The 53,884-nt window shown below is 59.2% G+C and carries 62 protein-coding genes and 1 tRNA gene (1 of these 63 only partly in view); 27 read left to right on the plus strand and 36 right to left on the minus strand.

The genetic code is table 11. The features are described from left to right. Window positions 1–130: 130 nt before the first annotated feature. A tRNA-Arg gene (locus NW833_RS03365) sits at window positions 131–203 on the minus strand. A 141-nt stretch (window positions 204–344) separates the two neighbouring features. Between NW833_RS03365 and NW833_RS03370 the strand changes: the two genes are divergently transcribed. Next, window positions 345–827, plus strand: coding sequence for a hypothetical protein (locus tag NW833_RS03370; protein ID WP_414411545.1), 483 nt, complete (start codon window positions 345–347; stop codon window positions 825–827). Between the two features lies 1 nt (window position 828). On the opposite strand, the gene rpsT is transcribed toward NW833_RS03370, so the two are convergent. Beyond that, window positions 829–1,134, minus strand: a complete 306-nt coding sequence (gene rpsT, locus NW833_RS03375) for a 30S ribosomal protein S20 (RefSeq protein ID WP_414411546.1) — start codon at window positions 1,132–1,134, stop codon at window positions 829–831. A gap of 89 nt (window positions 1,135–1,223) precedes the next feature. On the opposite strand from rpsT, the gene NW833_RS03380 reads away from it, so the two are divergent. After that, window positions 1,224–2,588: a CRTAC1 family protein gene (locus NW833_RS03380; protein ID WP_414395298.1), complete on the plus strand. Its 1,365-nt coding sequence runs from the start codon at window positions 1,224–1,226 to the stop codon at window positions 2,586–2,588. A 3-nt stretch (window positions 2,589–2,591) separates the two neighbouring features. Here the strand turns inward: NW833_RS03380 and NW833_RS03385 are convergent, their stop codons facing one another. From NW833_RS03385 to NW833_RS03410, 6 genes are all read right to left on the minus strand, one after another. After that, window positions 2,592–2,885: a hypothetical protein gene (locus NW833_RS03385; RefSeq protein ID WP_414411547.1), complete on the minus strand. Its 294-nt coding sequence runs from the start codon at window positions 2,883–2,885 to the stop codon at window positions 2,592–2,594. A gap of 84 nt (window positions 2,886–2,969) precedes the next feature. After that, window positions 2,970–3,098, minus strand: coding sequence for a zinc ribbon domain-containing protein (locus NW833_RS03390; RefSeq protein WP_414411548.1), 129 nt, complete (start codon window positions 3,096–3,098; stop codon window positions 2,970–2,972). Then, entirely contained in the window at window positions 3,067–3,627 is a 561-nt protein-coding gene (locus NW833_RS03395) for an RNA-guided endonuclease InsQ/TnpB family protein (RefSeq protein ID WP_414411549.1), read from the minus strand. The genes NW833_RS03390 and NW833_RS03395 overlap by 32 nt, the downstream gene beginning before the upstream one ends. A 113-nt stretch (window positions 3,628–3,740) precedes the next feature. Continuing rightward, on the minus strand, window positions 3,741–4,016 hold the full coding sequence (locus NW833_RS03400; RefSeq protein ID WP_414395304.1) for a hypothetical protein: 276 nt from the start codon (window positions 4,014–4,016) through the stop codon (window positions 3,741–3,743). A 269-nt stretch (window positions 4,017–4,285) separates the two neighbouring features. After that, the gene (locus NW833_RS03405; RefSeq protein WP_414411550.1) at window positions 4,286–4,885 is read right to left on the minus strand and encodes a DUF29 domain-containing protein; all 600 of its coding nucleotides are present in this window, start codon (window positions 4,883–4,885) and stop codon (window positions 4,286–4,288) included. An 8-nt stretch (window positions 4,886–4,893) separates the two neighbouring features. After that, window positions 4,894–5,325 (minus strand): DUF29 domain-containing protein, encoded by a 432-nt coding sequence (locus NW833_RS03410; RefSeq protein WP_414395310.1) that lies wholly within the window; start codon window positions 5,323–5,325, stop codon window positions 4,894–4,896. Between the two features lie 110 nt (window positions 5,326–5,435). Here NW833_RS03410 and NW833_RS03415 point away from each other — a divergent pair, with 110 nt between their 5' ends. Next, the gene (locus NW833_RS03415; RefSeq protein ID WP_414395313.1) at window positions 5,436–5,732 is read left to right on the plus strand and encodes a DUF2470 domain-containing protein; all 297 of its coding nucleotides are present in this window, start codon (window positions 5,436–5,438) and stop codon (window positions 5,730–5,732) included. Between the two features lie 69 nt (window positions 5,733–5,801). Here NW833_RS03415 and grxC read toward each other — a convergent pair whose 3' ends face one another. From grxC to cobA (NW833_RS03435), 4 genes are read right to left on the minus strand one after another with little or no spacing between them, the layout of a single operon-like run. After that, the gene (gene grxC / locus NW833_RS03420) at window positions 5,802–6,062 is read right to left on the minus strand and encodes a glutaredoxin 3 (protein ID WP_099884243.1); all 261 of its coding nucleotides are present in this window, start codon (window positions 6,060–6,062) and stop codon (window positions 5,802–5,804) included. Window positions 6,063–6,098: 36 nt separating this feature from the next. Continuing rightward, window positions 6,099–8,885, minus strand: a complete 2,787-nt coding sequence (gene polA, locus NW833_RS03425; RefSeq protein WP_414411551.1) for a DNA polymerase I — start codon at window positions 8,883–8,885, stop codon at window positions 6,099–6,101. Between the two features lie 44 nt (window positions 8,886–8,929). After that, the gene (menB, locus tag NW833_RS03430; RefSeq protein WP_414395320.1) at window positions 8,930–9,754 is read right to left on the minus strand and encodes a 1,4-dihydroxy-2-naphthoyl-CoA synthase; all 825 of its coding nucleotides are present in this window, start codon (window positions 9,752–9,754) and stop codon (window positions 8,930–8,932) included. 36 nt (window positions 9,755–9,790) lie between these two features. Then, on the minus strand, window positions 9,791–11,299 hold the full coding sequence (gene cobA, locus NW833_RS03435; protein ID WP_414411552.1) for a uroporphyrinogen-III C-methyltransferase: 1,509 nt from the start codon (window positions 11,297–11,299) through the stop codon (window positions 9,791–9,793). A 130-nt stretch (window positions 11,300–11,429) separates the two neighbouring features. On the opposite strand from cobA (NW833_RS03435), the gene NW833_RS03440 reads away from it, so the two are divergent. Together NW833_RS03440 and NW833_RS03445 are read left to right on the plus strand one after the other, a co-directional pair. After that, window positions 11,430–12,428 (plus strand): ABC transporter substrate-binding protein, encoded by a 999-nt coding sequence (locus NW833_RS03440; protein WP_414411553.1) that lies wholly within the window; start codon window positions 11,430–11,432, stop codon window positions 12,426–12,428. A gap of 507 nt (window positions 12,429–12,935) precedes the next feature. Beyond that, window positions 12,936–13,115, plus strand: a complete 180-nt coding sequence (locus tag NW833_RS03445; protein WP_414411554.1) for a hypothetical protein — start codon at window positions 12,936–12,938, stop codon at window positions 13,113–13,115. A gap of 121 nt (window positions 13,116–13,236) precedes the next feature. Here NW833_RS03445 and NW833_RS03450 read toward each other — a convergent pair whose 3' ends face one another. The 3 genes from NW833_RS03450 to NW833_RS03460 form a co-directional block, all read right to left on the minus strand. Then, window positions 13,237–14,817, minus strand: coding sequence for an NAD(P)H-quinone oxidoreductase subunit 4 (locus NW833_RS03450; RefSeq protein ID WP_414411555.1), 1,581 nt, complete (start codon window positions 14,815–14,817; stop codon window positions 13,237–13,239). A gap of 192 nt (window positions 14,818–15,009) precedes the next feature. After that, complete coding sequence (gene pdhA, locus NW833_RS03455; RefSeq protein WP_414395329.1) at window positions 15,010–16,011, minus strand: pyruvate dehydrogenase (acetyl-transferring) E1 component subunit alpha; 1,002 nt, start codon at window positions 16,009–16,011, stop codon at window positions 15,010–15,012. 43 nt (window positions 16,012–16,054) lie between these two features. Next, complete coding sequence (locus NW833_RS03460) at window positions 16,055–16,273, minus strand: hypothetical protein (RefSeq protein ID WP_414411556.1); 219 nt, start codon at window positions 16,271–16,273, stop codon at window positions 16,055–16,057. A 14-nt stretch (window positions 16,274–16,287) separates the two neighbouring features. Here NW833_RS03460 and NW833_RS03465 point away from each other — a divergent pair, with 14 nt between their 5' ends. Next, window positions 16,288–17,109, plus strand: coding sequence for a phosphatidate cytidylyltransferase (locus NW833_RS03465; RefSeq protein ID WP_414405087.1), 822 nt, complete (start codon window positions 16,288–16,290; stop codon window positions 17,107–17,109). Here the strand turns inward: NW833_RS03465 and NW833_RS03470 are convergent. Beyond that, window positions 17,099–17,545: a putative iron-sulfur cluster-binding metallochaperone gene (locus NW833_RS03470; protein WP_414411557.1), complete on the minus strand. Its 447-nt coding sequence runs from the start codon at window positions 17,543–17,545 to the stop codon at window positions 17,099–17,101. The genes NW833_RS03465 and NW833_RS03470 overlap by 11 nt on opposite strands. A gap of 59 nt (window positions 17,546–17,604) precedes the next feature. Further along, a complete protein-coding gene (locus NW833_RS03475) occupies window positions 17,605–18,015 on the minus strand; it encodes a heavy metal-responsive transcriptional regulator (protein WP_414395338.1) in 411 nt (136 codons plus the stop codon). A gap of 170 nt (window positions 18,016–18,185) precedes the next feature. Between NW833_RS03475 and NW833_RS03480 the strand changes: the two genes are divergently transcribed. Further along, a complete protein-coding gene (locus NW833_RS03480) occupies window positions 18,186–20,924 on the plus strand; it encodes a valine--tRNA ligase (protein WP_414411558.1) in 2,739 nt (912 codons plus the stop codon). Window position 20,925: 1 nt separating this feature from the next. Here the strand turns inward: NW833_RS03480 and cobN are convergent, their stop codons facing one another. From cobN to NW833_RS03500, 4 genes are all read right to left on the minus strand, one after another. Beyond that, on the minus strand, window positions 20,926–23,130 hold the full coding sequence (cobN, locus tag NW833_RS03485) for a cobaltochelatase subunit CobN (protein WP_414411559.1): 2,205 nt from the start codon (window positions 23,128–23,130) through the stop codon (window positions 20,926–20,928). Between the two features lie 50 nt (window positions 23,131–23,180). Further along, the gene (locus tag NW833_RS03490) at window positions 23,181–23,477 is read right to left on the minus strand and encodes an SBBP repeat-containing protein (RefSeq protein ID WP_414411622.1); all 297 of its coding nucleotides are present in this window, start codon (window positions 23,475–23,477) and stop codon (window positions 23,181–23,183) included. 158 nt (window positions 23,478–23,635) lie between these two features. Beyond that, the gene (locus tag NW833_RS03495) at window positions 23,636–24,769 is read right to left on the minus strand and encodes an SBBP repeat-containing protein (RefSeq protein WP_414411560.1); all 1,134 of its coding nucleotides are present in this window, start codon (window positions 24,767–24,769) and stop codon (window positions 23,636–23,638) included. 388 nt (window positions 24,770–25,157) lie between these two features. Further along, window positions 25,158–26,264, minus strand: a complete 1,107-nt coding sequence (locus NW833_RS03500) for a dockerin type I domain-containing protein (RefSeq protein WP_414411561.1) — start codon at window positions 26,262–26,264, stop codon at window positions 25,158–25,160. Window positions 26,265–26,443: 179 nt separating this feature from the next. Between NW833_RS03500 and NW833_RS03505 the strand changes: the two genes are divergently transcribed. Continuing rightward, window positions 26,444–26,800 (plus strand): hypothetical protein, encoded by a 357-nt coding sequence (locus NW833_RS03505; protein WP_414405094.1) that lies wholly within the window; start codon window positions 26,444–26,446, stop codon window positions 26,798–26,800. Window positions 26,801–26,823: 23 nt separating this feature from the next. Then, entirely contained in the window at window positions 26,824–27,060 is a 237-nt protein-coding gene (gene rpmB, locus NW833_RS03510; RefSeq protein WP_414395357.1) for a 50S ribosomal protein L28, read from the plus strand. Between the two features lie 67 nt (window positions 27,061–27,127). Here the strand turns inward: rpmB and NW833_RS03515 are convergent, their stop codons facing one another. Then, the gene (locus NW833_RS03515; RefSeq protein WP_414411562.1) at window positions 27,128–27,856 is read right to left on the minus strand and encodes a pentapeptide repeat-containing protein; all 729 of its coding nucleotides are present in this window, start codon (window positions 27,854–27,856) and stop codon (window positions 27,128–27,130) included. 173 nt (window positions 27,857–28,029) lie between these two features. Here NW833_RS03515 and gshB point away from each other — a divergent pair, with 173 nt between their 5' ends. Then, the gene (gene gshB / locus NW833_RS03520) at window positions 28,030–28,977 is read left to right on the plus strand and encodes a glutathione synthase (RefSeq protein ID WP_414405096.1); all 948 of its coding nucleotides are present in this window, start codon (window positions 28,030–28,032) and stop codon (window positions 28,975–28,977) included. 208 nt (window positions 28,978–29,185) lie between these two features. Here gshB and NW833_RS03525 read toward each other — a convergent pair whose 3' ends face one another. The 6 genes from NW833_RS03525 to NW833_RS03550 form a co-directional block, all read right to left on the minus strand. Next, entirely contained in the window at window positions 29,186–29,815 is a 630-nt protein-coding gene (locus NW833_RS03525; protein WP_414411563.1) for a biotin transporter BioY, read from the minus strand. A gap of 204 nt (window positions 29,816–30,019) precedes the next feature. Next, on the minus strand, window positions 30,020–31,450 hold the full coding sequence (locus NW833_RS03530; protein WP_414395366.1) for an RtcB family protein: 1,431 nt from the start codon (window positions 31,448–31,450) through the stop codon (window positions 30,020–30,022). Between the two features lie 13 nt (window positions 31,451–31,463). Next, on the minus strand, window positions 31,464–31,886 hold the full coding sequence (locus NW833_RS03535; RefSeq protein ID WP_414331239.1) for an archease: 423 nt from the start codon (window positions 31,884–31,886) through the stop codon (window positions 31,464–31,466). A 66-nt stretch (window positions 31,887–31,952) separates the two neighbouring features. Further along, window positions 31,953–32,723: a hypothetical protein gene (locus NW833_RS03540; protein ID WP_414411564.1), complete on the minus strand. Its 771-nt coding sequence runs from the start codon at window positions 32,721–32,723 to the stop codon at window positions 31,953–31,955. 107 nt (window positions 32,724–32,830) lie between these two features. After that, window positions 32,831–33,313, minus strand: a complete 483-nt coding sequence (locus tag NW833_RS03545; RefSeq protein WP_414411565.1) for an ABA4-like family protein — start codon at window positions 33,311–33,313, stop codon at window positions 32,831–32,833. A 17-nt stretch (window positions 33,314–33,330) separates the two neighbouring features. Next, window positions 33,331–33,672 carry a hypothetical protein gene (locus tag NW833_RS03550; RefSeq protein WP_414411566.1) on the minus strand — a complete coding sequence of 114 codons (342 nt, stop codon included), beginning with the start codon at window positions 33,670–33,672 and terminating at the stop codon, window positions 33,331–33,333. Window positions 33,673–33,884: 212 nt separating this feature from the next. Between NW833_RS03550 and NW833_RS03555 the strand changes: the two genes are divergently transcribed. Next, on the plus strand, window positions 33,885–34,148 hold the full coding sequence (locus NW833_RS03555; protein ID WP_414395378.1) for a sulfiredoxin: 264 nt from the start codon (window positions 33,885–33,887) through the stop codon (window positions 34,146–34,148). Here the strand turns inward: NW833_RS03555 and NW833_RS03560 are convergent. The 4 genes from NW833_RS03560 to NW833_RS03575 form a co-directional block, all read right to left on the minus strand. Beyond that, window positions 34,128–34,826 carry a response regulator transcription factor gene (locus NW833_RS03560; protein ID WP_414395381.1) on the minus strand — a complete coding sequence of 233 codons (699 nt, stop codon included), beginning with the start codon at window positions 34,824–34,826 and terminating at the stop codon, window positions 34,128–34,130. The two genes, NW833_RS03555 and NW833_RS03560, sit on opposite strands and share 21 nt — an antisense overlap. An 85-nt stretch (window positions 34,827–34,911) precedes the next feature. After that, window positions 34,912–35,700: an ABC transporter permease gene (locus tag NW833_RS03565; RefSeq protein WP_414395383.1), complete on the minus strand. Its 789-nt coding sequence runs from the start codon at window positions 35,698–35,700 to the stop codon at window positions 34,912–34,914. Then, window positions 35,697–36,461, minus strand: coding sequence for a uroporphyrinogen-III C-methyltransferase (gene cobA / locus NW833_RS03570; protein WP_414411567.1), 765 nt, complete (start codon window positions 36,459–36,461; stop codon window positions 35,697–35,699). The genes NW833_RS03565 and cobA (NW833_RS03570) overlap by 4 nt, the downstream gene beginning before the upstream one ends. A gap of 66 nt (window positions 36,462–36,527) precedes the next feature. Continuing rightward, window positions 36,528–37,316 (minus strand): sirohydrochlorin chelatase, encoded by a 789-nt coding sequence (locus NW833_RS03575; protein ID WP_414411568.1) that lies wholly within the window; start codon window positions 37,314–37,316, stop codon window positions 36,528–36,530. Between the two features lie 136 nt (window positions 37,317–37,452). On the opposite strand from NW833_RS03575, the gene NW833_RS03580 reads away from it, so the two are divergent. Continuing rightward, the gene (locus NW833_RS03580; RefSeq protein WP_414411569.1) at window positions 37,453–38,406 is read left to right on the plus strand and encodes an asparaginase; all 954 of its coding nucleotides are present in this window, start codon (window positions 37,453–37,455) and stop codon (window positions 38,404–38,406) included. Window positions 38,407–38,410: 4 nt separating this feature from the next. Here the strand turns inward: NW833_RS03580 and NW833_RS03585 are convergent, their stop codons facing one another. Both NW833_RS03585 and NW833_RS03590 read right to left on the minus strand, forming a co-directional pair. Continuing rightward, on the minus strand, window positions 38,411–39,091 hold the full coding sequence (locus NW833_RS03585) for a DUF3318 domain-containing protein (RefSeq protein WP_414395397.1): 681 nt from the start codon (window positions 39,089–39,091) through the stop codon (window positions 38,411–38,413). A 133-nt stretch (window positions 39,092–39,224) separates the two neighbouring features. Beyond that, a complete protein-coding gene (locus tag NW833_RS03590) occupies window positions 39,225–39,716 on the minus strand; it encodes a YajQ family cyclic di-GMP-binding protein (protein WP_414395400.1) in 492 nt (163 codons plus the stop codon). Window positions 39,717–39,843: 127 nt separating this feature from the next. On the opposite strand from NW833_RS03590, the gene NW833_RS03595 reads away from it, so the two are divergent. The 7 genes from NW833_RS03595 to NW833_RS03625 all read left to right on the plus strand — a co-directional run bounded on the left by NW833_RS03595 (window position 39,844) and on the right by NW833_RS03625 (window position 45,914). After that, complete coding sequence (locus NW833_RS03595) at window positions 39,844–40,662, plus strand: SDR family oxidoreductase (protein WP_414395402.1); 819 nt, start codon at window positions 39,844–39,846, stop codon at window positions 40,660–40,662. Between the two features lie 84 nt (window positions 40,663–40,746). Continuing rightward, window positions 40,747–41,109 (plus strand): FHA domain-containing protein, encoded by a 363-nt coding sequence (locus NW833_RS03600; RefSeq protein WP_414395404.1) that lies wholly within the window; start codon window positions 40,747–40,749, stop codon window positions 41,107–41,109. A 373-nt stretch (window positions 41,110–41,482) separates the two neighbouring features. After that, window positions 41,483–42,043, plus strand: coding sequence for a DUF192 domain-containing protein (locus NW833_RS03605; protein ID WP_414411570.1), 561 nt, complete (start codon window positions 41,483–41,485; stop codon window positions 42,041–42,043). A gap of 124 nt (window positions 42,044–42,167) precedes the next feature. After that, the gene (locus tag NW833_RS03610) at window positions 42,168–43,433 is read left to right on the plus strand and encodes a bifunctional sterol desaturase/short chain dehydrogenase (protein WP_414411571.1); all 1,266 of its coding nucleotides are present in this window, start codon (window positions 42,168–42,170) and stop codon (window positions 43,431–43,433) included. 176 nt (window positions 43,434–43,609) lie between these two features. Beyond that, window positions 43,610–44,323: a DUF4397 domain-containing protein gene (locus NW833_RS03615; RefSeq protein WP_414411572.1), complete on the plus strand. Its 714-nt coding sequence runs from the start codon at window positions 43,610–43,612 to the stop codon at window positions 44,321–44,323. A gap of 31 nt (window positions 44,324–44,354) precedes the next feature. Continuing rightward, window positions 44,355–45,086: an FAD-dependent thymidylate synthase gene (thyX, locus tag NW833_RS03620; RefSeq protein WP_414411573.1), complete on the plus strand. Its 732-nt coding sequence runs from the start codon at window positions 44,355–44,357 to the stop codon at window positions 45,084–45,086. 108 nt (window positions 45,087–45,194) lie between these two features. Beyond that, entirely contained in the window at window positions 45,195–45,914 is a 720-nt protein-coding gene (locus tag NW833_RS03625) for a class I SAM-dependent methyltransferase (protein WP_414411574.1), read from the plus strand. Here the strand turns inward: NW833_RS03625 and NW833_RS03630 are convergent. Next, complete coding sequence (locus NW833_RS03630; protein ID WP_414411575.1) at window positions 45,911–47,377, minus strand: hypothetical protein; 1,467 nt, start codon at window positions 47,375–47,377, stop codon at window positions 45,911–45,913. The genes NW833_RS03625 and NW833_RS03630 overlap by 4 nt on opposite strands. Window positions 47,378–47,933: 556 nt before the next feature. Between NW833_RS03630 and NW833_RS03635 the strand changes: the two genes are divergently transcribed. Then, complete coding sequence (locus tag NW833_RS03635) at window positions 47,934–49,388, plus strand: BCD family MFS transporter (protein ID WP_414411576.1); 1,455 nt, start codon at window positions 47,934–47,936, stop codon at window positions 49,386–49,388. Here NW833_RS03635 and NW833_RS03640 read toward each other — a convergent pair. Continuing rightward, the gene (locus NW833_RS03640; protein WP_414395426.1) at window positions 49,385–49,738 is read right to left on the minus strand and encodes a DUF6464 family protein; all 354 of its coding nucleotides are present in this window, start codon (window positions 49,736–49,738) and stop codon (window positions 49,385–49,387) included. The two genes, NW833_RS03635 and NW833_RS03640, sit on opposite strands and share 4 nt — an antisense overlap. Window positions 49,739–49,884: 146 nt before the next feature. On the opposite strand from NW833_RS03640, the gene NW833_RS03645 reads away from it, so the two are divergent. The 7 genes from NW833_RS03645 to NW833_RS03675 form a co-directional block, all read left to right on the plus strand. Further along, the gene (locus tag NW833_RS03645; RefSeq protein WP_414411577.1) at window positions 49,885–51,210 is read left to right on the plus strand and encodes an FAD-dependent oxidoreductase; all 1,326 of its coding nucleotides are present in this window, start codon (window positions 49,885–49,887) and stop codon (window positions 51,208–51,210) included. Window positions 51,211–51,255: 45 nt separating this feature from the next. Beyond that, on the plus strand, window positions 51,256–51,510 hold the full coding sequence (locus NW833_RS03650) for a hypothetical protein (RefSeq protein ID WP_414411578.1): 255 nt from the start codon (window positions 51,256–51,258) through the stop codon (window positions 51,508–51,510). Window positions 51,511–51,834: 324 nt separating this feature from the next. Further along, the gene (locus NW833_RS03655; protein ID WP_414411579.1) at window positions 51,835–51,966 is read left to right on the plus strand and encodes a hypothetical protein; all 132 of its coding nucleotides are present in this window, start codon (window positions 51,835–51,837) and stop codon (window positions 51,964–51,966) included. A 155-nt stretch (window positions 51,967–52,121) separates the two neighbouring features. Then, window positions 52,122–52,430 carry a hypothetical protein gene (locus NW833_RS03660; RefSeq protein WP_414405120.1) on the plus strand — a complete coding sequence of 103 codons (309 nt, stop codon included), beginning with the start codon at window positions 52,122–52,124 and terminating at the stop codon, window positions 52,428–52,430. A 78-nt stretch (window positions 52,431–52,508) separates the two neighbouring features. After that, entirely contained in the window at window positions 52,509–52,748 is a 240-nt protein-coding gene (gene secG, locus NW833_RS03665; RefSeq protein ID WP_414395434.1) for a preprotein translocase subunit SecG, read from the plus strand. A 5-nt stretch (window positions 52,749–52,753) separates the two neighbouring features. Then, entirely contained in the window at window positions 52,754–53,416 is a 663-nt protein-coding gene (locus tag NW833_RS03670) for a YqiA/YcfP family alpha/beta fold hydrolase (RefSeq protein ID WP_414411580.1), read from the plus strand. Window positions 53,417–53,454: 38 nt separating this feature from the next. Next, window positions 53,455–53,884, plus strand: the 5' portion of a protein-coding gene (locus NW833_RS03675) for an HAD family hydrolase (RefSeq protein WP_414411581.1). It continues 269 nt past the right edge of the window; 430 of the gene's 699 nt are visible here — the first part of the coding sequence; the start codon lies at window positions 53,455–53,457; the stop codon falls past the right edge of the window.

Below are 53,884 nucleotides of genomic sequence, written 5' to 3' on the forward strand. Positions count from 1 at the left end.
GGCAAGCTACAGGGAGTGCATAGGGGTGCCCTAGGCAGAGGCCACTGCCCCTGGGAGGCACCGTTGCTCCAGCCCTCGTTCTTCAAATACGGCTAGAGGCCAGCTCCAGCTTGTGGAGAACTTTGCCTAGCGCCTTGCGCAGGACTCGAACCTGCAACCATCGACTTAGAAGGTCGGTGCTCTATCCATTGAGCTAGCAAGGCAGAATCCAGAGCCATTATAGCCTTGGGAAGCTTGCCTACCGGAAGGTCGGTTGCCCCAAGGGTCGTCAAAGAACCTTTAGCCCTATGATGACAAAGGCTTGCTTTCAACAGGTGCCTTCTGCGCCTACAGGAGGGATCCCTATGCCACTGCCCCCTGATCCTAGCTTCGTTGAGGAGAAGAAAGCCGTTCGCGTCCCTCCCGGCCTGGAATCCCTCTCGCCGGCGGCTAGACGCTTGCTGCGGCTCTACCACGGCGGCAGTTTCGTCTTTTTGGGCCTGCTGTGGCTGTTGGTCGGGATCCCTAGTCTTTGGGCGCTGCGGGCAGATCTCCTCCGCCTCTGGCAACACTTCACCTGGACGGGCCTGCGCTATGCCCTCTTTTACCGCCCTAGCTGGCCCACCTTTGGCCTGTTGCTTTGCGTCAGTTTCACCGTAGGGATCCTAGTTGCCCAAAGCCGCTACGAGCTGTTTGGGCTTTACCCCTTCGAGCGCCAGATGCTCGAGCAACAGTCCCGCTGGATCCTGTCTTTGCCTGCCTGGCACCCTCTGCGGCGCTGGCTGGTGTGCACCCTGGATCCCTGCCAACAGAAGCCATCCCGGCTGGCAAGGCCTCCCAGATGCTGACCTAGGAGGGGCTAGGAGCAGCAGCTATCGAGCGTTGCACAATCCGGGACAGACGAGCCTTACGACGAGCGGCGGTGTTTTTGTGCAGAACGCCTTTTTGGGCCGCTTTGTCGATGCGGCTAAAGGCAGCGCTCATTGCCGCCTGGATCTCTTGCAGGGTTTCCGACTGAGGGTTGGCCGCGTAGGCAGAAGAGAGGGAGATCACCTTTTTCATGAGCGCGCGCACCATGGCCTTGGTAGCCTTGTTGCGCAGTCGGTTTCGCTCGGCAATCTTGAGGCGCTTGATAGCGGATTTGGTACGTGGCATGGTTGAAAGGGAAGAACAGCGAAGATCTAGCATACCATCAGAGCCTAGAGTCCCACGAGTTCCTCCCCCAGCCGTCGGACGGGATCCCCATGTTTTGCGATTGCAGCTCCCTCATCCAGTTCAACCCGCCTGCCCTTTTCTATGGGGTTGCCGTTTGCGACTTGGATCGGGACGGGGCTTTTGAGCTATTTGTGTGTGGCTTCCGCGGCCCGAACCGGGTTTTGAAGTGGAACGGGCAGGCGCTGGTGGATCTGGTGGACGACACCCTGGCCGATGCGGGGCGCATGGCCATTGGGGTAGCTGCTGGCGACTTTGACGGTGACGGCCAAGAAGAACTCTACGTTTTGAATACCGATACTTTCGGCGGGCGCAAGCGCTTTGGGGATCGCCTCTTCGACTGGCAGGGCTCCCGCTGGGTGGATCTGTTCTCGCTGCCCCACAACCAAGATGCCCTCAACCTCACTGCCGGACGCTCGGTGGCCTGTGTGGATCGCCTGGGCCGGGGACAGTACGGGTTCTTCGTCGCCAACTACGGCGGCCCCATGCGTCTTTACGAGCTGGGCTCCAACCAGATGATCGCTGATGTAGCGCCCGAGGCGGGGGTGAACCGGATTACAGGTGGGCGAGGGCTGGTGGCCGTGCCTCTGGTCTCCCAGCGGATGGATATTTTCGCCGTCAACGAGCAGGGGCCCAATTTTTTGTTCCGCAACCGCGGGGATGGCACCTTTGAGGAAATCGCCGCCGAGGTGGGGCTGGCGGATCCCAACGAGCACGGGCGCGGCGTGGCAGCAGTGGATCTGGATGGCGACGGGCGGCTGGACTTGGTGTACGGCAATTGGGAAGGGCCGCATCGCCTCTGGATCCAAACCCCCAGTGGCATTTTCAAAAACGTGGCTCCCCCCGAGCTGGCCAGGCCCTCCCGCATCCGCACGGTCATCGCTGCCGACTTCGACAACGACGGCTACCCGGAGCTGTTTTTTAACAACATCGGTGAGCCCAACCGCCTGTTTGGCTGGCGCTCCGGCTCCTGGCAGGCTATCGATATTGGGGAGGCGGCTGAGCCCCAGGGACTGGGGACAGGCGCAGCGGTGGCGGATGTGGATGGGGATGGGCGCCTGGAGCTGCTCATTGCCCACGGGGAATCGGGCGCCCAGCCTCTAAGCTTTTACCGGCCCCTGGCTAATGCCAATAACTGGCTGAGGGTCTTGCCCCTAACTCGCCAGGGATCCCCAGCCCGCGGCGCTCTGGTGCGGCTAGTAACTCCTGGCCGCCTGCAGATTCGGCCCATCGATGCCGGCAGCGGCTACCTCTGCCAAATGGAGCCGGTGGCCCACTTTGGCCTAGGATCCGAGACGGTAGTCAAGGAAATCCAGATCCAGTGGCCGGACGGGAAGGAGGTGCAAGTGGTCAACCCCCCCGTTAACCAGCTCCTGCGGATCCCCTATCCTGGCTAGTCGCTAATCTGAAACATCGAACCCCACTTGGTGGGCAACTTGGATTCTGGCCCAGATCTGCTGCCAGCGATCCCAATCTGTGATCATTGATGCAACGTAGCCCCGCCCCATAGAGAAGTTGGGCTTTTTGACTGAGGTTGAAGCTGTTGGTGTGAGGGCCACATCTGAGCCCAGCCTGAGCAGAGGTTCGCCGTTGGTGAGGCGAAAACCATCGATCCCCAAGGGCAAAAACACCTCTCGAACCAGCGTGAGAATTTCTTCATCGGTCAAGCGCGCTGGGGCTTGCAGCCAGGTCAACTCTGCCTCGGCAGGCGCCAAACATAAAGCCGCTGGAAATAGCGCACCTGCTGGCTAACTAGCTCCTGCGGATCTCTATCCTATTCAGCTCTCCTGGCTTGATCTTTGCAGCGGCTTAGGTGCCGCAGCATGTAGCTTTCGAGCAGCATTCAGATCCCTGTCGATCTCCAGGCCGCACCTTTCACACCGAAACACCCGCTGGCAAAGTGGCATCTTCTGTCGGTGCCCACACCGTGAACACAGTTGGCTGGATGGTCACCACCACCAACTGACAGCCGTAGAGTTGGGCCTTGTACTCTAGCTGTCGCCGTTCGCGATAGCGGGACGGAGTCCTTAACTCATAGAAGCCACAATCGGCTAAAGATCCGGCCAGGCGGTGATTCTTGAGGAGGTTTTTTACCTGCAAGTCCTCAATCACCACCACCCGGTACTTCTTGGCCAAGTAGCTGGCCAGCTTGTGCAAGTTGTCTAGTCGTATGTCCGCCACCCGTTTGTGGGCCCTAGCAAGCTGCACCACTGCCTTCTTGCGGTTGGCGGATCCCTTTTGCTTGCGACTCAGCCGCCGATGCAGCCTCACCAAGCGCTTCTGGGCTTTGCGGTAGGGCTTGGGGTTATCAAACATTTCCCCACTGGCGCAGGTGGCCAGCTGGTTCCCGCCCGAGCCCACCCCTACCCCATCCCCCGTCTCCTCAACCTGCGGAGACAGGGCCTCGTACTTGTTCGCTTCAGCGGTGCGTAGCACTTAAGAGATGTACCACCGCCCAGCCCGCAGGCTGATCACGACGTTCTGGGGGGTGGCAGTAGGGGGGATCTCCGCACAGCGTAACCAGCCACTCACCAAGCGGGCCGGAGGCCTTAGATAGGTACCTTGATGCGGTTGCCGGAGATGTGGATGTTGCCTTCGAGATAAAAGCTGTCCCGTACCCCCTTGCGCTTGAAGCGGGGAAACCGGCCCAGTCCACTCCGCCAGCGTTTGTTCGCGTCAGCGGCGCGTAGCGCGCAGGCTTGCTCTAAGCTGCGGAGTGCCTGCTGCGGGGCGCACTTGGAGACTTGGTAGTACCAGGGGTTGGCCTTCTTGACCCCCACCACCAGCCGCTTGTGCAGGTCGTTCGCGACAGCGGTGCGGAGCACTTTGGCCGTGGGTAGTTTCGGCTTGGCCTCAATGGCCTGTTGGTAGATGGCCAGGCCCTAGTTGTAGGCACGGCGGGCTACACCGGCATGTTGGGCTGTCAGTGTCCGCTGTTTGTTGTTGAGCCTGAGCTCAGTCTTGCTCGCGTTAGCGGCGCGGAGCGCAAAGCCTAGCAGCACTTGCCCCCTAGAGGAACCCTGTCCCGCTAGCACGAGGAGGAATTCACTTCAGCTTTCGTGAGCCTTGAGGCCTGCCGTTGTTATTAAGATTCTCAGTGTGTTGGCATGAGCAGTGATAAGCTTCTCGGCCTGCTGGTGTCGGCCCTCCCAAAGCTCTGGTTGCAGCTCTTGGGGGACAGATTGGTCTGGACAACCCAGCTTTCTCTGTCAGGTTGCAAGAGGCGGCATTTCTCGAGGGCGAGCAAAGCCCTTTGAGCTGTTCTCATCCCGGGATAAAAGCCGAGATTTACCACTTGCTCAAGAGTGTAGGGGCACTCGGCGGGCAGGTCGTCTTCAGCAAGCGGTGTTTCCTTTACTACGAGCAGGATCCCGTCTTGGTAAGCCTCTGCCAGAGCTGCCGCCAGCTCCGGTTTGAGGCTAGGACTCTCTTTGAGGAGTCGCTGAATTTGGCGGCGTTGCTCGCTAAGGGTTGCTCGCCAGCTTTTACCTCGCAAGTGAGGTTGGAACTGCCATTTCAGCAAATGGCCTAGCAGGATCCCCAGTCGATTGACTAGTTCCCGGCGCTCCTGCCTGCCCAAAGCCTCAATTTCCTCTGCCAAATGAACTCTGTCCAGTCGCTCCAACTGCCCTGACCTCAGCAGTGCCGCCTGCTCCTGGGTCCAGGCATAGAAGTCGCGCTCGTAAAGCTGCATACTCACTCCTATTTTTCAGGGTAAAAGCTGGGATCCATCACTTGCTCAAACGTGTAGGGACACTGATCAGGCAAATCCTGTAGAGAGAGGGGCGTTTCTCTCACCACCAGGAGCAGTCCTTTGCGATAGGCCTTCTCCATCGCTTCAGCTAGATAAGATTTGAGGCTGGGACTCTCCGCAATGAGTTCCTGGATATCCTGCCGCTGTTCGATGATCGTAGCCTGCCAGCTTTTACCGCGAAGCTGGGGCTGAAACTGCCACTTGAGGAGGTGTCCCAGCAGGATCCCCAGTCGATTGACCAGTTCCCGGCGCTCTTGTCTACCCAAAGCCTCGATTTCCTCTGCCAAGTGCTCAGTATCTAGCTGCTCCAGTCGGCCCGTGCGCAGCAGCGTCGCCTGCTCCTGGGTCCAGGCATAGAAGTCACGCTCGTAAAGCTGCATGTCCACCCCCGTCTGGTTTCAGCTGCTGGGCCTTGCCTGTGAAAAGATTCGTTTGAGCCAAGAGTCCGCTAGACTAAAACCTGGACATCCCTTTTGCAACTCTCACTTCTATGGCCGACCCTCTCACCCCTCAGGTTAGCGAGCGCATCTGCAAGCACATGAACGAAGACCACGCCGATGCCCTAGCGCTCTATGCCAGAGTCTTCGGTCAGGTGGAAGGGGTGACCCAGGCCCGCATGCAGGCTATCGACTCGGAAGGGATGGACTTGCAGGTAGAGGTTGACGGAGCCGTACAAACGCTGCGCATTTCCTTTGATCACCCTCTCAAGGATTCCGAAGATGCCCACCACACCCTGATTGCCATGCTGAAACAAGCACGCGCTCGGGTTAAGCAGGGCAGTGTCTAGGCTGAGTCTCCTTGCCCGTGCATCTGTCTGCCTCAAGTAGCTAGCCGAGGCCCCGAGCAAGGGACGGATCTAGGTAGCCTGCTGCAGGAGCAGATCTAGCTTGCCCTGGGCCTCAAGGGCGTAGAGGTCGTCGCAGCCGCCGATGTGCTGGTTGTTGATAAAAATCTGGGGTACCGAACGGCGCCCGTTGGCCCGCTTGGCCATCTCCGCTCGCGCTGCCTCGTCCCCATCAATGGCGTATTCGATGTACTTGACTCCCTTGCGGTCTAGCAGTTGCTTGGCGCGAATGCAGAAGGGACAAAAACGCCATGTGTAGATCTCAACAGCCATAGGGAGAGAACGAACGCTTTCACATAGCCTAACATTTCAGTTGGCCTCCTTCCAGTTGTGGCCGATTTGGATATCCACCACCAGCGGTATGGAGAGGGGCACTGCCCCTTCCATTTCTCTTTGAATGAGTGGCTGTAAGTCCTGCCATTCTGAGGGCTCTACTTCAAACACCAGCTCGTCGTGAACCTGCAAAAGCAAACGCGAGCGAAAGTTCTGCAGCTTTTCCTGCAGGCGAACCATGGCCACTTTGATGATGTCTGAAGCGGATCCCTGAATGGGGGCGTTCACGGCAGCCCGCAGCTCAGCTTGCTTGCGATGGCCCGACAGCTGAGACAAATTGGGGAAATAGCGACGGCGGCCCAAGATGGTTTCCACATAGCCATGTTCTTCCACAAAGGCTTGGGTGGCGCGGAGATAGGCAAAAACGCCAGCATAGCGCTCGTTAAATCGCCGCAAAAATTCCTTGGCTTCTGCCAGAGATACGCCAGCAGTGCGGGCAAAACGCTGCGCCCCCATGCCGTAAATAACTCCATAATTGATTGTCTTGGCAAGGCGACGTTCTTCGCTAGTTACCTCTTGTTTTTCAAAGAGCAAGCGAGCGGTAAGGGTGTGCACATCTTCCCCTGAGCGAAAGCCCTCGATGAGCGTTGGCTCTTGGCTGAGGTGGGCCAAGATGCGCAGCTCAATTTGCGAGTAGTCAGCTGAGGCCAACAACCACCCCTCCTGGGGAATGAAGGCCTGGCGAATGCGGCGGCTGAACTCGCTGCGGATGGGGATGTTTTGCAGGTTGGGGTTAGAGGAGCTGAGTCGGCCAGTAGCGGTAACAGTCTGGTTGAAGTTGGTGTGCACCCTGCCCGTATCGCGTCTTACCAGAGCTGGCAGCGCGTCCACATAGGTGGATTTGAGCTTGGCCAGAGTGCGGTACTGGAGAATCGTTTCAACAACTGGGTGATCTCCTTCCAGCTTCTCCAAAACCGAGGCATCGGTGGAGTAGCCGGTGGCTGTCTTGCGAGTTTTTCGGATATCTAGCTTTAGCTTTTCAAAAAGCAGGGATCCCAGTTGCTTGGGAGAGTTGAGGTTAAAAACCTCGCCTGCTTGAGTGTAGGCTTTCTGCTCCAGAGTCTGCAGCTCTTTCTCCAGTTCCTGAGAAAACTGCTTGAGAAACTCAGTGTCGATGCGGATGCCGACCCACTCCATTTCTTCCAAAACATGAGCCAAGGGCAGCTCCACCTGGATAAAAAGATTCCAGAGACGTGGGTCAGTTTGCTGTAGCTTTTCGGTGAGGATGGGCACCAAACGATAGGCGCAGTAGGCGTCGGTTCCGCAATATTCTGCCACTTTGGCAATGGGCAGATCGGCAATGGACTCTGCTTTGCCCAGCAGCTTTTCGTAGTTGGTGGTGGGTAAATTTAGATAGGTAGCTGCCAAATCAGCCAAGTTGTGGCTAGCTTCTGGATTGAGCACATAGCTAGCCAACATGGGATCAAATTGGATCCCTTGTAGGCGAATGCCATGAGCGCGAAAAATGCTGAGATCATACTTGCAGTTTTGCAGGCTTTTGGGGCGACTGGGATCCTCCCAAATGGGCTGTAGGCTCTGTTTGACTAGGTTCCAGTCCAAGTTGGATCCCTGGCGGTGGCCAATGGGCAAATAGGCAACATCCCGCTCCGACCAACAGCAGCCAATCCCCACCAGTTGGGCGTCGCGGGGATCTAGACTCGTGGTTTCCGTGTCCCAGGCTACGATCCCGGAGCAAGCCAACAGCTCCTGCCGCAACCGCTCCAACTGCTCAGGGGTATCCACAATGCGTACCGGCGGCAGAGAAGGGGGGGGATGTGCAGCAAAATCAAACCAAAGGGCCTCGTCGTCGGCAGAGCCATTCTTTGAACCTGTCCTGGCTTCAGGGACTTGGGCTGGGATCCCGCCCAAAGTGGCTTGCAGCTTGCGCACTTGAGCAATGAAACTGCGAAACTCTAGTTTCTCCAAAAGCGGCAGCACTTCCGCCGGGTCAAACCCGGTCAGCCTCATGCTCTCCCAGTCGGGCAAAAGGGGGACATCACAGTGAATCCGAGCCAGAAATTGGGAGTGCTGGGCTGCGGCGATCCCTTCCTTGAGGTACTGCTGGACTTTGCCAGGGATCTCCTCCAGATGGTTGAAAATCTCCTCCAAGCTGCCGTAGCGCTGTAAGAGCTCTGCCGCTCGCTTGGGGCCGATCCCCTTGACGCCGGGAATGTTGTCGGAGGGGTCACCACAGAGGGCTTTGTAGTCGACCACTTGCCAAGGCCAGATGCCCAATTTCTCTTTGACCTCTTGGGGGCCAAATTCGCTGACGCGATCTTTGCTGTTGAGATGCAGAACCCGAATTCTTCCCTCGGGGTCAATCAACTGAAAGAGATCCTGGTCGCCGCTTAAGATCTGCACCCGATACTCTTGGGGGGCAAGCCTGCAGAGTGTACCCAGAATATCGTCGGCCTCAAAGCCGGGCACTGCCAAAATCGGAATGCGCAGCGCCGCCAACACCTGCCTGAGGTTTTCCACATCCTCAATAAACTCCGGCGGCGTTTCCGGACGGCCTGCTTTGTAGGTTTCATCGGCCTCGTGGCGAAAGGTGGGCTGCCGGGTATCAAAGGCAACAGCTATGTGGGTGGGGGGGTATTTCTCCAAGACCTCCAGTAGCGATTTCAAAAAGCCAAAGCTGACACTGGTCGGGATCCCAGTGGAGGTGCGCAAGCCCCCCTCGCGGCTATGGGCAAAGGCGTAAAAAGAGCGGTAGGCCAGGGAGTGGCCATCGACCAAAAGCAGCCTCGGAGGGTGGGAAGCCATCGGCCAAGACCAAGAACTGAGTCCAGCCTATCGTTTGCTGCCCCCTAGGGCCGCCAGGGAAACTGGCGAAAGTTGGGAGGACGCTTCTCCAAAAAAGCGCGTCTGCCCTCGGCAGCTTCCTCGGTCATGTAATACAAGAGCGTCGCGTCTCCCGCCAGCTCCTGCAGTCCCATCTGGCCGTCGCAATCGGCGTTGAAAGCAGCCTTGAGGCAGCGGATGGCCAGAGGACTGTGTTGGAGGATCTCCCGCGCCCAGCGGATCCCTTCGGCTTCCAGTTCCTCCACCGGCACCACCGCATTGACCAGGCCCATCTCCAGGGCTTGCGCTGCGGTGTACTGGCGGCAAAGAAACCAGATTTCGCGCGCTTTCTTCTGGCCCACCACCCGCGCCAGGTAGCTGGCCCCAAAGCCGCCGTCAAAGCTGCCCACCCGTGGCCCGGCCTGGCCAAAGATGGCGTTGTCGGCAGCGATGGTCAGGTCGCAGATGAGATGCAAAACATTGCCCCCACCAATGGCGTAGCCGGCCACTAGGGCAATCACCACCTTGGGCAGGGAGCGGATGATGCGCTGGAGATCCAAGACGTTAAGACGGGGAACCCCGGCCTCATCCAGGTAGCCGGCCTCTCCCCGCACGCTCTGATCCCCGCCGGCGCAGAAAGCATACTTTCCATCCGTATGGGGCCCGGCGCCCGTCAAGAGCACGACTCCAATACTGGGATCCTCCCGCGCATCCAGAAAGGCATCAATCATTTCGACGATGGTCTTGGGGCGGAAGGCATTGCGCTTGTGGGGCCGGTTGATGGTGATCTTGGCGATGCCGTCCGTCTTCTCGTAGAGGATGTCTTCGTAGAGCTTGGCCGTCTGCCACATGGTGTCCAGAGTCCCAACTGCCCTCCCATTATCCCGCTAGGGGGTGGCCCGGAGGAGGGATCCCAACAGCCCTTCCAGGGTGTACTCCTGAGCCACCACATCTGCCCGCCCTAAGACCTTCTTGCAGGTTTCCGCCGTTTTGGGGCCGATGGCGGCAATCTGGACCGGCGGATCCCAGACTTCAGGGCCTAGCCCTGCCTGGCGCAGGAGGTGGGCAAAATGCTGCACCGTTTTGGAGCTGGCAAAGGTGAGAATATCCACCTGGCGATCTTTGAGAGCCTCCACCACCTGGGGATCCGCCGCTGCCGGACAGGTCGATTGATAAGCGGCCACCTCCACCACCTCGGCTCCGCGTTGCCGCAGCCCCTGCACCAGCTCCTCCCGGCCTCCAGATTCGACGCGGGGAAAGAGGATGCGCTGCCCCTGCACCGGCTCCGGCCAAATGGGCAGCAAGGCTTCGGCCACAAACTCGGAAGGCATCAAATCTGGGCGGATGCCATACTGAGCCAGCATCGCCGCCGTTTTGGATCCCACCACCGCCACTTGCAGGGAGTGGAGCGCCCGGCTATCTCGCCCCTGCTGCTGCAGCCGCTCGAAAAAAGCCTGCACCCCATTGGCCGAAGTCAGCAGCAGCCAGTTGAACTGTTGCAAGTTGGCAATGGCGGTGTCCAGGGGATCCCAACTGCTAGGAGGCTGGATCACCAGGGCAGGCATCTCCACCACCCGCGCCCCCTGAGCCCGCAGCAGCTCGCGAAAAGCCGGCGACTGCCCCTCAGCACGGGTGACCAGCACCGTCTTGCCTGCCAAAGGAGCCGGTGGCGGCAACGGTGGGATCCCCAGCAAAAATTCCTGCCGCAGCCGCACCACCTCGCCCACTATCAATAGCCCCGGCAACCTTTCCCCAGCCTCCGGCTCTACCCCTTCCCCCTGCTGCAGCTCCGCCAAGGTGCCCACCCAAACCCGCTGCTCCGCCTGCCCCGCCCCCCAGATCAGGGCCGCCGCTCGCTCCGGCGGGATCCCCGCTGCCATCAACTGGGCCGCAATCTGCTGCCGCTGCCGGGATCCCATCAAAATCACCAGCGTATCCAACTGGGCCAGAGCGCCCCAGGGCAGAGCCTCCAGCTCATGGGCGGTGAGAACAGCAAAGGCGCGGCTCAGGTGTTTATCGGTCAACGGGATCCCAGCCCACAAAGGGCCGGCTAGGGCCGACGACAAGCCTGGCCAGATCTCAAACGGACAGCCTGCCTCCCGCAGGGCCTGCACTTCCTCACGGGCGCGGCCAAAGATCAAGGGATCCCCCGACTTGAGGTGAACCACCTGCTTGCCTTCTCGGCAGCGCTGGATGAGCCAGCGAATGCCCTCCTGCAAACCCGCTTCTCCGGAACGTCGCCACACCTGCGCCTGCGGGGGCAGCTCTGCCAACAGGCGCTCGTCCACCAGCTCATCCACCCAAACCGCCTCGGCCTGCCGCAGGATCTCCAGCGCCCCTTGCGTCAGACCCGCCCGCCCGCCCAGCCCCGCTCCCACCAGATACACCTTGCCCATGGGGATGTGTTGCTGTCTCTGGTCTCAACTATCCCATCCTGCCGCAAAAGCAGGATCTTAGCCCCCTCTCTCCAATCTTCCAGCTAGGCTAAGAAGAGCCCTGCCCCTTGACGGAAAAGCGTGGAAGCCCATGGCTAACGCCGTTGCAAAGCCTTGGCCGCGCCGGCAGTTTCTGGCTGCTGGAGCTGCTCTACTGGCGGTGGGAGCGGGATCCCGCCAATCCCGGCCTCTGCGGCTAGTAACCAACTGGTATGCCCAAGCCGAACACGGCGGCTTCTACCAAGCCCTGGCCCTGGGCATCTACGCCGACTACGGCCTGCAGGTAGAAATCCGCATGGGGGGAACGGCGGTCAACGTGCTGCAACTCCTGGCGGGGGGGGCAGCAGACTTCGTCCTCGGCGGCAGCCCTGACGCCCTGGCCGCCCTGCAATCCGGGATCCCGGTGCTCACCGTGGCTGCCTTTTTCCAAAAGGATCCCCAGTGTCTCTTGGCCCATCCGGGGGTGGGCATTGAGCGCCTAGAAGACTTGCGGGGCAAGCCCATCTGGGTCTCGCCAGGGGCCAACCTCACCTACTGGCCGTTCTTGCGGGCCAAATTTGGCTTCACCGACGACCAAAAGCGCCCCTACAACTTCAGCCTCACCCCCTTCCTGCTCGACAAGTATTCCGCCCAACAGGGCTATGTCACCTCCGAGCCCTTCCGCGTGCGCCAGGAGGGCGGTTTTGATCCCGTCGTCTTTCTCTTGGCCGACTACGGCTATTCCCCTTATGCCACTACCCTGGAGACCACCCGCCCCTTTGCCGAACAGTACCCTGACCAAGTGCGCAAGTTTGTGGCCGCCTCCATTGAAGGGTGGCAAAGCTACCTAGAGGATCCCCGCCCCGGCAACCGCCTCATCCGCGAGGACAACCCCAACATGAGCGAGGCCCTCTTGGCCTACGCCCACCAGGCCCTAAAAGACTACGGCCTCCTCACTGCCGGCGACGCGGCTACCCTGGGGATCGGCGCCATGACCCACCAGCGCTGGCAGACCTATTTTCAGGAAATGGTTGCCCTGGGAGTTGTCGAAGCTGGCTTGGATGTCCAGCAAGCCTACACCCTTGACTTTCTTCCTAGCCAGAGTGCTTAATACCGCCAAGCTTGGCGGCGTCGGGTGGGGCAGAGGGTCGTTGCCAAAGTGCGGCAGCACTCCGCCGAGTCGATAGCATTGAACCCTGCTAGACCAAGATGTATCTGGAGGGGGGATACTGGCGGGCTTCTTCTTGGTGCTCTCAGGACGGGATCTAGTCTGCGTACAGACCACCTCTCAACCGCTTTCTCCTCGGCGCCGCCCAGCAGCTGCACAGCTGTGAAGGATGGGTTCGCAAAGGCCTCTCCCACGATGAGATTTTGGATCGGCTCACCGTCAGGGTATCCCTACCCCCCTGGCAAAAATTTCGACCCTTTGTCAAGCTTCTCTGGCCCTCGCAGTCGGCAAGCGCCCAACTAACTGGCCCCTGGGATTGCAATTGCTAAGAAAGTTAGCTCTCCTTGGGATCCCCGCGTAATATATTTTTTCACACGCTCCCCGCCAAATTCGCCATCCTGAAAATAGGAGCTATCTCAAGCTTTGAGAGTTGGCGAGGGGAGAGAAAAAATGGAAGCCTGCGAACGTAGCCAAATCATTGCTTCGGAGTGGATGATCGACAGCCAAAACCCGGTTCACTCTATCTCCCGTCTGAAGCAGCGGGGAACCTACTCCGACATCACCCTATGGTGGCTGGTGGTGCAACTCAACCTGATGGAACACAACTCTATTCCTTCCGATCCTCGCTAGAGTTAACACCCCCAGCAGGGTTGAAGACATCCTCCCCCTCAAGTCCAAGCTCAAACATTAAAAAAAGCAAAAGAAGAGCTGAAAAGTACCAGCTCTTCCTGTTCAGCAAGCCGCAAAGTTCTCAGTTACGGGTGGGCAGCGCTGCTACCTGAGCTGGTTGCGCTGGCAAAAGGGGCCGCTGGGCAATTTCCGTTGCCAGGGCACTGCGCAAGTGGGCTGCCACCGCCACCGTTGTCACATCATAGCTCTGGATAGCCAAACGTGGGTAGAAGCCAATGCCAAGAATTGGCAAGAGCAGGCAGAGGGCCACTGCCATTTCCCGCGGGCGCAGATCGCCCGGGTACTCTTCCAGCACCAGGCTGGGATCCGAAGGGCCATAGAAAGTCTGCCGCAGCAGAGAAAGCAAGTAGACAGGCGTCAAGATAAGACCCACTGCCGCCAGCAGCGCCACCCCTGCTTTGAAGGCTGGTGCATAGGCATCGCTGGTGGTCAAGCCCAAAAATACCGTCAGCTCGGCCACAAAGCCGCTCATCCCCGGCAGCGCCAAAGAGGCCAAAGCTCCTGCCGTAAACAGGGCAAAGGTCTTGGGCAGTTGCTTGGCCAATCCTCCCAACTTCTCCAGAAAAAGGGTGTGGGTGCGCTCATAGGTGATCCCTGTTAGGAAGAAGAGCACCGCCGCGATCAGCCCGTGGGAGATCATCTGCAGCAGAGCACCATTAAGCCCCAGCTCCGTAAAAGTTGCCATGCCAATCAACACAAAGCCCATGTGGGCAATGGAGGAGTAGGCCAGCCGCCGCTTGAGGTGGTTTTGTCCCAAGGCCGCCAGCGCCCCATAGATGATGTTCACTGCCCCCAGCACCGCCAGCACCGGGGCAAAGTACACGTGGGCCTCCGCTAGGAGATTCGCGTTTAGGCGGATGAGGCCATAGCCCCCCATCTTGAGCAGTACCCCGGCCAGGATCATAGAAATGGGCGCCGAGGCTTCGCTGTGGGCATCGGGCAGCCAAGTGTGGAGGGGAAAAATCGGGAGCTTGACCCCGAAGGCCATGAGGAAAGCCGTATACGCCAAGATCTGCAGGGCCAGCGGGTAGGACTTAGCACCTAGCTCTGCCATCTCCAGGCTAAAGCCCTCGCCAGCAAAGGCCATTGTCAGGGATCCCACCAAGATAAAGATCGAAGCAGCGGCGGTGTAGAGGATGAACTTAGTGGCAGCATACTGGCGCTGCGGCCCGCCCCAGATGGCGATGAGGAGATAAACAGGCACTAGCTCAATCTCCCACATCAAGAAAAAGAGGAGCAGATCCTGCGCCAAGAACACACCCACCTGGGCGCCGTACAGGAGCAGCAGCAAAAAGAAAAATAGACGCGGCTTGTAGGCCACCTCCCAAGCTGCCACAATCGCCAAAGTCGTAATCAAGCCCGACAGCAGCACCAGCGGGAAGGACAGGCCGTCCACCGCCAGCGACCAGTGGAACCCGATCTGGGGCACCCAGGCGTAACGCTCGGCCAGTTGCAGCGAAAAATCCCGCAGGTCGTAGTGCCACCCAAAGATGTAGGCCATCAGGCCCAAATCCAAAGCCCCCACGGCAAGGGCATACCAACGCGCCCAGCGGCTCTGGGGAAGCAGGGGGATCCCGAAGGCACCCAGCAGCGGCAGGAGCACCAGGGCCGACAGCCAAGGAAACTCAAGAGGACTGCTCATGATTGAGAATAGGTACTTATACTCAACATCTCAATGATATGAAGCTATGTAAACAAATGGAAAGCAACCTTTACAAAAAAATCTGCGCAAGAGCGCAGACCTGGACAAGGTTTCTCTGATGGTAAGCATCAAGGCTTGGCAAGAGGGCGGCAATGGCGGCCCAAGTGCAAGCTGCACTGCCCCAATGCCTAGCTACTCATCCTCGGCAAAAACAAAGCGGTGCAATTCGTCCAGGGTGGGCTCTGGGCTTTCCAGGGCAAAAAGGACTGCGTCTTCCACTACGGCGCTCACTTTCTCGTGAATGGCCTGGAAGTCCGCCTCAGTCATCAAGTTGTGTTCCAAGGCGTAGCGCTCCAGGCGTTTGATGGGATCCCGCTGCCGCCAAAATTCCTTTTCTTCGGGGCTGCGCAGCTCGTCGGGGTCAGCCAGAGAGTGGCCGCGGAAGCGGTAAGTGAGGCACTCCAGGAGAGTGGGGCCTTCTCCGGCACGGGCGCGGGCGATGGCCTGTTGAGCTGCTTCCCGCACTGCCAGCACGTCCATGCCGTCTACTTGGTAGCCAGGCATGCCAAAGGCTGGGCCCTTGAGGTAGATGTCGGTTACCGAAGTGGCACGCCTGTGGGCCATGCCAATAGCCCAGAAGTTGTTCTCCACCACGTAGACGATAGGCAACTTCCAGAGGGCGGCCATGTTGAGACATTCGTAAAATTGGCCGTTGTTGCAGGCCCCATCCCCAAAAAAGCAGACGGTTACCTGGTCAGTGCCGCGGTACTTGGCCGAAAACGCTGCCCCTGTAGCCACAGGGATCCCTTCGGCCACAAAGGCATAGCCTCCCAAAAAGTTGTGCTCTGCCGAAAACAGATGCATGGAGCCGCCCCGACCCTTGCTGCAGCCAGTGGCCTTGCCGAAGAGCTCCGCCATCACCGCTCGCGGCGGGATCCCAGCGCTGAGGGCATGCACGTGATCCCGGTAGGTGCTGCAGATATAGTCGGTGGGCTTGAGCGCCTTGATCACCCCCGTGGACACAGCCTCCTGCCCGTTGTACAGGTGCACAAAGCCGAACATCTTGCCCTTGTAGTACATCTCGGCGCACTTGTCCTCAAACAGGCGGCCCAGCACCATGTCTTCGTAGAGCATTCGAGCCTCTTCGGCGGAGATGCGGGGACTAGCCACGGGAGGGGTAAGTTCCTGAACCATTCTGAAATTCAATTGAGGGTAACCCGTTCTTGCAGTTTTTCAATTATCCCACGCTCAGGAACACCTGCGATCCCGCCAACTGGAGATCGAGGGGGATCCCAGCGGTAGACTGAAAGGTTAAGGCAGGAGGCATTGCCGTTGCAGCAGCCACGTCGAAGTCAAAACTCCGTCCCGCTGAGGCGAAGACCTCAAGAGCAGGCACCCTGGCAAGGGTCTCGGGCGGCTGGGATCTCTCCCCCGAACCGGAACGGCTGGCCAACATAGCGGGGTGCGCCTATGGGAGCCCGTTGGGTTAGCGGTTTCGTGGCGGTGCTGTTTGCCCTGACGGTTACCCTGCTAGGGGGCTGGTACTTCACGGCAGCCCTTGGGCTGATTATTTTTCTGGCCCAACTGGAGTTCTTTCGGCTGGTACGGGCTAAGGGCAATGCACCGGCCATGCGCACCACCATGTTTTCCAGCCAGGTGCTGGTGATTTTGCAGCAGGTCAAGCCCGAGTGGACCAGCCCTGCTTTTATTGTGGCGGGATCCATCATCTGTTTTTATTTGCTCTTTAAGCCCAAGGTGGCCACCATTGCCGATATTGCCACCTCAATTTTGGGACTGTTTTACTGTGCTCTGCTGCCCAGTTTTTGGATTCGGGTCAGGGCTTTGTCTTTATCCAAGGGCATTGGCGAAGGGCTATGGATTACGCTGTTGGCCATTGGCTGTGTCATTGCTGCCGATGTAGCGGCCTACCTGTGTGGTCGGGCCTTTGGGCGCACCAAGCTCTCCACCCTCAGCCCTAAGAAGACGGTGGAAGGGGCAGTGGCCGGGATCGCAGCCAGCATGGCCCTGGCTATGCTGGGAGCCCACTACCTAAACTGGCCCTGGAGCTGGCTGAGCGGCAGCGTGTTGGGGTTTTTGATTGGGTTAACTAGCCTGCTGGGGGATCTCACCGAGTCCCTCATGAAACGGGATGCGGGAGTAAAAGACTCCGGGGATCTCATTCCCGGCCACGGCGGCATTTTGGATCGGGGCGATAGCTACGTCTTTACCGGGCCGCTGGTGTTTTACTTTATGGAATGTCTGGAATGGCTCAACGCCTATTTCAGCCAATAATCGGGTTTTGTTCCTCAGCCTTCCTTTGCCGCATCTCCAAGATGACTTGTCTGACGTTTTCCAGACAGCAAAATCCCTGCGGGTTGTTCACCTGACAGCCACAGCCCCTGGCTTTGATGTGGTCGGCAATCCCCTCGAGGATAGCCTGGGGCGTTTTGGATCCCTGGAGCTCTTGCCAAATGCGCCGGCGCGTCCATCCAAAACAGTAGCAGACAGGCACGTCCTCGCCACTTTCTTTTTGAAAGACGGGAACCTTGAGGTCGTCAACCCCAAAGCTTTGACCTTCCTCAGAAAAATAGACGACGGGGCAAAGGGGATCCCGACAAAACGCATAGCTGGCGTTAGCATTAAGTTGCTCCAAAGCCTGACAAGACAGAAGGCTCTTCAGCGTCATCAGTTGAATCGGGATCCCTTGCTCCCCGCTCTTTGGACACAAGGGCTTCCAAGCATTAGCAGAAAATGGGAAAAAGGGTTCTCTTGTCATGGGTTATTAAGCTATTGCTGTTGAAAGATAGCGCAAGAGGAACTTTTCTCCTGCTCAGAAAATTGTTGTTGACACTTTTCAATGAGTGTCGATAACTCCCCTCTGAGTTCCTGGAGATGGGCGATTGACTTGTCGATTTGTCTTAGTTTTTCAGTTAGCTTTACGTACACCTGCCAACAGGGCAGGGCTTGCCCGTTCTCCTGAAGCAGGAGCAATTCTTTGATCTCGGCCAGGGTAAGTCCCAAAGCCTTAGCGCGGGCAATGAAAGCTAGCCGCTCCAGCTCAGCTTCTCCGTAGAGGCGGTAGCCCCCCTCTGTCCTACGGGGCTTGGGGATGAGCCCCAGGCGCTCGTAGAAGTAGAGGGTTTGGGGGCTGATGCCCAACTTCTCGGCTACCTGACCCACCCGCAGCAGCTCAGACATGCCGGGTTCTCTACCCTCTCTCCAGAAGCTCTCTTAGCCTAAACCCTGTAGCTAACTACAAGGTCAAGAGAGATCCCCAGCAAAGCCCACCCCCCCAAAAGGAAACCCGACGGCTGGGAGTAAGCTTGCTAACCTAGTTAGGGTAGTCCTTTGAGCAACCCAGCCCCCGCATGACTGCTGCACCTTCCCTCGCCAACCTGCCCAGCCAGTACAACCCCTTCGAGACCGAGCCGAAGTGGCAGCGCTTTTGGGAGGAAAAGGGGTTTTACGTGGCGGATCCCAAGGCGCCGGGGGAAGCCTTCAGCATGGTGCTGCCCCCGCCCAATGTCACGGGCAGCCTGCACATGGGCCATGCCTTTGCCTTTACCCTGCCGGATGTGGTGGTGCGCTACAAGCGCATGCGCGGCTACAACGTCCTCTGGCTGCCGGGCACGGATCATGCCAGCATTGCCGTGCACACCATTCTGGAAAACCAACTGCGCCAGGAGGGCAAGAGCCGCTTTGACCTGGGCCGCGAGGCTTTTCTGGAGCGGGCCTGGGCCTGGAAGGAGAAGTCGCAGGGCACCATCAAAAGCCAACTGCGGCGGCTGGGCTTGTCGCTGGACTGGACACGGGATCGCTTTACTCTCGATGAGGGGCTGAGCCGGGCAGTTACGGAAGCCTTTGTCCGCCTCTACGAAGCAGGGCTCATCTATCGGGGCGAGTATCTGGTCAACTGGTGTCCGGCCACCCAGTCGGCGGTCTCCGACATCGAGGTGGACAACAAAGAGGTCAAGGGCCACCTCTGGCATTTCCGCTACCCCTTGGCCGCCGACCCCAGCCAGTACCTGGTGGTGGCCACCACCCGCCCTGAGACGATGCTAGGGGATACAGCCGTGGCGGTTAACCCCCAAGACGAGCGCTACCGCCATCTCATCGGCCAGTTTGTTCGGCTGCCCATCAAGGATCGCCTTATCCCCATCATTGCCGACGAGTATGTGGATCCCACCTTTGGGTCTGGATGCGTCAAGGTTACCCCAGCCCACGACCCCAACGACTTTGAGATGGGCCAGCGCCACCAGTTGCCCTTGATCAACATCCTCAACAAGGACGGCACCCTCAACGAGAACGGGGATCCCTTCACTGGCCTGGATCGCTTTGTGGCCCGCGAGAAGGTGGTGCAGTGGTTTGCCGAGCACGGCCTGCTGGAGAAGGTGGAAGAGTACACCCACACCGTGCCCTATAGCGACCGGGGGGGTGTGCCCATTGAGCCTTTGCTCTCCATCCAGTGGTTTTGCGATGTCTCGGGGATGGCAGCTCGTTGCTTGCAGGAGGAGCGGGAACACCACAACCCCCGCTTTATTCCGGAGCGCTGGACCAAGGTTTACACGGGCTGGCTGGAGAAGCTGCGCCCCTGGTGCATCTCGCGACAACTGTGGTGGGGGCACCAGATCCCAGCCTGGTATCCGGTCATCAACGGCCAGCTCCCTGAGGATCCCCAGGTTTTTGTGGTGGCTCGCAATGAGGAGGAAGCCTGGATCAAGGCGCGGGAGAAGTTTGGTCCAGAAGTTGAGCGGCTGGAGCGGGATCCCGATATTTTGGACACCTGGTTTAGCTCGGCTCTGTGGCCCTTTTCCACGCTGGGCTGGCCAGAGGAGACGGAGGACTTCAAGCGCTACTACCCCACCTCCCTGATGTCGACGGGCTTCGACATCATCTTTTTCTGGGTGGCCCGCATGGCCATGATGGGGGTGCAGTTTACCGGCCAGATCCCCTTCAAAGATGTCTACATCAACGGCCTGGTGCGGGACGAGCACGGGGCGAAGATGTCCAAGTCCAAGGGCAACGGCATCGATCCCATCGAGCTCTTGGACAAGTACGGCACCGATGCCCTGCGCTACGCTCTGGTCAGGGAAGTGGTGGGGGCTGGGCAGGATATCCGCTTAGCTTATGACCGCAAGACCGGCGAGAGCGCCAGCGTGGAGGCAGCCCGCAACTTTGCCAACAAGATCTGGAACGCCTCCCGCTTTGTGTTGATGAACTTGGAGGGACAGACCCCCGCCCAACTGGGATCCCCTGCCCCGGAAGCGCTGGAGCTGGCCGATCGCTGGATCCTCTCCCGGCTGCACTCCACAGCCACCCAAGTGATCGAGGAGCTGGAAGCCTACGGCCTGGGCGAGGGGGCGCGGCTTCTGTACTCCCTAATTTGGGACGACTTTTGTGACTGGTACATCGAGCTGGCTAAACCTCGGCTGCGGGGAGAAGACCTGGCCTCCAAGCGCACGGCGCAGCAGGTATTGGCCACCGTGCTGGAGACCATTCTGCGGCTGCTGCACCCCTGGATGCCCCACGTCACCGAAGAAGTCTGGCAACTGCTTACCCAGGCTAACCAGACTACTTCCATCTCGGTGCAGCCCTATCCCACCCCTGACCCCAGCTGGGTTAACCCCCAACTGGAGCGGGAGTTTGGCTTGGTCACCCAAGTCATCACCAGCCTGCGCAACCTGCGAGCGGAAGCTGGCCTCAAGCCCCATCAAACCATCGCCGCGCTGCTGGTTACCGAGGATCCTGAAGAGCAGCGGATTCTCACCGCCGCCCAGGCCTATATCCGCGAGCTGGCCAAGGTTGAGTCGCTGGAGATTGCAGGATCCCTGGCCACGGAGCCCAGGCAGGTGGCGGCGGCCGTGGTGGGCACGGTGCAGGTGCTGGTGCCCCTGGCAGGGCTGGTGGACGTGGAGGCGCTGCGGGCCAAGCTGCAGAAAGACCTAGCCAAACTGGAAAAAGAGGCCCAAGGGATCCGCACTCGCCTGGAAAACCCCAACTTCTTGAGCCGCGCCAACTCTGACGTGGTGCAGGCTAGCCGCAAGCAACTGGCGGAGCTGGAGGCCCAGATGCAGCTCTTGCAGGCCCGCTTGGAGAAGCTGGGCTAGGCTATGGCTTGTCCGGCCAGGGATCCGTCAGGTCGGCGGTCAAGGGATCCCAGTCCCATCCCCAGTCGCGGGCAATGGCTTGGGTGAGGCCCAGTTGTCCATGGCCGGGGTAGCGGGCTAGGGACACCAGAAGATCTACCAGTTGCTCGCCGCTGGGCATGCGGCCAAAGATGTGCAGCCCGTCCCGGATTTGGGATTCTTTGAGCTCGCAGAGATAGCCATCCAGGCGGTTCCAATCTTCCTCTTTTTCCAGGTTGAACAGAGGATCCAGGTGCTCTGAGCGGACCAGCTCCTCAATCTGGGCGCGAATGAGGGGGCAGCGGCTGGGATCCAACTGTTGGGCCTGCACGTACTCATCCATTAGCCGTTCCAACTCCGCCAAGGGGCCGTACAGCTCGGCGCGGGTGAGGGGCGGGGTGAGGTGATCGATAATCACGGCTTGGGCTCGCCGCTTGGCCTGGGACCCTTCCCCTGGATCGTTGACGATAAAAGGGTAAAAGTGGGGCAGGGGCCCCAGGGCAATCTCCGGGTAGCAGGTAGAGGAAAGGGCGGATCCCTTGCCGGGCAGCCATTCTAAGTTGCCGTGCTTGCCCACATGCACCACCGCCTGCACGCCAAAGACCTGCCGCAGCCACAGGTAAAAGGCTAGGTACTCATGCGGGGGCACCAGATCTGGGGCGTGGTAGTTCAAAGAAGGATCCCGGTCGTAGCCTCGCGGCGGCTGGATGCCGACAAAAACGTGCCCTAGCTGCAGTCCCACCACGGGAATATCCTGAGAGGGCGGATCCCCCCATTGCCGGACGAGGTCGGTTTGGATGGGCTCCGGCAAGCGGGCAAACCACTCGCGGTAAAGGTCAGCGGAAAGGCATTGCCGAGCCGGCCGCAGGGATCCCAGCGGGTCATAGGTCTGGCTTTGGGTTAGCCAGCCAATCAACTCATCGCCGCTCTGGGGGATGGGGCCCACTTGGTAGCCGTTGTCTTTCAGGGCCTTGAGGATCTCGACGCAGCTAGCTGGCGTATCCAACCCAACTCCATTGGCCAGGCGTCCATCCCGGCTAGGGTAGTTGGCCAAAACCAAAGCCAGTCGCCGCTGGGGAGGGGGAGTGCGCCGCAGTTTTACCCAGTTGGCTGCTAGATCGGCTACAAACTCCACCCGATCCGGCACCGCCTCATAGGCCACGACTTCCGTTTGCAAGCGGGGATCCCGCTGTTGAACAGCTTTAAAGGAAATGGCGCGGCTAATAATGCGTCCATCCACCTCGGGCAAAGCCACATTCATGGCCAGATCCCGCGCCCCCAAACCCCGCGTCGAGTCCTCCCAGCTCTGGCGGGATCCGCTGCTGAGGATGACCTGCAAAACGGGCACATCCAACTCCTGCCATAGTTTCACATCGGGCTGCTGGCTGTCCAAGCGCGCTAGCGAAAAACTGGTGGTATTGAGCAACACCTCAATCTGGCCGCCAAAGTGATCCCGAAGGGCTTGAGGCAAGTCCGGGTCTTGAAGGCTATAGGTGTAAAGGCAAAAGGGCTGCAACCCTCGCTCCAGCAGGGCTCTGGCCAAAGCATCGATGGGCTGGGTGTTTCCCGCCAGCACATGGGCCCGGTAGAGCAAAATCCCCACCTTGGGAGCCGGGGAAGGGGCCGGCAGAGCGACAGGAGGGTGGTAGACCCCCAGGCGAGGCAACACTTGAGGATCCGGCACGGGATATTGGCGCCCCAAAAATTCCCTGGCTAGAAACAGCAGACAGGCCGCCACATTCTCCGCTCCCCCCTCCAGCCAGTACCGCCACACCCGATCCGCCACCCCTAGAGGCACAGTGGAATGGCTCACCAGATCCCAGTCAGGGCGATCATCGCCGGGAATGACGATTAGGGTGGATCCCGCCTCGGCTGCCACCTGTTTGGCCACCTCTAGGCCGTAGCTCCAGTAGGCCCTTCCCCCCAGCAGGCGAATGAGGATAACTTGAGCTTGCTGCAATACCTTCTCGGCGTAGTCGTCGATGCTCAGGGGCTGCTGCAAGTGCAAGAGATTGGCAGCCCGCACCTCCGGGAAGTCTTGGGGCAGAAGCGAAAGAGCCGCGCTCAGGGCGGTGAGATCCGTATCGGCTGCCGAAAGAACCACAAGGGGAGCCGGATCCTGCTCCAGAAAAATAACCCCGGACTGGGTGGGATCCCATCCTCCGGGTAAAGCTGCTATTCGGTGCATGGCCTAGCGCTAGGTGACCCTCATGCAACCTTTCTCAAGGTACGTCCTGACTAGCGACTGTACTTGAGCACAAAGACATCTTGACCGCCAGCGCTCGAGGGGCCGGGAAGGGCTCCCCCAGTGGATCCCGCTACCCAAACGTTCCCCTGCCCATCGACAGCAACAGACTCAGCCCCCTCATCCGCAGGGGTTCCGAACTGGCGGATCCACTCGGTTGAACCCAAATCGGTTGAACGGCTGGCTAAACCTAAATCGATTGGAAAGAAACTGCAGGCTCCCCAGAAAGTTGAACCAGCAAAAGAAGTTAAGGCTCCTAAAAGAGCTATCCTAGACACCCTTTTTTTCATCTCTCTCAAGTTCTCCCCTTGCAACCAAAGCCGCACCGCCTAGAGCCTAGCACGGCGTAGCTTTCTGCAGCTGACACCTGTTTAGCTGTGAGATCTGTATCGGCTGCCGAAAGAACAACAAGGGGAGCCGGATCCTGCTCCAGGAAAATGACCCCGGACTAACGACCGTACTTGCGCACAAAGACATCCTTCATTCCAGCATGGGACTGGTCGGCAAGGGATCCCCAGGTTACGCCTGCCACCACGAGGTTGCCCTCTTGGCCTACAGCAATGGCCTGGATCCAGTCGAAGTCGGCGCTGCCGAACTGATGGCGCCAGAGCTCGCCGCCGTTGGTCTCGTAAAGTCGGACAAAGGCGTCGCTGCGCCTCGAGGAAGACCCCTGCGTGTGGCCTGCTACCCAAATCCTTCCACTCCCATCCACAGCAATGGCTAGGACGCGCTCCCCTTGCCCACCTGCAAATTGGCGGCTCCAGAGCTCGTTGCCGTACAGATCGTACTGATGGGCGAAGACCTCATAGGCCTTGAACGGATTCTTGCCCTGGGCGTAGCCTGCCACCCAAACCTTCCCCTCCCCTCCCACGGCCACGGAAAGAGCGCCGTCGCCTCCTCGGTGGGAAAACTGGCGCATCCAAACCTGGTTGCCACTGGGATCGTGCTTGCAGACAAAGCCACCGGCTCTTCCGGCTATCCAGAGGTTTCCTGCCCCATCGGGAGCCAGGGCAGCGACCTGCTGGTGGGCTCCCAACTCGCGGACCCAAAGCGGCTTGCCGTCGGCGTTGTACTGGCGCACAAAGCTCTTGCCTGCCCCTGTTCCTGCAACCCAGACGTTGCTCTTGCCATCCACAGCGATGGCAACGACTTGGTCAGGCCCAGCGCTACCCAACTGCTGCGTCCAGAGCTCTCTGCCTTGGGGATCGTACTTGCGCAGGAAGATGTCTTCTTCGCCGGCATTGCTGTAGCCAGGGAAGGCACCGTGGGTCATCCCTGCCACCCAGGCATTCCCCCTCCTGTCCACCGCCAGCGCAACAACCTCGTCCGAAGCGGGAGTACCAAGCTGCCGTGTCCAGAGCTCTCGGCCCTGGGCGTTGTACTTGCGCAAGAAAACGTCACTGCCCCCCGCAGAACTTTGGCCGGGAAGGCTTCCTTCGGTGATCCCTGCCACCCAGACATTCCCCTGCCCGTCCTCAGCAAGGGCGCGCGCCTCGTCGGAGGAAGGGGTGCCAAACTGGTGGAGCCAGGGGCCAGGATCTCGGCCACAGGCAGCTAGAAGCGCTGAGCTAGCAAGAGCCACACCAGAGAGAACTACCCTACTCAGCGCTTGCTTCCTGTCCATAGGCCCAGGCCGGCGCTTGGCAAAGGAACCTGTGTAGCTATCCGCCTCTCTCCCCGCAACAGCCGTGGCATGTCTGGGCAAGCTGGGGCAGGTGAACTCCGGATGCCGCCGTACGGCCACGGCCCAAGGGTGGGTTTCACGTTCGATGGGCGGGCGGGGCGGATGAAGCTGTGGCGAATGGGCTTGCGACCTGCAGATACGTCCTCGAAGCATCCCCTTCGACGCTGACATAACGCACCCGCAAATGTTGGGAATCCTCTCCATAGGTGCTGGGGCAGAGGTAACAGCAGGCCATCTGCCCTTTCGGAAGGGCTTTGGCCAGGATCCCTAGCCAGCGCAAGTTAGGTTAGTTGCGGAGCTCAATCGTGACGTTGGCTAACTGCACATCGTCGTAATCCACCCACGCTCCACCCTGCTGGCTGAGGGGGTTACCTCCTAGCGGCAGTAGAATTTGCAGGGATCCACCAAAAAGAGGAATACTGACACGGGGGCCGCTGACGATCCCGCCTGTCTGAACCCAAGTTTTGCCAGTGCGCAGCGTTACGGTGTTTGAACCTAGGCGCAAGTGCTGTAGCGGCAGAGGGATGCGCAGGTCGTCTCCTCCTAGCTGAAGTTGCTCAACTTCCACCCCATTCAGAAGGACTTGTAGAGGGGACATATCGGCGGTGGGGATCCGAGATTGGCCAGCCCGATAGGCAGCGGCAGTATCCAACCCAATCAGGGATCCAATCCGCAAAACCGGTGGGCGAGGCGGCAGGCGTTCCAAGGTGAAGGAGCGGGTCATCTCTACCGCTTGGGCAGGCCCCAGAAACTGGCCGGCAGCCGCCGACTCAGGCGAATACCGGTTATCGCCGAGGCGAATGACATTGGCCTCCAGCACCAGCGTAGTGTTGGGATCCCAGCGCTCCAACTGCAACTGCAGAGGCCGATCCCGGCCGATCTGTCCGTTGCCTGTGCTCTGGGAATAGGGCAAATAGTTCTCCAGCCGCGCCACCAAAATCTCTTCTGCCGGCAGCGGCCCTGGCAGGCGAAACCGCCCCTGGGCATCGGTGCGCACTGCAATCCCTGCCCCTGGGATGGCTACCTCCACCCCAGCCAAGGGCTGCCCTGTGAGGCGGTCCACCACCTGCCCAGAGTAGGCAGAATCCAACTGCACCTGTCCGGTGGGAGCTTCCGTAGCTGTCTGAAGGCGCTGCTGCAGAACCTGCCAATCGGCTTCCGTAATCCGCCCGTCCTGATCGACATCGGCAGCCAGGATCTGGTTGTCGGTCAACCCCTGCTCTCCCCGCAAATAGGCCCCCAACAGGTTACGATCCTGCACCGTCAAACGGCCATCCCCATCCAGATCGCCCGGTTGAAAAGGCCGCGCTTGGGCAGAAGCCACGCCTGTCCAAGCTAGAGCAAGGGATCCCAGCAGCAAGAGAGAAGGGGCTAGAGGGGAAACCCTAGACATCGCAACTTCCCCGGCGAGAGCTCTGGAAGGGGCTCCTTATGTTTTTTTAGCCCAGTTCATTTTCTCCCAGTTAGAACTGGCAGAGCCGGAGCAGAGTACTCTCGAGCCCAATTTTGCTTGCCTTTGGCTGCAGGAGCCAAAGACTTGATGGTAGGATAGCCGTGGTGACTTGCCGTCCTATGGCTCGATATTCTTGCACTGCCCAGCTTACGGGCTCGGCCGAGCAGTTGAGCGAAGCCATCCGCGCCCTTCTGGAGCGTTGCCAGCTCACCATCCTCCACCACAGTCCTGACTACTGGGTGGCTGGCGAGCCCCCCGGAAAAAACCCCTACACCAAGCTGGTAACCGTGGAAGTGTTGGTGGATCGCACCGGCCAAGGCCCCGACGGGCCTGTTCAGATAACTTGCATTGCCAAAAACGAAGAGCTGCCCTTGAGAAGCGTCAACCACTGCCAACAAACCTTTGCCCAATTGAGGGCAGAGCTAGCCCAGTTGCAAGCCCAACTTGCTGCCCAGCGGAAAGGCGCTATACAATAGCGGCGCTGAGTTGCTTGCCTCCTATGGCACGTCGCTGCCAACTGACCAACAAAAAGCGCAACAACGCCTTTGCCATCTCCCACTCTCACCGACGCACCAAGCGCTTGCAGGAAGTAAACCTGCAGTGGAAGCGCATCTGGTGGGAAGAAGGTAAGCGGTTCGTTCGTCTGCGTGTCTCCACCAAGGCCCTGAAAACCCTTAAGACCAAAGGGCTAGGAGCTATGGCCCGCGAGGCTGGCATCGACCTCAACCAATTTTAAGGCTTGGGATTCCGACCTCTACAGAACTAGGCCCCTAGGCCGACCTAGGATTTGTACCGGCAACAGCCTACAGCAGCCCAAACAGCTTGCGCGACTTAGGTTTTAGCCCTGCCAGCAGCGTGGTGAGAGTGTCCCGCTGAGTCAGCTCGTTGGTGCCGCTGGCGTGCTCAATCAAGAACTTGCGCATTTCCTCGGAGAGCTTGGCGTCGGTAAAGTCGGCGCCGACAAAGCTGGCCCCTTCGATTTGGGCTTCTTGCAGGTTGGCTCCCACCAAGAGGGCTTGGTCGAAGTTAGCCTGTTGCAACTGACAACAAGCTAGGACTGCCTGCGAGAGGTTGCAGCGAAATAGGTTGGCTTGGCGAAAGTCAGCGGCAAAAAAGTTGCCTCCCGTTAGGTTGGCAGCCACCAAGCTGGCCTCGCGAAAGATGGAGTGGCTGAAATGGCCCTCCTGAAAGCTACTTTTGTCCAGCTTGGCAGCGGTGAAGTTGCTATAGTCCCCCAGAGCCTGGCTAAAGCTGGAGCCCCGCAGATCTGAGGCGGCAAAATTGGCCCGCTCCATCTCGGCGCGGCGAAAGTTGCACAGCCGCAGATCCGCCTGCTGCATGCTGAGCGAGCGCAGGTTGGCCCGCGTCAAGTTGGCCTTGGGCATCCGAATGCGGTCGAACAGGCCCCGCGAAAGGTAAGCGCCTTCGAGGTTGGCACCCACAAGGGAACGTCCCTGCCGCAGGGCTTCCAGCAGATCCCGCGTAGTTTCAATGCGAACCGGCTCCAAGGGTTGAGAAGAAGGAGCATTCACGGGTGGGACGTTCCTCACCAACTAACCTAGCTGAGGACGGAGGGCTAATTACCAAGCTAGCGTTTGCGCCGCTTGCTGAGGTTAAGAGGATGTTAACAAAGCCAGCCCTGCTGAATTCGCTCAGATTTATTGCATACTCGGGGCAGCCTTTTGTTTGCGAACCCTAACCACCCATGCAGGTAGCCTTTATCGTCGATCCGCTGTCCCAGTTGCAGGTAAACCACGACACCAGCATTGCCCTGATGGAGGCGCTACAGCGACGAGGACACCGCGTTTTCTGTCTGGAATTGGGCGATCTCTACTGGGATCAAGGGGAAACGTGGGGGTCGGTATCCGAAATCGTGCTGGATCTAAAGGCAGATCCCTGGTATGAGGTCAAAGAACGGCGCCTAGTGCCCTTGAGTCATATGCAGGCGGTATGGATGCGCAAGGATCCGCCGGTGGATACGGCCTATCTCTATGCCACCTACCTCTTGGATCACCTCCCTCCCAGCCGTACCCTAGTGCTCAACCATCCCGCTGGCATCCGCTCGGCCAACGAAAAGCTCTACGCCCTGCAATTTAAGGAGTGGATCCCGCGCACCTGTGTTAGCAGCAATAAGGCCTTGCTCCGCCAATTTGTCGAGCAGGTGGGGCAGGCAGTGCTTAAGCCTCTGGGCGGCAAAGGTGGAGAAGGAATCCTACGGCTCACTGCCGGGGATCCCAACCTCAATTCCCTCATCGAGCTGAGCACTCAATTTGGCCGGCTGCCCGTGATGGTGCAAGAGTATTTGCCCCAGGCAGCAGCGGGAGATAAGCGCATTTTGTTGCTAGAGGGAGAACCTTTAGGTGCAGTCAACCGCGTCCCCAGCGAGGAAGATTTCCGGGGCAATGTGGCTGCTGGGGGTCGGGTGGAGAAAACTGAGATTACCGAAAAGGAACGGGCTCTCTGCGCAGCCTTGGCGCCAGTACTGCGCCAGGAGAAACTCTATTTTGTAGGCATTGACGTGATTGGCGAGCGGCTGACGGAGGTTAACGTTACTAGCCCAACCATGTTGCGGGAGATCAGTCAGTTGCAGGGAGTTGATCTGGCTAACCAAGTGGCCGAGTGGCTGGAGAAAAAGGTACCTGTTAAAACCTAAGCTAGCGTGCCCTTCAACGTTGTAGGGCCAATAAAAAGGGCCCCCAACGGGGGCATGTCGCGACCGGCCAGCGACCTACAAAGCTCTAGAGCAATATAAAGACGCGCTCCATTAATGGGTGGCTTTGAACACCGCTTTGATCAAGTACTAGGATCCCAGAAAAAAAACTCGGTCCCAGCAAACATCATCTTTTTTTTAGATTCTGCTCCTAGGGGGAGGGTGACTTGGGATCGGCTGCCGACTTCCCCCGCCCTAGCCAGCGCCAAGTGGTGGGCAGCAGGGCTGCGGCCAGCGCACACTTCAATAGATCCCCGGGAATGAAGGGAAACACCCCCTTGCTGAGCACCGCCAAGGCGGAGGTAGGTCCAACATTCTCGTTCAGCCACACCCCCAGCCAAGTAGCTCCCAGAGCGTAGATCAAAGCCGAGCAGGAGAGCATTGCCGCTGCCATCTTCCAGGGACTGCGATCTACCCCCCAGCGCTCCACAAACCAGCCCATCAGCCCTGCGGCCAAGGGAAAAGCCAGCAGGTAGCCTCCTGTTGCCCCCGCTAGGTGGCTGAGCCCAGAGCCGCCGCCGCTGAAGAAGGGCAATCCCAAGAGCCCCTCCAGCAGGTACAGCAGCAAGGCGAGAAAGCCCAGCCTGGCCCCAAAGCCTGCTCCCACCAGCATTACCCCAAAGGTTTGTCCAGTGATGGGCACCGGTGTAAAAGGCAGAGGGATCCTCACCTGCGCCAGAGCTGCTACGAATAGGCTCCCTCCCACCACCAGCAGTAGATCGCGAATGCGAGAAGAACGGGGCAGAAAAGTCTGGGCCAAGGGTAGGTAACTCGCAGTCATAGAGCACCTGGAGTGTCGAGACATGAAGGTCAGTATAGGGAAATGCAAAGAAGAGGGCAAGTACACACTAACCCTTTCCTAAGGCATTCGCGCTTGGGCAAGCACAGCTTGGGGAATAACTCACAAACGCAGCAAAGCATCACTTGGAAGCAACAAAAAAAGGGCATTAAGCCCCCAAAAATAGCTTCCCCTTTCAGCAAATAGCTAGCCTTTGATACACAGAATTGGCTTTAAGCGCGCTACAAGTTTCGCAATCTTGGCTTGATCGGCAGCGCGCACCACTTTGTCGACGTTTTTGTAGGCCTGGGGCGCTTCTTCAGCTACCCCCCGCAAAGAGGGACTGCGCACGATGACGCCGCGCCGTCTCAGTTGTTCGATAATCTCCTGCCCTGTCCAGGCTTTGAGGGCCTGGTTGCGACTCATCGCCCTCCCAGCGCCGTGGCAGGCTGAGGAGAGGGAAAGGGCCTCCCCTTGCGCGGTGCCGACCAGAATGTAGGAAGCCGTGCCCATGGAGCCACCGATGATGACGGGCTGACCGATAGAGCGAAAAGCTTGAGGAAGCTCTGGGTGGCCAGGCCCAAAAGCGCGCGTTGCCCCTTTGCGGTGAACGAACAGGCGGCGCTTTTTCCCCTCTATCTCGTGGGTTTCCTCCTTACAGGTGTTGTGGGAGACGTCGTAAATAAGGTCGAGTTCAGCTTTGGGGAAAAGCTCAGCGAACACCTCGCGCACCCAGTGGGTGATGATCTGGCGGTTAGCCAAAGCGCAGTTGGTTGCCGCCCGCATTGCTCCCAGGTAGCTTTGCCCCACTTTGGACTTCAAGGGCGCACAGGCCAGCTCGCGATCAGGTAGCTCTATGCCGTGTTCTTTAGCCGCCTGTTGCATCTTCTTCAAGTACTCAGTGCCGATCTGGTGACCCAAGCCACGGGAGCCGCAGTGGATAGTAATCACCACTTCCCCCGACTTAAGGCCAAAGCCTTTGGCAATCTCGGGATCGTAGATCTCGTCAACAACTTGGACTTCGAGGTAGTGGTTACCCGAACCGAGGGTTCCCATCTCGCGCCGCTGGCGCTCACGGGCGTAGGCGGAGACTTCGCTCGGCATTGCTCCGCGCATGCGGCCATGTTCTTCGATGCGCTCCAGATCCTCTTTCTTGCCGTAGCCCTGAGCAACAGCCCATTCTGCTCCGCCTTCGAGCATAGCTTCCATCTCTTTGTCGCTCAAGGAGATCTTGCTGCGGCTGCCGAGCCCTACCGGTACGCTCGCGTACAGGGCATTGGCTAGGGGCTCTGCCATCTCCTCCACTTCCTCGCGCTTTAGCCCGGTTCGCAAGGTTCTCACGCCGCAGGAGATGTCAAATCCCACGCCGCCGGCGGAAATCACCCCCCCTTCTTCCGCATCAAAGGCCGCCACCCCACCGATGGGAAAGCCATAGCCCCAGTGGGCGTCTGGCATCACGTAGCAGGCTCCAACGATCCCTGGCAAGGTGGTCACGTTGCTGGCCTGCTCGGCCACTTTGTCGTCCATTTCCCGGATTAACTCCTCGTCGGCAAAGATCAAGACCGGGACACGCATTCTGCCTTTTGGAGGAATGCGCCAGACTGTCTCATCCACACGCTCGAGTTTCTTGATATCCATAGGTTGCCTCCCCTTACACGTCCACCACGCACTGGGCCACCCAAAGCTCACCCTCTCGGGCTACCTTGAGTTCCGTGTAAGTTGCCCCCTTAACTTCTACCGCCGGTCGGTGCTTGGCATGGTCAACTCTTTCCCCCCACAGGCTGGCCTTGAGATGCTCTTTTGCCAGGTGCACTTCGACTTTTCCAAAGAGCATGCCTCTGACGGCCATCTCGTAGATCACTGCGTTCAGGAAATCCACCAACAACAGTTCCAGATCGCCTGCATTTCCTAGCTCGATCTCTAGGTGTTCTCTGGGAGCTACTTCATCCACGCTAGTGACCACCGCAGTCAGGGCCAAAGCTGCCTGGGCAAAGGCTTCCTCCGGCGTTGCCCCATAGCCGCGGACACCAATGTCAGCCATGTGTTCAAAGTGCTCCCATCTTGCCTGCACCACGGCAGTCCCCCTGCTCTCATTCTCAGGCCAAAGCCAGAGGCCACCTGGATAGATTAAAGTTTCTCTCTAGAAACTGGAGGAGGAAAGAAGGCGTAGCTCAAAGGTGAGGATGTTGGCAGCCAAAATCTCCAGGGCTCCTCCCTCAATGAGCTCGCGGGCGAGGCCGCTTCCAGATCCACTTTGCTGGAGTAACTCACGGCTGCGGCGCATGGTCTCTTGGCGCTGGGGATCGTCGACAACCACCTGCCGCTGGTTGGAGAGACTAAGGCGATAGTAGTTGGGCAGTTCGCCGCGGGTGGCATCAATGGCTAGATTGGTCTCTTCAGGAGCCACGCGAAAAGGGGCGCGGGCAGTGAGCAAAGCCACCTGGATATCCTGGTTTTGCCCGTCCAGACCTTGGAGCTCCGAAAGGTCAATCCGAAACCTAAGGGTGTCGCGGTCCCGGTTAACGCGCTCCACCCGCACTTGGTTAAAGCCAACGGCAAACTCTCGCTCCTGCTCACCAAAGCGCTGGATGGTAGCTTGCAAAACGGCCTCCTCGTTGAGGGGGGTAACCCGAATCAGGTAGTCCCAGTCACGCACAAAGGTGTACTCGTTGGGCCCGACCCGGACATTGGGATCTACCAGGTTGGCAGTGGGACCAGGGCTACCGGCTCGGCTAAGGGCCACCATGTACCAGTAGTTAGGGCTAATGGGCAGGCCCAGGGTCATGCGCACTTCCAACAAAAGCCGTGCCCAGCTAGCCCCAGCCGTGAGGGCCACAAGGGCTGCTGCTCCAAGGCCGCTCCACAGCCACCGCTGAGGACGCAAAAACCAAGCTACGCCTCCACTCCTCATCAAGCAGTTCCTCTGGCCTCAAGGCCGAGGGCTCCTACCCCTGATCCTAGCCTCTTAGGACTTCCTCTTGCTATGCGAGCCTGGATCCCTTTCGATGGACCCTATCCCTAGGAGTTAGCCAACTCTTGCGGCACTTCTGTCTCTTGAGTCCTTCCCCCCGACCGGTTTTGCCGGCGTGCCTGAACAACTGCCACCGTAAGCAAATGGGAGAGCAAGCCCACTGGCCCGGCAAACAAGCACAGCAGCAGGGAATGGGTTGTCCAAACCCGCTTTTCCCACCCCTCCAGGAAGATCCATCGTCCTACAAACAAATCCATGGCGATGTAGTGAACCCACCCCGTCGCCATCACCGAGGGCTGGCTGAATAGAGCTGTTAGATTGCTCAGAGATAGCTGGGGATTGAAAAACTCCCTAAGAGTCGCTGCGCTAAACCCGCTAAGCAGAAGGTAGAGATAGACTGCTGCCAAAAGGGCAATGGGCAAGAGCGATTCCATCACCCTGCGGGTTACCCTCCAACCCGGCAACAGGATCATCAGGGCCCAGAAAGGTAGCGCAAACCAGTTGGCTGCGTTAAAGACTATCTCCAGCATGCTTGGAACCCCCAGCATTACCTATCTATTATCGGCCCAGCAGCCCTGGCAATAGAGCTGACAGCAAGGCTACTGTTGCTGGCGGCAGCAATGCGGGAAATCCGGGATCCGCTATCGCCCATGCCCCAAAGATTGCTGATGCTTTTGGCTGTGGAGGTAGGTTGAGCTGGGCCGATGCCGGATTCTCCTGCCTCCGCGTCGGGGGATCTCAGCAACTCCCTGGGTTCCTCAACCCGCTGGGCTGCCATGACCTTGGGGGCAGCAGCTTCCCAAGTAGGCTTGGGGGTAGTCTCCGCAGCAGGGGCCTTCTGGGGAGAAGGCTGCTGAACCGGCACTTTGCCAAGCAGATCTGGCGGCATCTTGGATGGGGCAGAGGGAACCTGAGCCGCAACCTTTCCCCACAGAACTTTGAGGAGTTGCCACATATGGCTTAGCTTCCAGCGCAACTCATAAGTCCAGGCTGGTGCTATCCTGCCATGCCTTGCTCTCAGAGTCTATCCCTCCGCCAAGGGCTGACAAGATAAACTCATAACGAGTATGATGAAGAAGCCGAACTGAGAAGAGACCCACCATGGTGGAGATTCGCGAGATTCCCCTGGCTCAGATTCGCCGTCCGCTGCCGCGGCAGACGGATCCGGGGAAGGTGCAGGCGCTGATGGCTTCCATCCAGGAAATAGGCCTGCAGGAGCCAATTGAGGTTTTAGAGGTGGAGGGAAAGTACTACAGCTTCTCGGGCTGCCACCGCTACGAGGCCTTTGTCCGCCTGGGCAGGGATCGGATCCCATGTCGAGTGCGTAGGGCCACGCCTGCTGTTTTAAGACTTCATTTGGCCTGAGGGAGGGATCCTTTTGTTGCCTCCTTCCTCTCGGGAAACGTAGCCCTGCTCATAGGCAAAGCGCACCAGCTGGGAGCGGTTTTCCAGAGAAAGCTTGCTGAGAATATTGGTCAAGTGGGTCTGGACAGTGCGCGGGCTAATGCATAGCCTTTCGCCAATCTGCTTGTTGGTGTAGCCCTGGATAACCTCCCGGAACACCCGCTCTTCGGCAGGGGTTAGGTTGAGCTCCTCCAAGCGGGGGCGAGGGGCAACATCAGCCTTAGCGGAGTTCTGCTGCCGGATGAGACGGAGGATCTCCAATTGCGTGCGGCGGGATCGTTCAATCTGCGCCTCAATCTTGGCCACCAATTCCAGGGGCTCAAAGGGCTTGATGATGTAGTCGTCGGCTCCCCACTCATACCCCTGAATGCGGTCGCCCAGTTCGCCACGGGAAGAGAGAAAGATAAAAGGAACAAGCTCGCCGCCTCGCTGTTGGCGTAGCTGCCGGCAGAACTCGAAACCATTCATTTCCGGCATCACCACATCTGACACCACCACATCCGGCTGCTCTTCAGCAAACAGGCGCAATCCTTCTCTGCCGGAAGTGGCTGTGCGAACCCGATAGCCATGCTGGCTGAGATGGCGGCTCAGAACCTTGAGGGAAATGGGATCGTCATCTACGACTAGGACGCGCTTCATGATGACCTGAGGGGGAGCCGAAGACTGGCAGCCAAGCTGGAGATCCCTAGCCCATGATAATAGCTGCGGCGGCTCAAGGCAGTTCTTAAGCCCCCATTCCCGAGTAGCGCTGCAGACCCTTCCACCAGAGCCAACGGTTGACCAGCCAAAATAGCCCCAGCCAGGCCAGGCCCATGGCAAAGCCGCGCAGGATGTCCTGGGGGAGCCCTACCCAGAGACTGGCGGGAAAATGCACCAAGTAGGGAAAGGGCGTCCAGCCTAAGACCTGGCGCACCGCTGGCGGAAACACTTCTAAGGGGGCGATCACCCCCGAGAGGAACAAGTACACCAAAAAGTGAAATTGCTCCAGGGCTGATATCCTCTCTACCCAAAAGGCCAGCAGCGCCAGCGTGTACTGCATAAGAAAACGCAGGGCAAAAGCCAAGAGAATAGCCAAGGATCCCAGCGCCACTTGTTGCCAAGAGGGGATCCAAAAAGCGCGGGGATAGAGTAGGAAAAAGAGGGCAATTAAAGCCACAGTAAAGGGGAGGCGGGCGAGGCGTTCCATCAGGTGGCTGGCCACGTGGTGCCAGGCGGGATCCAGAGGCTGTAGTAGGCGGGGAGACAACTTGCCCTCGACCACCTCCTGCTCAAAGTCCCAGATGACCCAGATGATGCTAAACTGGCGCACCAGGAACACCGCTAGGAAATAGCGGATGAACTCCAGGGAAGAGAGCGAGAAGTTCCCTGCGCGAGCAGCCTCGCTCCAGAGCCCCATCATGATCAGAGGCAGAGATCCAGCCAGCGCCCACAAAAGGAGTTCCGCCCGGTACTCCAGCATATAGGCGTAGTAGGCGGAGCAGAGGGCAGCCAGTTTGCGCAAAAAAGCCTTCATGAAGACCCTGCTGGCAAGGGATCTAGTGGACGCAAGGCAGGCAAGAAGTTGGCAAGAGTAACTACCGCTCCGACAACCACAATGGCCGGGGGCAACACCGGCGGCGGCTGCACAACCAGGCTGTCCAAACGCAGCAGGTGAACCTCCTGCTCTGGGGTGGTACCCCAGCGGATCAAGGCCACCGGCGTATCGGGAGCTTTCCCCCCAGCCAACAGTTCAGCGGCAATATGGCCGAGGTTGTGGATCCCCATGTAGATCACCAGCGTTTCCACCGCTCCTGCCAAGGCGCGCCAGTTGACTCGGGGGCGGTATTTCCCTGCCGCCTCATGGCCGGTAACAAAGGCAACTGAGGAGCTGAACTCCCGATGGGTGAGAGGGATCCCGGCATAGGCGCTGGCGGCAATGCCTGCAGTAACCCCGGGCACCACTTCCACGGGGATCCCCGCCTGGACTAGGGCCAGCATCTCCTCGCCCCCCCGGCCGAAGATGAAAGGATCCCCGCCCTTGAGCCGCACCACCACAGCTCGTGTCTGCGCTTTTTCAATCAACAGGGCCGTGATCTGATCCTGGGGCAAGGTGTGAGCCCCCCGCTGTTTGCCAGCATAGATGCGCTCTGCTGTGGGGGGGATCAGATCCAAGATGGGGGATCCCACCAGGGCATCGTAGATGACTACATCCGCATGGGCAAGCAGGGTCTTGCCCTTAACGGTCAGCAAGCCCGGATCTCCGGGCCCTGCCCCCACCAGATACACTTTGCCCATCTTGTCTCCCAACAGCCTCTTGGAAAGATCCATCTTGCTTAAGCAAGACGGCTTTGACCAGCCAATCTAGCGAGAACAGGCCGTCCGCACCGTCTCAACAATGGCCTGCAGCAGTTGAGGATCGCGCCAGAGGGGTGGCTCCACCTGGATTTGGAGCAGAGGCCATTCCCGCTGTAATCGCTGAGCCTGTTCTTGTAGGGCGCGCAGCAGACCGCCTGGAAAGAGAAAAAACGGCAGCACCCGTAGACGGCACTGGCTAAGGCGCAAGCAATGGATCACGACCGCTTCTAAGGTGGGGGACTGGGCAGCAAAAGCCACATGCAAGGGGATCTCGGGCAAGCGCCGTTGCACAGTTTGGATCCCTGCTTGGAGCTGGGCGGCAAACCCCGGCAGACGGCTGCCATGGCCAAGCACAATCCAGGCATCTGCCCGTTCGCCGGATTGCCTGAGCGTTGCAGAGCAAGAGGGCTGTGGAGCCAGAATGCGAGCCACCAACAGATCCAGGAGGGCCGGGTGCTGGCCAATGGGGGGTGTTAACCGGATGGGCAGGCGCGGCCAGCGAGCTTGAACCTGCTTCACCGCAGCCGGCAAATCCTCTTCCACATGGGATCCCTCGCCCATAAACAGCGACAGCAGCACCACTTGATCGGGAGATCGGCCTGCGCCCAGCCAAGCTGCCAGCCGTCCTTGAATCTGTTCGGCCAGGGTGAGAGGCTGACCTTCCAACTGGGCCAGCTCCACCGGCTGGGGAGCCAGCTGCTGCCGCACCCGGGCCAACAAATCTGCCAAAGCCTGCTGATAATCGGGATCCCGGCTGCCGTGACAGACCAAAAACACCAGGGGAGGTGAAGACATGACAGAGCTTAGGGATCCAGACGCACTTGTTCCATTTTGCTCCCTACTGGCAAGGTTTCGCGCCAGATCTGGACGTATGATTTGAGATAATGTACACGCCCCTTTTCTAGACTCGCCGGCCCTTTCCCAGGGTTTCATGTCATTTGAGAACCGCTCCACTGCCCCCGAACTGCTGATCCACGTTTTGCGGGAAGGCTTGACCGAATCTACCCATTATTGCCAAGCCGTGGTGGCCGATAGCCGCGGGCGCTCCCTGGCCGTAGCCGGCAAAAGCACCACACCCGTCTTTGCCCGCTCTGCCCTCAAGCCCTTTCAGGCGCTGGCCATGCTCTCCACGGGCATCCGCGAGCGCTATCGGCTTGGCGAGAAAGACATCGCCATCATGTGCGCCTCCCATCAGGGCACTACGGCCCATGCGCGGCAAGTGTTCAGCATGCTCTGGCGCGCTGATCTTTCCCCCGAGCTGCTGGTCTGCCCCACCCCACCCGGCAAGCCTAGCCCACTGTGCCACAACTGCTCCGGCAAGCACGCTGGCATGCTGCTAGCAAGCCGCGCCCAGAACTGGACTTTGCAGGACTACGCCCAGCGGCAACACCCCGTTCAGGCTCTGGTGCGGGCTAAGTTGGCCGATTTGTTGCAAATGCCCTCGGAAGAGTTTTTATTTGCCCGCGATGACTGCGGCGTGCCCACCTACCAGTTGCAACTTAACCAGCTAGCTTACCTGTATGCTCAACTAACTGCAGGAGAGCGGCCTGAGCTGGAAGCCATTGTCCGCGCCATGACCCACTGTCCGGAAATGGTGGCGGGCGAGGGATGTTTCGACACCGAGTTGATGCGAGCTGCCCAAGGCGAGCTGGTCAGCAAGTCCGGCGCCGAGGGGATCCAGTGCATTGGACGCGTCGGAGAGGGGATGGGCCTGGCCATCAAGGTCCAGGATGGGGCAGCGCGGGCCAAATATGCCTTGGCTTTGCACCTGCTGCAGCGTATGGGCTGGATTCAGCCTGCTGCTGCTGAAATGCTAGGGGAGCGCTTCCTCTCCACTGGTCCCTACACCCGCCTTGAGGTGGAAGGGGAACTGCGTGTGCCCTGAGGCCTCAGCGCTGGAAAGGGTTTTGGAAAGGATTCGGGCTGGAGCTTTGCCCCTTGTTGCGGTACTTGGGGTTGATGGTCAGGGTGCCAGCTCCCAGGCCTCGCTGCGCCAAAAACTCCAGGTTGCGGTGGCGCATGGTGGTGTCGTAGTCAGTTTTAACGCGATCTTCTAGAATAGCCACCTGCTGCAGCGCACTTAGCAAAATGGAAGCTGCCTGTTCGGACGTGTAGCCATTCTGGGAGGCATAGCGCACGGCAAACTCGTCGGCTGCCACCTGGGCCTTCTGGCCTTTCTCCGCTTTGCGCAAAAGGAACACCGCTGACGCCGCCAAACCAGCGGCCAGAGCCACGCCAAGGTTGTCCCCCATCTGCAGCTCCACCAGGATGCCCATTGTGCCCGCTCCAATGAGAGCAGGATACAGCAACAGCGCCGACCAGTTGTCTCCCAAGGCCAGCTCGGTGGCCATCACGGCTTCCCGCAAAAAGTAGATCTTCTGTTGATCAGGGCTCAGCTTCTGCCAACGGCTAAGGTCGATGGCAAAGCGGGTGTACTTCTGCCAGGGGAAGCGCCAGAGCGGCTGCACAACCCGAGACTGGTCAGGGGATCCAATCTCGATCTGCACCTCAGGTCGGATCTCCACCGGGAGAAACTGGATCAGGCGATCGAACTCAGAAATGGTGTACATACCGGCGCGGTAGAGCTGCAGTTGGAGATGGAGATCACTACCTACCTATGGTAAAGGATTCTGGTCTTCTCTGGGGGCTAGCTCCCAAAAAGCCTAGAGCCAAGGGGCTACGCGAACTGGGACTGTTGCCCTGCTACCGGTAATTGACAAACTGCAGTGCCACCGGGTAATCCTGCTGCTTGAGCATTTGAATTACCGCCTGCAGCTCATCTTTGTCTTTGCCGAAAACCCGCACCAGATCTCCCTGAATCGAAGGCTGCACCTTCTTGAAGTTGTCGCGGATTTGCTTGGCAATCTGCTTGGCCAACGCCGGGTCAATGCCTCTTTTGAGGCGAACTACCTGACGCACCCGGTTGCCAGCGGCACTTTCCGGAGCTTGAAAGTCGAAGATCTTCAGGGAGAGGCCCCGCTTAGCTGCTTTGGCTAGGAGAAGATCCCGAATGGAGTTGAGAGCCATCTCGCTGGCGGTGGTGATGGTCAGGGATCCCTCCTCCAGCTTAATTTCCGTCTGGGTATCCTTGAGGTCGTAGCGCTGCTTAACCTCCCGCTGAACCTGGTCTAGCGCATTCACCAACTCCTGCCGGTTGAAGTCGCTGACAATATCAAACGAGTGGGTGGAGGCCATAGCCCTCCTCTTCACTGGCGTTCCGTAGTTTCCGTAGTTTAAGCCTATCAAGGGCTTCGCAGGTGCGGGAGAGGCTACAACAGAAACAGGGAGCCCTGCGCTCCCCTTCAGTTGCTAAAGCAGCAAGATGGGCGATGTTGTTTTAATTACAGGCGCTTCCGAGGGTATCGGCAGGGCAACTGCCTTTACCTTTGCCCGCGGTGGCTACCGCCTGGCGCTGGCTGCCCGCACGGCCGAAACTCTGAAGCAAACAGCTATCGAGCTGGAGCAAAGCCTCAATGCGGAAGTATTGGCCGTCCCTACCGATGTGACGCAGCCGGATCAGGTGCAAAAGCTGGTCGAGGCTACCCTGGAGCGCTATGGTCGCATCGACTGCCTGATCAACAACGCCGGCATCTGTCTGAGTGGCCCTTTCCTGCAGACGACGTTGGAACACTGGCAGGCGCTGATGGCAGTTAACTTCTGGGGCTATTTGCACACCATCCGGGCAGTGCTCCCCGACATGCTGAAGCGTAAAAGAGGCCAGATTGTCAACGTCGGCTCTATAGGTGGCAAAATGCCCCTGCCTCAGATGGCTGCCTATTGTGCCAGCAAGTATGCAGTTAGCGGGCTGACGGAGGCGCTGCGTCTAGAGCTGCAACCCCACGGCATCCAGGTCATCGGTGTCCATCCGGGCCTGGTCAACAGCAACTTTCTCAAGCGGGCCATTTTTCTCGAGGAGCCGGGAGAGGACAACTTGACCCACCCAAGCAGGGCACGGCAGCGAATGCAGCAGGCCCTGGAGAGCTTTTGGGTTAGCCAGCCGGAAGATGTGGCCGCAGCCATCTGGGAGGCTGTCTGCCACTCCAAGTCAGAAGTGGTCGTCGGCATGGCCCAGTGGGCAGTAGCAGCCTACACTCTCTTCCCTGGCTGGGTTGGTCCGTTGCTGCAAAGTTTGCCCGACTGATCCTAGGCTCAACTTCGCCAGTTCAGAGGCGGGTATAGTGTATGGTAGGCCCTGCCAGTTGCAGCGGAAGGATCCTGAGGATCTATGGTAGACCCCGTGCCTTCTCCTCCAAGTGCTCAGCAGCATCTTCTCATCGTGGAAGATCGAGATGGACGCCGCACGCAGGTGCTGACGGCTGCAAAGTACTTCATCGGTCGCGACCTGGCCAACGATATCTGTCTTAACTCTCAGTACGCCTCCCGCCACCATGCCATGCTGTTGCGCATCCCTGCTGAAAAGGAGGGAGAATACTCCTATCGCATACTGGACGGGGATCTGGAGGGCCGGCCCAGCACCAACGGCCTGTTGATCAACGGCCAGAAAGTCTCTACCCACCAGCTTAAGTCGGGAGATGTCATCAGCTTTGGTCCAGACGCCAAGGCTACCTACATCGTCAAGAACCCCTAGCTTGACCTTTATTGGGTTTGCCTTCTTCTTGAGGGTTTTCCTCTAGTCCTCGTTCGCGACAGCGGTGCGGAGTTGCCGGACAATTCGCTACCTTGTGGCACAATGTGCAATTTCGCCAACGCACCTTCTGCCTTGACGTGGACTAGCTAAGCCAGTAAGCTGGCAGGTGCCTTTTTTCTAGGCATTTTGCCTGGGCTAAAGTTGGCTCCGTCTCTAGCCTGTGGGCTCTATCCAGGGCAAGGAGCAACCACTGTCAGCTCGACGGGAGGTGAGGGCTGTGGAGATCCCTCTGGCGGCGCGGTAGGCGTTGAGCCTGCTACCAGTCATGGATCATGGGAGTGTTTGTTAGCGTTTCGTAGGTCTCTCAGAGCGGATGAGTTGGCAGTCACAGAGGGGTCGGCGCTCCTACCAGGTTGTCCCCGTGGGCGGGATTGCCTTGGGCCTGGCTCTGCTGCTGCTGGGATGTGCCTCCTCATCCTTGGAAGCCCAGGGGACGGCAGCTGTTGCCAACGCTGCCCCCGCCAAAGGAGAGCCCCAGCACCTGCCCGTGGAAGCAGAAGTAACCCTTGCCGGTCGGCGCTTTGATCTGGAAGTGGCTCGCACCCCTGAGCAACAGCGGCTGGGCCTGATGTTCCGCACCGATTTGCCGCCCAATCGCGGCATGTGGTTCCCCTTCGACCCACCCCAGCCGGTTGCCTTCTGGATGTTCAACACACCGCTGAACCTGGACATTATCTTTCTCCACCAAGGCCGGGTGGTGTACATCGCCGCCAATGTGCCCGGCTGTCCCGCCCTGCCCTGCCCCACCTATGGGCCTCCCCCCAGCCAGCTAGTGGACAGCGTGCTGGAGTTCCGTGGCGGGACGGCAGCGGCCTTGGGCTTGCAAGTTGGAGATACGGTTGAGATCCGCGAGCTCTCGCCCAGAACCCCTTGAGGATCCCGTCTGCCGTCTTGATTGCGATTGGGATGGCCTCTTTGCGATGATTCTTCCTAGGGGTCGCTGATGCAAAGAGGCGACGGCGAGCTCAGGATGGTTCGGCTACTGCCAGCAAAGCCCTATGGAGGTTAGCAGCGTAGCCCAGTGGCTGGGGGTCGGGGCTGTGGCCCTGGCTTCTGTGCTTTGGGCCGAGATTGTGCGGGATGTGCGCCATTGGCTAGCTCACCAGTGGCCCTGGCTGATGCCCAAACACACCCTGCACCACCGCCTGTTTCGCCCCGATCTCAGCGTGGTAGACCCAAAGTTATACCGGGAATCCCAGTGGCACCACGACGTCCCGGAAGCGGCGACGATGCTTCTGGCTGGGATCCCCTGGGTGGTGCTGTTGGGACAGGGATCCTGGCTGTACGGCCTGGCAGCGGCGGTGGGAGTGGTCTACTCGGCCAGTTTCTTGGCTGCTGGCCTGCTGCGGGGCTGCGGGCTAGCTCTGCAAACGGATATTACCCACCAGCCGGGGCCTTTCCCTACTCCTCCCAGCCAGTGGCATGTCAACCGCGCCTACCACTGGCGGCACCACTTTGACGACACCAACGCCTACTTCTGCGGCACCCTAACCTTGCTGGATCGGATCATGGGCAGCAGTCTCTCCTTTAAAGGCAAGCGCGTGGCCATCACTGGCGCCTCTGGCACCCTGGGCCGGGCCCTCTTGAAGCACTTTTCCCGCCATGGGGCCCAAGTCATCGCCCTCAGCTCCCATGCGGATTCGGTTTCCATCGAAGTGGACGGACAACTCCAGCCGGTGCCGACTGTTCGCTGGCAGGTGGGGCAGGAGGGATCCCTGGCCGAGCTCCTGGAGGAGGTCGATATCCTGGTAATCAACCACGGCCTAAACGTCCATAGGCAACGGGATCCCGAATCGGTTCGCCAGTCCTATGCCGTCAACACCTTCTCGGCATGGCGCCTGATGGAGCTATTTTTCCAGACGGTGCGCAGCAATCGGGAAATGGCCACCAAAGAGGTCTGGGTGAACACCTCCGAAGCCGAGGCCAGCCCTGCTTTTAGCCCCCTCTACGAGCTCTCCAAACGGGCCCTGGGCGACCTGGTGACCCTGCGCCGTCTCGATGCTCCCTGCGTGGTGCGCAAGCTTATCCTTGGCCCTTTCAAGAGCCAGCTCAACCCGATTGGAGTTATGTCGGGGGATTGGGTGGCCGCCCAAATCCTGGCCCAGGCCAAACGCGACTGCCGCAACATCATCGTCACCATCAACCCCCTCACCTACCTACTTTTCCCGCTGAAAGAGTTGGCCGTCAGCACCTATTTCCGGCTCTTCAGCCGCCGCTCTTCTCCACTAGCCGTCCCCGATCCCAGCGCTGGGATCCCAATCTAGGGAGTCGGGCAAGTCCTAGCCAGCTTATGGCATTGGGCGCCAAGGTGGAGTAAGACAAAAGCAGGTTCTTTGGCGTCAGCAGGATGGGATCCCTTCGGGGAGCGAAAATGCCCTTTTGGAGAATTCAGCAGCTCGATCTCCGAATGAACGTTGGGTGTGAGGAGTGGGAGTGAGCGATGAAAATTGCGCAACAGTGGGCGCGCGCAGTGCTTTGCCTAGTGGGTGGCGCCTGGATGCCGGTGCTTTTGTCCGGCTGTGCCATCCCCATAGCCGCTGCAGGGGTCGCCGAGGTTCAGGTGCGCCTAGTACATGTGGCCCCCAATACCCCTCCCCTTGACTTGGAAGTGGGGGGCGTCAAGGTAGCGCGCAGTGTAGCCTATGGCTCGGTGAGCGAGTATACCCGCTTGCCGACAGGAGAGTACGACATCCTGTTGCTTGCAACGCCCGAGACGTCCTCGGCTTCTCAGGTGGTGGCCAAAACGGTGGCCAACTTTAGAGGTGGGGGGGTGTTCTCAGTGGTGGCTGCTGACGAGCCCAATCGCGTGACGGCCTTGGTACTAGAAGACAATATTAACCCCCTGTTCGATCAGGCCCTGGTGCGGTTTGTCCACGCTGCCCCCGACGCGCCCCCTCTGCAATGGCAAGGGGAGCGGGGACGAGTGCTGATACCCCAGTTGGCCTTTGGGCAGGCTTCTACCTTTCAGGCGATGCGCCCCGGCTTTACCCAAGTCCAGGTGTTCACCGTCGCTCCCAGGATCCCCCTGCAACGCTTTGACCTGCAATTGGAGGCAGGCAAAGTCTATACCCTTTATGTGGCAGGGTTGCTGCGTAGCAATCCAAGCTTGAGTGGGGTGATAGCGGAAGAAACGCGGGCTCGTCGCCTTCTCTAGGTGTCTTCCTCCTACACTTCGGGAAGTAACAGTGGATACCCTATTCCGGGTGGAGGTGCTCAGCCAAACCCCAGATCCCGAGCGGGTGATCTGGCTGGCGATGCACCAGGACTACAGTGCGGAGTACGTCGCGGCTGCCAGTCGCGTCCCGGCCAATTACGGTGAGGCGGTGGTGCGGCACCTATTGGAGGGTGACCGTGGGCATTATGGGCCTTTGGAGCATCCGCAGATTACGTTTGCTGTGGGGTATTTTCCGCACTTAGTGGTGCAGCAGGCGCGCACGCACCGTATTGGGGTGTCGTTCGATGTGCAGTCGTTTCGGTACACTGGGAAGCAGCTTCTGGAACTGGGATCCGATCCCAGCCCTGACCAACTGGAGCAGGTGTTCTATGTCCCCGCCAACATCAAGGAGGGGCAGGCCAAGACCCGCGAGGGAGTTTGCCCCATCTCCCCAGAAGCGCTGGGCATTGTGCTAGAGCAATACCGCAGCCAAGTGGCCGCCTACCGCCGCTTGGTAACCGAGTGCGGTGTACCGCCTGAGGATGCTCGCTGCGTTTTAGGCTACGGCATTCGGCAGCACTTCGTGGTGAGTTTTAACTGCCGTAGTTTGATGCATTTTTTGGATCTACGTGCCAAGGCAGATGCGCAGCGCGAAATTCGGGAGTTGTGCGACCTGATTTGGCCCCACTTTGAAGCGTGGTGCCCGCACATTGCGGCGTGGTACCGCAAAAGCCGCTGGGGCAAGGCTAGGTTATCTCCTTAGAAATTGGATGAGAACGCCCTACAAAGCCTAGAGTCAAGGCTTAGAATCCCCTGAGCTTTAACCTCGCCTTTTGGCTAGGGGTTTATGGATCCCAAAGCTTATGAACAAATGGCGAGCCTAGAAGATCGGCATTGGTGGTTTCTGGGCCGCCGTCGCATTCTCAGCCGGGTTATTGCAAGGATCCCTCTTCCTCCCGCAGCTTGTATTTTGGAAGTCGGCTGTGGCAGCGGTGGCAACCTGGAAATGTTGTCTCAATTTGGCCAGGTCTTCGCAGTGGAAAGAAGCGAGATAGCATTGCCTATTGCTCGGGCCCGTGGAATTGGAGTTGTGGCCGAAGGGGAATTGCCGCATCGGATCCCTTTTGGTTCTCAACAATTTGATTTGATTGCTCTGCTGGACGTCCTAGAGCATTTGGAGGAAGACAAAGCGGCTCTGGAAGCCCTTACCAAGAGGCTAAAGCCCTCTGGCTACATGGTGATTACGGTACCGGCCTACCCCTGGCTATGGAGTACCCACGACGAACTCAATCGCCACAAGAGACGCTACACGCCGGAACAACTTCGCTCCCTACTTAAAAGCGTCGGCTTGGAAACTTATATCTTTACCTTTTTCAACAGCTTTCTCTTTCCATTGGCAGCAGGGATCCGCCTAGCCCAAAAGGGCCTACGCCTCAGGGAGAGTCAGGATCTGAAGATGCCCTTGCCCTGGGTCAACTGGCTTTTAGCTGAGATCTTTGCTGCAGAAGCCTATTTGATCCCCAAGTTCCCCCTGCCCTTTGGCCTGTCTCTGTTGGCAGTAGCTAGTCCTAGGAAAGATGCGTTGGCCTAGTCTCCCAACTCGGGATCCGGCCGTACCCGCACTTCCATCTGGCGCAGCAGCCGCAGCGAGCTTTCCGGCCCATCGATCATCTGCTGCTCGTTGATCCAGTAGGTGGCAATCCCCAGGTCCTCAAGGAAGCGGATGTAAGGATCCGGCGGCGGCCCGTCAAAAACGGCGGCTTTTTGGACGGAAAATCCCTGTTCTAGCCAAGGCGTGAGGGCAAAACGCTCGTAGTAGAGCAACTGCCCCACCACCTCCTGCATGACCTCTGCTGCATCTTTGTGGTGTAGCAATTTCACCTCGGCCAAAAGCAGCTGCCCGTCTGCAACCGCTAAGAAGTCAAAGGTGTGCTGGTCTTCGCGCACTTCCAAGCCAGCCAGACGGAACCAGCGGCGAAACTGGTGCAAGATTTCGTTGTGGCGCTCGCTGCGCTCCAACTGACGCCGGCGGCGGCGCTCTGCCATCAGCGGGTCTGTCCCGGCAGAAGAGGGGATACCACTGCTACAAAACTGGGGCGGCTCATCGGGATCCAAAACCACCCTACCCCCTGCAGGTTGGTGCAAGAGGGGTGGCACAGAGGGCAACAGCTCGACGGCTCCCCACTCCACCTCCGGCTGCGCAGCCAGGGCAAGCAGAGGGCGGTTGAGAGGGTGTTCCGGGTGGGTGTCAAACAACAGCTTGAGTTGGGAGTGGCTAAACTGAAAATCTAGACGGAACTGTTCCACAGAAAGGCGATCCCGACCCTTTTGCAGAGTCTCCTGGCCAAAGTAGAGCATTACCAGGAGAGGATAGATGGGTAGAGGGCGATGGGGCGGGATAAGCATGGCCCACATCGCGTCAGTCCAGTGGGGAAGCAGGATCTCGGCCTGTCTGCCTTTGCCCACCACCTGCAGCATTTTGGGGTGGCCGGGCTGCCAACCACAGGGATGGTCGTCGAAGCCACAGGTTTGCCGCCCTTGATCCACGCTTAGGGGGTAGCGCCCGTCGTAGAGGCGAAAGGGACACAGATCCCGGTCTGCTGCTAAAAAACGCTCGTCCTGCCACAAGTGGGCGGCCAGGGCATGACAACCAATGCCTTCCTGGCTGTTGCAGGCTTTGAGCCAGCGGCGTTCGACCAATTTGCCCCCCACTTTGCTTGGCGCCAGAGGCCGAACAAGGCCATTTTCCCCTTGGTTAAACAGGGGCCACACCAGGGGCTCCCCTGTCTCTGGCAGCGTAGGTAAGAGAGGGTGGGTTTTGGTGTAAAACGGGTCACAAATGCGCTGGGCCACCTGCTCCAGGGGCAGGCCATGGGGAGATCCCACCGGCGGCACAAGGGATCCCGATCCGGCCTGGGCGCGATGGTACTGGATAGCCAGAGCTACCTCCAGCCCTACTGGACGCAGTTCCGGCGTCAACTGCCGGTAGCGCTGCAGTAGCCGTGAAGCTTGCACAAACAGGTCGTAGCGCCGAACTGGAACTGCCTCAGCCATAGGGTTGCCGGAAAAGATCCCCACCGGTTTGGGGGCAAGCTGGCTATGACAGACACCTTGGTCCCAAACCCGATCGAGGTTGGGTTCGTTGTCTGGGCAAAGGCTAACTCTGCCAAGCGCAGCAGCTCGAAGGCACGTTTGCTTAGCACCAAGTCAGTTGTCAGTGTAGTAGAGAAACTCTGAGGCGGGAAGATTTGGCGACTTGCTTGTGCGCTACCAAAAGCAGCGGCAACCAGCAAGCTAGTGTCGCGGCCACCAAGGAAAGGGAAAGGGACGCTCTGTCTCTGCGTCGCGGTCGTACTCGGTTGGGCGGCCCCTCTCTGGCTGGATCGCCAAGCTGCCCACGGAGTCGGCTTCTCGATAGACGCGGGCAATCTGGCGGTAATTTGGGTTACATCGTCGGCGAAGATCGCACCATTGTCGGTGGCTTTGTAGGACTGGATTTAACCTGACCTCCCTTATTCACGTTCGGCAGCCCTAATGCCTCTGCCGGGATCCCAAGCCACCTGGGCTACCATGATAGAAATTGTAGCGCTCCTGCCAACTTTCCCAGATCATGGCCAATCTTCAACGGGATCCTGAGGTCAACTTGTCGGCTGCTTCGGCTCTTGCCCAAAACCCCCAGCCGGCAATCCCCTCCTTGCCGTTGCACGTCATGTTTCGCTTGGGCCTATTTCAGATGGGCTTGGGGATGATGTCGCTGCTGACGCTGGGGGTGCTCAACCGGGTCATGATTGACCCCGATCTCTTGGCCATCCCGGCCACGGTAGCAGGGGGATCCCTGGCCATGCACCAGTTGGTGTCTCCGGCCCGCGTCTGGTTTGGGCAGCTTTCCGATGCCAAGCCTTTGTTTGGGACGCACCGCAGCGGCTATGTACGCCTGGGATCGGTGCTCTTTGCCCTGTGCATCTTTTTGGCGGTGCAGGTGGTGTGGGGTTTGGGGCAGAGCTTTGCTAGAAGTGGCTGGTCGCTGGCCACCTATGGCTGGATTGCTCTGGCCGCCTTCATGTTTGCTCTTTACGGGCTTTGCCTCAGTGCCTGCTCCACGCCCTTTGCGGCGCTGCTGGTGGACGTTTCCGATGAGCACAACCGCTCCCAGTTGGTGGGGATCGTCTGGTCCATGTTGATGGTGGGCATTGCTGGGGGGGCGATTGGCTCGGCGGTGCTGCTGCGCGGCCTGGATCTAGAGAACCTCCAGAGTACGATTAACCGCCTCTTTATCGTCATTCCTGCCGTGGTGATCCTGCTGGGGGTCATCGCTACCTGGGGGGTAGAAAAGCGCTATTCCCGCTATGGATCCCGTTCCACCTTGGCCGGGCGGGAGGATCAGATTACCCTGGGCACGGCCCTCAAGGTGCTCACCGCCAGCCGCCAAACCCTGATCTTCTTCAGCTTTTTGGCCCTGATGACCATGGGCCTGTTCATCCAACAGCCGGTTCTCGAGCCCTATGGCGGCGAGGTGTTTGGCATGACGGTAGCCCAGAGCACCCAGCTCAACGCCTTTTGGAGCATAGGCGTCTTGGTAGGGATTGTGGTGACTGGCTTTCTCATCGTGCCTAGGCTGGGCAAGCAGACGACTGCCCGCTTGGGCTGCCTGCTGGTGGCCCTTTCTTTTGGGCTGACCATTGCCGCAGGGTTTACAGGCAAGCCGCAGCTGCTGCAGCTATGTATGATCCTGTTCGGCTTAGCCTCAGGGATCACCACCAACGGCGCCATTAGCCTAATGTTGGATTTGACAGCAGCAGAAACCGCCGGCACCTTCATCGGCGCGTGGGGCTTGGCCCAGGCGATGTCGCAGGCGCTTTCTACCCTCATTGGCGGCGCTTTGCTCGATCTGGGGCGGCTACTTTTCCCCACTTCCTCGGTGCTGGCCTATGCCACCGTCTTTGGAGTGGAGGCGGGGGTGATGTTGCTGGCAGTGTATCTGCTGGGCCGGGTGAGCGTAGCGGAGTTTCGGGAAAACACCAGCCGCGCTCTCACCAAAGTGCTAGCGCTTGAGTTAGAGGGCTAACGCCGTGGCACCGGCTCGTAGTGCGGGCAACCCTGGCAGGGCCCACTGGGGTTAACGGCGCAGCGCAACAGGGGCGAGCGGGCATTGAAGCGACAGGAGGGATCCCCCAAAAACTGGCCTGCTTCAGGGGGTGGGCTCACTGGGCGAATGAGGGCGCGGATGCCACAGAGGTGATATTTGCCCTGCCGCAACTGGTAGGAGTGGCGCTTTTCTAAAACCAGGTAGTGCTGCTCGGCTAGTTGAACGTAGGTGCCCGGATGGGGGCTGGTTTCCCAGGGGCATTCGTCTACCACCTCTCCCGAATCGGCATCGATCCACTGAATGGGCAAGGTTGGGTTGACAGAAGCCATAGGGCACAGCGGCAGCCAGCCTGGAGAACAGCTCGGCAAACGAAGGGATGGACGCAGGCTGGCTTGTACTACCAGCTTTACTCAGTGTAGTGGATTTCCCGGGGTGGCTGGACGGCTCAGGTGAGAGAAGGAGGCAGCTAGAATACGTGGGCGAGAAAGGATCCCGGCAGAGCATGGGCAAAGTAGTGGTTATCGGGGCGGGGCTGGCCGGCTTAACCTGCGCCAAGGTGCTGAGTCAGGCGGGGTGGAGGGATGTCCTAGTTTTGGAAAAAAGCGACGGCCCCGGGGGCCGGGTGCGCACCGACGAGGTGGAGGGCTTTCGCCTGGATCGCGGCTTTCAGGTGCTGTTTACGGCCTACCCTCAGGTGCGGCGGCATCTGGATCTGAGCAGACTTGACCCCTGCCCCTACCGTCCGGGAGCTATCCTGGCCCGATCCAGTCGCTGCTGGCTGTTAGGGGATCCGCTGCGGGATCCAGCCAGCCTCGTCCCTTCCCTATTCAACCCCCTGGCTAGCTTTGGGGACAAGCTCAAGGTGCTGCAGTTGCGAGCGGAGCTGGCGCAGCGCACGCCGGAGCAGGTCTTCCAGGAAGGGCTGGGGGGATCCGATGGCTCGGTGCGAGAGTTCCTAGAGGGGTACGGGTTCTCCGCCAAGATCTGCCAGCACTTCTTCTACCCCTTTTTCCGCGGCATTCTTCTGGATCCAGAGCTGGCCAGCAGTGCCCGTCTCTTGGCGTTCTATTTCAAGATGATGGCCGAGGGGGCCATTGTCACCCCAGCGCTGGGCATGGGAGAACTTGCCCGCCAACTGGCCAGCTACCTTTCCCCAGAGCAGATCCGCTACCAAACCCCGGTGGAGCGCATCCTGGTCGAGGAAGGGAGAGTGCGCGGGATCCGCACCGCCGGCGGAGAGGAGATCCCTGCCGAGTGGGTAGTCTGCGCCACCGAGGCCCCTCAGGCGCGGGCCTGGCAAGCAGAGCTCTGTCCCCATGCCGCTATGCCCATCCCCACCCAGGGACGGTCGGTTACCTGCCTCTACTTCTGCGCTCCCTTTTCTCTGGCCCGCGGCGCCTACTTGTACCTCAACGCCAGCGGCCAAGGCTGGATCAACCACTGGGTTCAGCTCACCCGCATCAGCCCGGCACTAGCTCCTCCTGGCCAACACCTCTATTCGGTGACGGTATTGGGGGATCCCCCCTTAAGCGACGAGGAGCTGGCCCAAACCTGTCGGGCCGAGCTGCAGGTCTATTTTCCCAAAGCCCCTTTGAAACAGTTGCGCCTGCTGCGGGTGTATCGCATCCCTTTTGCCCAGTTTTTGCAGCCGCCTGGCTTCCAGCAGCATTTGGTTCCCACCCATAGCGGCCTGCCAGGCCTTCTCTGGGCTGGAGAGTACACTCACCAGAGCAGCATCGAGGGATCCCTGCGCAGCGGCGAACAGGCAGCGGCCTGGATCCTGCAAAAATCGGCCTTGTAGACTTTCTTAACTCTACTCCCGGAACCAAAGCTGGGATCCCGTGGTATGAAGGGGGTGGACTTCATCGCCCACAGGGATCCCTCCGCCATGCAAAACGCCACCCTTAGCCCAATCCCGCTCCTGCAGCGGTCGTTTGAGTTGGTAGGTCCCATCTACTGGCCGCTGCTGATCCTGGCCTCTCCAGGCTTTATCCTGGCCATCGTCACGGAGCTGACCCCACTTCTCGGGGGGATCCTCCAACTGGCCTATGGCATTGTTGCACCGATCCTAGGCGGAGCAGCCTTGTGGCTGGTGGATTAGCACCTGAAGCGGCAAGCTCCCCTGCTGGGCAACAGCCTCAACCGAGCTGTCTCGAAGGCAGTGCCTCTAGTTCTGGGCACCCTCTTAGCAGCACTCCTCTCTTCCCTTGCCTCCATCTTTCTGATCATTCCAGGCATTTATGTAGGGGTTAAGCTGGCCCTCACACCTTGTGCCATTGCTCTAGAAAATCAAGGAACTACAGGAGGGCTGCGCTACAGTTGGAATCTCGTCAAAGGTCGTTGGTGGGGCGTGTTTTGGGCCCTTCTGGTCCTGGGCTTGATTCTTGGTTTTGCGGGTGGATTGATAGTTGGATTTGTCATAGTTGTGGCTGATGTTGGCGACTTTGGGGTGAGAATGGTTGCGGCTGCCGCTGCCACAGCCGTTATGCCCATCTTCTGGGTCTATGTGGTTCTCCTGTTCCGATCCCTGCAGCAGTTGAAGGGGCAGGCGGCCTAGTTTTGCCCCGCCGCTCAAGCCGGGGGCTTTGCGTAACCCTGGAGTTTACAAGGGCAGCCCCTGTGAGCAGACGTTCAATCCGCCATTTAGCGGAGCCCAGAGCAGGAACTCTTGTCGAGAATAGACAAGAGACCTCCCCCGGGATCACCTCTGCTATGAGCGAAGCTAGGGCAACCGCCATCCAGCAGATCATCCAAGCAGCTATGAGGACTGGTCTGCTTACCGCTGCTCAAGAACACGAGCTGAACCTGAGGCTATTTCAAGATGGCTGTTCCGAGGCGGATTTCTTCCTGCTGCGTCGCCTGCACTCCTGCTTGCGCCAGGGATCCATCCGTCAAGTGCCAAGCTTGCCCAACCCAGTAGCCAGGGGTTGCTTTGGCGCCCCTCTAGTGACCGACAAAGTCGAGGAGGCTCAGCCCCAACCTTGTGAGCTGAGTCGAGCGCACAACCCTAAAGTTAGCTAGGGGAAGGCCCAGGGTGCATTAGAGTTGGAATCCGAGTGATAATAACTCCAGCAATGTGCCCTAGTGGGATCCTCGGCAATGGAAGCTTTTTTCGAGTTTCTCTGGTCTGCCTCGGCTATTTTGCTGGTGATCCTGGTGCTGTTGCACAGCCCCAAGGGAGATGGCCTGGCGGCTATTAGCGGGCAAGCCCAGTTGTTTGCCAGCCCCAAGAGCGCTGAGCAAAATCTGAACCGCCTCACCTGGACGGTGGCTACCCTTTTTCTCTCCATCAGTGTGGTGCTGGGAGCAGGCTGGCTCTCCACAGGCGCAGGGCAATAAGTAGCGTGGCAGTCATCTACTTGCACGGCTTTGGCTCGGGGCCGCAATCAGCCAAGGCTGCCTTTTTCCGCCAGCGGCTGCAGCGGCTTGGGATCCCTCTGGAGGTGCCGGATCTCAACCAAGGCAACTTTACCCAGCTCACTCTCTCTCGCCAGATCCGGCAAGTTTCTGAACAGTTGGCTGCCATGGGGCATCCTCCTGTTACCCTGATTGGCTCTAGCCTGGGAGGTGTAGTGGCTGCCTGGGTAGCTGAGCAGCAGTCTTGCGTGGAACGGCTGGTGTTGCTGGCACCGGCCTTTGGCTTCTTGCAACATTGGCTGCCGCGGCTAGGGGCTGAAGCCGTGGAAGCTTGGCAACGCAGCGGGCAAATGCTGGTCTTTCACCACCAAGAAGGGCGGCCGCTGCCCTTGGCCTATAGCTTTGTTACCGATGCCCAGCGCTACCCCGAGGAGGCCCTGCGCCGGCCTGTGCCCACCCTGATTGTGCACGGGACCCGCGACGAAGTCATCCCCATCCAAGCCAGCCGCAACTACGTCGCCCATCGCCCCTGGGCGCAACTGGTAGCTGTGGAGAGTGACCATGCCCTCACCGATGTTCTAGAAACCCTCTGGGAGGTGGTCAGCCGCTTCTGTGGCTGGTCCCAGTTGCCTTCGGAAACGCCCTCCTAGCCTATCTGCCGTTTTGGCTCCTAACATCCTTCAGCCCCATGTTGCCCCCCAAAGTGCTCCGTGCCGCTGAGGCAACTGCCGGCCTCTTTTTGGATATGGACGGGGTAATCGTGGATTCGGAGCCAATCCACGCCCGCGCCGGTGCCATTGCCCTAGAGCGCTGCCGGCTTGCTCTAGATCTGGCTCCTGTCTCCCTGCAGTTTAAGGGGCGCACTGACCGGGACATGTTTGAGTATCTCGTGGAACACTTGACGGACACCCCGCCCGCAGAGCGGCCCCTGCTGGTGCAGCGCTTGATTGAGGAAAAGGCCAGGGCTTTCGGGGAGCTGTTGGAAGAGGTGCTCTTGGTGCCGGGGGTGTTGGAGTTTCTGGAGCTCAGCCGCCGTCGCTTTTCAGCCCTTGCCCTCACCACCTCTGCTACCCGTCGGGATCAGGAGCAGATTTTCCAACGCTTTGACCTAGGCCGCT

The organism is Synechococcus sp. O70.1, assembly GCF_047462215.1.
Classification (GTDB): Bacteria; Cyanobacteriota; Cyanobacteriia; order Thermostichales; family Thermostichaceae; genus Thermostichus.

Bases quoted from the DNA above. Each gene is read 5' to 3' on its own strand.
- NW833_RS03530 (WP_414395366.1), bottom strand. From the start codon at position 31,450: ATGGATATCAAGAAACTCGAGCGTGTGGATGAGACAGTCTGGCGCATT.
- NW833_RS03635 (WP_414411576.1), top strand. From the start codon at position 47,934: ATGGCCAATCTTCAACGGGATCCTGAGGTCAACTTGTCGGCTGCTTCG.
- NW833_RS03540 (WP_414411564.1), bottom strand. From the start codon at position 32,723: ATGAGGAGTGGAGGCGTAGCTTGGTTTTTGCGTCCTCAGCGGTGGCTG.
- NW833_RS03490 (WP_414411622.1), bottom strand. From the start codon at position 23,477: ATGAAAAAAAGGGTGTCTAGGATAGCTCTTTTAGGAGCCTTAACTTCT.
- secG (WP_414395434.1), top strand. From the start codon at position 52,509: ATGGAAGCTTTTTTCGAGTTTCTCTGGTCTGCCTCGGCTATTTTGCTG.
- NW833_RS03590 (WP_414395400.1), bottom strand. From the start codon at position 39,716: ATGGCCTCCACCCACTCGTTTGATATTGTCAGCGACTTCAACCGGCAG.
- cobN (WP_414411559.1), bottom strand. From the start codon at position 23,130: ATGCACCGAATAGCAGCTTTACCCGGAGGATGGGATCCCACCCAGTCC.
- NW833_RS03370 (WP_414411545.1), top strand. From the start codon at position 345: ATGCCACTGCCCCCTGATCCTAGCTTCGTTGAGGAGAAGAAAGCCGTT.
- NW833_RS03585 (WP_414395397.1), bottom strand. From the start codon at position 39,091: ATGTACACCATTTCTGAGTTCGATCGCCTGATCCAGTTTCTCCCGGTG.
- NW833_RS03380 (WP_414395298.1), top strand. From the start codon at position 1,224: ATGTTTTGCGATTGCAGCTCCCTCATCCAGTTCAACCCGCCTGCCCTT.
- NW833_RS03600 (WP_414395404.1), top strand. From the start codon at position 40,747: ATGGTAGACCCCGTGCCTTCTCCTCCAAGTGCTCAGCAGCATCTTCTC.
- rpmB (WP_414395357.1), top strand. From the start codon at position 26,824: ATGGCACGTCGCTGCCAACTGACCAACAAAAAGCGCAACAACGCCTTT.
- NW833_RS03505 (WP_414405094.1), top strand. From the start codon at position 26,444: ATGGCTCGATATTCTTGCACTGCCCAGCTTACGGGCTCGGCCGAGCAG.
- grxC (WP_099884243.1), bottom strand. From the start codon at position 6,062: ATGGCTGTTGAGATCTACACATGGCGTTTTTGTCCCTTCTGCATTCGC.
- cobA (WP_414411552.1), bottom strand. From the start codon at position 11,299: ATGGGCAAGGTGTATCTGGTGGGAGCGGGGCTGGGCGGGCGGGCGGGT.
- NW833_RS03545 (WP_414411565.1), bottom strand. From the start codon at position 33,313: ATGCTGGAGATAGTCTTTAACGCAGCCAACTGGTTTGCGCTACCTTTC.
- pdhA (WP_414395329.1), bottom strand. From the start codon at position 16,011: ATGGTTCAGGAACTTACCCCTCCCGTGGCTAGTCCCCGCATCTCCGCC.
- NW833_RS03630 (WP_414411575.1), bottom strand. From the start codon at position 47,377: ATGGCTGAGGCAGTTCCAGTTCGGCGCTACGACCTGTTTGTGCAAGCT.
- NW833_RS03500 (WP_414411561.1), bottom strand. From the start codon at position 26,264: ATGTCTAGGGTTTCCCCTCTAGCCCCTTCTCTCTTGCTGCTGGGATCC.
- NW833_RS03410 (WP_414395310.1), bottom strand. From the start codon at position 5,325: ATGCAGCTTTACGAGCGTGACTTCTATGCCTGGACCCAGGAGCAGGCG.
- NW833_RS03525 (WP_414411563.1), bottom strand. From the start codon at position 29,815: ATGACTGCGAGTTACCTACCCTTGGCCCAGACTTTTCTGCCCCGTTCT.
- NW833_RS03415 (WP_414395313.1), top strand. From the start codon at position 5,436: ATGGCCGACCCTCTCACCCCTCAGGTTAGCGAGCGCATCTGCAAGCAC.
- NW833_RS03575 (WP_414411568.1), bottom strand. From the start codon at position 37,316: ATGTCTTCACCTCCCCTGGTGTTTTTGGTCTGTCACGGCAGCCGGGAT.
- cobA (WP_414411567.1), bottom strand. From the start codon at position 36,461: ATGGGCAAAGTGTATCTGGTGGGGGCAGGGCCCGGAGATCCGGGCTTG.
- menB (WP_414395320.1), bottom strand. From the start codon at position 9,754: ATGTGGCAGACGGCCAAGCTCTACGAAGACATCCTCTACGAGAAGACG.
- NW833_RS03440 (WP_414411553.1), top strand. From the start codon at position 11,430: ATGGCTAACGCCGTTGCAAAGCCTTGGCCGCGCCGGCAGTTTCTGGCT.
- NW833_RS03625 (WP_414411574.1), top strand. From the start codon at position 45,195: ATGGCGAGCCTAGAAGATCGGCATTGGTGGTTTCTGGGCCGCCGTCGC.
- NW833_RS03640 (WP_414395426.1), bottom strand. From the start codon at position 49,738: ATGGCTTCTGTCAACCCAACCTTGCCCATTCAGTGGATCGATGCCGAT.
- NW833_RS03460 (WP_414411556.1), bottom strand. From the start codon at position 16,273: ATGTTGGCCAGCCGTTCCGGTTCGGGGGAGAGATCCCAGCCGCCCGAG.
- polA (WP_414411551.1), bottom strand. From the start codon at position 8,885: ATGGCTTCCCACCCTCCGAGGCTGCTTTTGGTCGATGGCCACTCCCTG.
- NW833_RS03390 (WP_414411548.1), bottom strand. From the start codon at position 3,098: ATGCCACTTTGCCAGCGGGTGTTTCGGTGTGAAAGGTGCGGCCTGGAG.
- NW833_RS03560 (WP_414395381.1), bottom strand. From the start codon at position 34,826: ATGAAGCGCGTCCTAGTCGTAGATGACGATCCCATTTCCCTCAAGGTT.
- NW833_RS03605 (WP_414411570.1), top strand. From the start codon at position 41,483: ATGAGTTGGCAGTCACAGAGGGGTCGGCGCTCCTACCAGGTTGTCCCC.
- NW833_RS03650 (WP_414411578.1), top strand. From the start codon at position 51,256: ATGAAGGGGGTGGACTTCATCGCCCACAGGGATCCCTCCGCCATGCAA.
- NW833_RS03550 (WP_414411566.1), bottom strand. From the start codon at position 33,672: ATGCCGCCAGATCTGCTTGGCAAAGTGCCGGTTCAGCAGCCTTCTCCC.
- gshB (WP_414405096.1), top strand. From the start codon at position 28,030: ATGCAGGTAGCCTTTATCGTCGATCCGCTGTCCCAGTTGCAGGTAAAC.
- NW833_RS03595 (WP_414395402.1), top strand. From the start codon at position 39,844: ATGGGCGATGTTGTTTTAATTACAGGCGCTTCCGAGGGTATCGGCAGG.
- NW833_RS03450 (WP_414411555.1), bottom strand. From the start codon at position 14,817: ATGAGCAGTCCTCTTGAGTTTCCTTGGCTGTCGGCCCTGGTGCTCCTG.
- NW833_RS03475 (WP_414395338.1), bottom strand. From the start codon at position 18,015: ATGTCTGAGCTGCTGCGGGTGGGTCAGGTAGCCGAGAAGTTGGGCATC.
- NW833_RS03445 (WP_414411554.1), top strand. From the start codon at position 12,936: ATGGAAGCCTGCGAACGTAGCCAAATCATTGCTTCGGAGTGGATGATC.
- NW833_RS03405 (WP_414411550.1), bottom strand. From the start codon at position 4,885: ATGCAGCTTTACGAGCGCGACTTCTATGCCTGGACCCAGGAGCAGGCG.
- NW833_RS03580 (WP_414411569.1), top strand. From the start codon at position 37,453: ATGTCATTTGAGAACCGCTCCACTGCCCCCGAACTGCTGATCCACGTT.
- NW833_RS03465 (WP_414405087.1), top strand. From the start codon at position 16,288: ATGGGAGCCCGTTGGGTTAGCGGTTTCGTGGCGGTGCTGTTTGCCCTG.
- NW833_RS03480 (WP_414411558.1), top strand. From the start codon at position 18,186: ATGACTGCTGCACCTTCCCTCGCCAACCTGCCCAGCCAGTACAACCCC.
- NW833_RS03615 (WP_414411572.1), top strand. From the start codon at position 43,610: ATGAAAATTGCGCAACAGTGGGCGCGCGCAGTGCTTTGCCTAGTGGGT.
- NW833_RS03555 (WP_414395378.1), top strand. From the start codon at position 33,885: ATGGTGGAGATTCGCGAGATTCCCCTGGCTCAGATTCGCCGTCCGCTG.
- rpsT (WP_414411546.1), bottom strand. From the start codon at position 1,134: ATGCCACGTACCAAATCCGCTATCAAGCGCCTCAAGATTGCCGAGCGA.
- NW833_RS03660 (WP_414405120.1), top strand. From the start codon at position 52,122: ATGAGCGAAGCTAGGGCAACCGCCATCCAGCAGATCATCCAAGCAGCT.
- NW833_RS03610 (WP_414411571.1), top strand. From the start codon at position 42,168: ATGGAGGTTAGCAGCGTAGCCCAGTGGCTGGGGGTCGGGGCTGTGGCC.
- NW833_RS03565 (WP_414395383.1), bottom strand. From the start codon at position 35,700: ATGAAGGCTTTTTTGCGCAAACTGGCTGCCCTCTGCTCCGCCTACTAC.